At 67.9% G+C, this 55,227-nt stretch carries 57 protein-coding genes, 1 tRNA gene and 1 pseudogene (2 of these 59 only partly in view); 18 read left to right on the top strand and 41 right to left on the bottom strand.

Annotated features, from left to right (window positions below; all coding sequences use genetic code 11):
* A protein-coding gene (locus ACT9TC_RS15245; RefSeq protein WP_458041294.1) for a trypsin-like peptidase domain-containing protein crosses the window boundary here: on the bottom strand, positions 1-768 show its start. It extends 891 nt beyond the left edge of the window; 768 of the gene's 1,659 nt are visible here — the first part of the coding sequence; the start codon lies at positions 766-768; its stop codon lies beyond the left edge, outside the window.
* A gap of 143 nt (positions 769-911) precedes the next feature.
* Between ACT9TC_RS15245 and ACT9TC_RS15240 the strand changes: the two genes are divergently transcribed.
* Positions 912-2,114 carry an aminotransferase class I/II-fold pyridoxal phosphate-dependent enzyme gene (locus tag ACT9TC_RS15240; RefSeq protein ID WP_458041293.1) on the top strand — a complete coding sequence of 401 codons (1,203 nt, stop codon included), beginning with the start codon at positions 912-914 and terminating at the stop codon, positions 2,112-2,114.
* Between the two features lie 9 nt (positions 2,115-2,123).
* On the opposite strand, the gene ACT9TC_RS15235 is transcribed toward ACT9TC_RS15240, so the two are convergent.
* The 13 genes from ACT9TC_RS15235 to thyX all read right to left on the bottom strand — a co-directional run bounded on the left by ACT9TC_RS15235 (position 2,124) and on the right by thyX (position 13,424).
* Entirely contained in the window at positions 2,124-2,954 is an 831-nt protein-coding gene (locus ACT9TC_RS15235) for a carbon-nitrogen hydrolase family protein (RefSeq protein WP_458041292.1), read from the bottom strand.
* Complete coding sequence (locus ACT9TC_RS15230; protein WP_458041291.1) at positions 2,951-3,496, bottom strand: DUF6328 family protein; 546 nt, start codon at positions 3,494-3,496, stop codon at positions 2,951-2,953. The genes ACT9TC_RS15235 and ACT9TC_RS15230 overlap by 4 nt, the downstream gene beginning before the upstream one ends.
* Positions 3,497-3,590: 94 nt before the next feature.
* Positions 3,591-3,664 (bottom strand) — tRNA-Met (locus tag ACT9TC_RS15225).
* A gap of 65 nt (positions 3,665-3,729) precedes the next feature.
* The gene (locus tag ACT9TC_RS15220; RefSeq protein WP_458041290.1) at positions 3,730-3,954 is read right to left on the bottom strand and encodes a DUF3046 domain-containing protein; all 225 of its coding nucleotides are present in this window, start codon (positions 3,952-3,954) and stop codon (positions 3,730-3,732) included.
* 6 nt (positions 3,955-3,960) lie between these two features.
* The gene (locus ACT9TC_RS15215) at positions 3,961-4,269 is read right to left on the bottom strand and encodes a helix-turn-helix domain-containing protein (protein ID WP_036297033.1); all 309 of its coding nucleotides are present in this window, start codon (positions 4,267-4,269) and stop codon (positions 3,961-3,963) included.
* Between the two features lie 181 nt (positions 4,270-4,450).
* A complete protein-coding gene (locus ACT9TC_RS15210) occupies positions 4,451-4,987 on the bottom strand; it encodes a CinA family protein (protein ID WP_458041289.1) in 537 nt (178 codons plus the stop codon).
* On the bottom strand, positions 4,984-5,577 hold the full coding sequence (gene pgsA / locus ACT9TC_RS15205) for a CDP-diacylglycerol--glycerol-3-phosphate 3-phosphatidyltransferase (RefSeq protein WP_458041288.1): 594 nt from the start codon (positions 5,575-5,577) through the stop codon (positions 4,984-4,986). The genes ACT9TC_RS15210 and pgsA overlap by 4 nt, the downstream gene beginning before the upstream one ends.
* Positions 5,577-8,363: a DNA translocase FtsK gene (locus ACT9TC_RS15200; RefSeq protein WP_458041287.1), complete on the bottom strand. Its 2,787-nt coding sequence runs from the start codon at positions 8,361-8,363 to the stop codon at positions 5,577-5,579. The genes pgsA and ACT9TC_RS15200 overlap by 1 nt, the downstream gene beginning before the upstream one ends.
* Before the next feature lie 76 nt (positions 8,364-8,439).
* On the bottom strand, positions 8,440-8,934 hold the full coding sequence (locus ACT9TC_RS15195) for an N-acetyltransferase family protein (RefSeq protein WP_458041286.1): 495 nt from the start codon (positions 8,932-8,934) through the stop codon (positions 8,440-8,442).
* Between the two features lie 129 nt (positions 8,935-9,063).
* The gene (locus tag ACT9TC_RS15190) at positions 9,064-10,740 is read right to left on the bottom strand and encodes a ribonuclease J (RefSeq protein ID WP_458041285.1); all 1,677 of its coding nucleotides are present in this window, start codon (positions 10,738-10,740) and stop codon (positions 9,064-9,066) included.
* A 142-nt stretch (positions 10,741-10,882) separates the two neighbouring features.
* Complete coding sequence (gene dapA / locus ACT9TC_RS15185; protein ID WP_458041284.1) at positions 10,883-11,860, bottom strand: 4-hydroxy-tetrahydrodipicolinate synthase; 978 nt, start codon at positions 11,858-11,860, stop codon at positions 10,883-10,885.
* 81 nt (positions 11,861-11,941) lie between these two features.
* Positions 11,942-12,706 (bottom strand): SDR family NAD(P)-dependent oxidoreductase, encoded by a 765-nt coding sequence (locus ACT9TC_RS15180; RefSeq protein ID WP_458041283.1) that lies wholly within the window; start codon positions 12,704-12,706, stop codon positions 11,942-11,944.
* Between the two features lie 19 nt (positions 12,707-12,725).
* Positions 12,726-13,424 (bottom strand): FAD-dependent thymidylate synthase, encoded by a 699-nt coding sequence (gene thyX, locus ACT9TC_RS15175; RefSeq protein ID WP_458042953.1) that lies wholly within the window; start codon positions 13,422-13,424, stop codon positions 12,726-12,728.
* Between the two features lie 163 nt (positions 13,425-13,587).
* Here thyX and ACT9TC_RS15170 point away from each other — a divergent pair, with 163 nt between their 5' ends.
* From ACT9TC_RS15170 to ACT9TC_RS15155, 4 genes are all read left to right on the top strand, one after another.
* Complete coding sequence (locus tag ACT9TC_RS15170) at positions 13,588-14,046, top strand: TlpA family protein disulfide reductase (protein WP_458041282.1); 459 nt, start codon at positions 13,588-13,590, stop codon at positions 14,044-14,046.
* Positions 14,039-14,608, top strand: a complete 570-nt coding sequence (locus tag ACT9TC_RS15165; protein WP_458041281.1) for a DUF4395 domain-containing protein — start codon at positions 14,039-14,041, stop codon at positions 14,606-14,608. The genes ACT9TC_RS15170 and ACT9TC_RS15165 overlap by 8 nt, the downstream gene beginning before the upstream one ends.
* Positions 14,609-14,725: 117 nt before the next feature.
* Complete coding sequence (locus tag ACT9TC_RS15160) at positions 14,726-15,151, top strand: OsmC family peroxiredoxin (RefSeq protein ID WP_458041280.1); 426 nt, start codon at positions 14,726-14,728, stop codon at positions 15,149-15,151.
* Positions 15,152-15,165: 14 nt separating this feature from the next.
* Positions 15,166-16,062 (top strand): TIGR01777 family oxidoreductase, encoded by an 897-nt coding sequence (locus tag ACT9TC_RS15155; protein WP_458041279.1) that lies wholly within the window; start codon positions 15,166-15,168, stop codon positions 16,060-16,062.
* A gap of 15 nt (positions 16,063-16,077) precedes the next feature.
* On the opposite strand, the gene ACT9TC_RS15150 is transcribed toward ACT9TC_RS15155, so the two are convergent.
* Together ACT9TC_RS15150 and dapB are read right to left on the bottom strand one after the other, a co-directional pair.
* Positions 16,078-16,551, bottom strand: a complete 474-nt coding sequence (locus ACT9TC_RS15150; protein ID WP_458041278.1) for a hypothetical protein — start codon at positions 16,549-16,551, stop codon at positions 16,078-16,080.
* Positions 16,548-17,360, bottom strand: coding sequence for a 4-hydroxy-tetrahydrodipicolinate reductase (gene dapB / locus ACT9TC_RS15145; protein ID WP_458041277.1), 813 nt, complete (start codon positions 17,358-17,360; stop codon positions 16,548-16,550). The genes ACT9TC_RS15150 and dapB overlap by 4 nt, the downstream gene beginning before the upstream one ends.
* 68 nt (positions 17,361-17,428) lie before the next feature.
* Here dapB and ACT9TC_RS15140 point away from each other — a divergent pair, with 68 nt between their 5' ends.
* Complete coding sequence (locus ACT9TC_RS15140) at positions 17,429-17,917, top strand: GNAT family N-acetyltransferase (protein WP_458041276.1); 489 nt, start codon at positions 17,429-17,431, stop codon at positions 17,915-17,917.
* Between the two features lie 49 nt (positions 17,918-17,966).
* Here the strand turns inward: ACT9TC_RS15140 and ACT9TC_RS15135 are convergent, their stop codons facing one another.
* The 4 genes from ACT9TC_RS15135 to ACT9TC_RS15120 all read right to left on the bottom strand — a co-directional run bounded on the left by ACT9TC_RS15135 (position 17,967) and on the right by ACT9TC_RS15120 (position 22,743).
* Positions 17,967-18,281 (bottom strand): hypothetical protein, encoded by a 315-nt coding sequence (locus tag ACT9TC_RS15135; protein WP_458041275.1) that lies wholly within the window; start codon positions 18,279-18,281, stop codon positions 17,967-17,969.
* 235 nt (positions 18,282-18,516) lie between these two features.
* Entirely contained in the window at positions 18,517-19,119 is a 603-nt protein-coding gene (locus ACT9TC_RS15130; protein WP_458041274.1) for a histidine phosphatase family protein, read from the bottom strand.
* Between the two features lie 116 nt (positions 19,120-19,235).
* Positions 19,236-20,255 carry an aldo/keto reductase gene (locus ACT9TC_RS15125; RefSeq protein WP_458041273.1) on the bottom strand — a complete coding sequence of 340 codons (1,020 nt, stop codon included), beginning with the start codon at positions 20,253-20,255 and terminating at the stop codon, positions 19,236-19,238.
* 223 nt (positions 20,256-20,478) lie between these two features.
* Entirely contained in the window at positions 20,479-22,743 is a 2,265-nt protein-coding gene (locus ACT9TC_RS15120; protein WP_458041272.1) for a polyribonucleotide nucleotidyltransferase, read from the bottom strand.
* 365 nt (positions 22,744-23,108) lie between these two features.
* On the opposite strand from ACT9TC_RS15120, the gene ACT9TC_RS15115 reads away from it, so the two are divergent.
* From ACT9TC_RS15115 to ACT9TC_RS15105, 3 genes are read left to right on the top strand one after another with little or no spacing between them, the layout of a single operon-like run.
* Complete coding sequence (locus ACT9TC_RS15115; protein WP_396642084.1) at positions 23,109-23,294, top strand: DUF5302 domain-containing protein; 186 nt, start codon at positions 23,109-23,111, stop codon at positions 23,292-23,294.
* A 13-nt stretch (positions 23,295-23,307) separates the two neighbouring features.
* Positions 23,308-23,565 carry a hypothetical protein gene (locus tag ACT9TC_RS15110; protein ID WP_458041271.1) on the top strand — a complete coding sequence of 86 codons (258 nt, stop codon included), beginning with the start codon at positions 23,308-23,310 and terminating at the stop codon, positions 23,563-23,565.
* Between the two features lie 2 nt (positions 23,566-23,567).
* Entirely contained in the window at positions 23,568-23,732 is a 165-nt protein-coding gene (locus ACT9TC_RS15105) for a hypothetical protein (protein ID WP_458041270.1), read from the top strand.
* Between the two features lie 47 nt (positions 23,733-23,779).
* Here ACT9TC_RS15105 and ACT9TC_RS15100 read toward each other — a convergent pair whose 3' ends face one another.
* The gene (locus ACT9TC_RS15100; protein ID WP_458041269.1) at positions 23,780-24,475 is read right to left on the bottom strand and encodes an alpha/beta hydrolase; all 696 of its coding nucleotides are present in this window, start codon (positions 24,473-24,475) and stop codon (positions 23,780-23,782) included.
* A gap of 188 nt (positions 24,476-24,663) precedes the next feature.
* On the opposite strand from ACT9TC_RS15100, the gene ACT9TC_RS15095 reads away from it, so the two are divergent.
* Positions 24,664-25,170, top strand: a complete 507-nt coding sequence (locus tag ACT9TC_RS15095; protein WP_458041268.1) for a helix-turn-helix domain-containing protein — start codon at positions 24,664-24,666, stop codon at positions 25,168-25,170.
* 60 nt (positions 25,171-25,230) lie between these two features.
* Here the strand turns inward: ACT9TC_RS15095 and ACT9TC_RS15090 are convergent, their stop codons facing one another.
* On the bottom strand, positions 25,231-26,664 hold the full coding sequence (locus ACT9TC_RS15090; RefSeq protein WP_458042952.1) for a cation:dicarboxylate symporter family transporter: 1,434 nt from the start codon (positions 26,662-26,664) through the stop codon (positions 25,231-25,233).
* 234 nt (positions 26,665-26,898) lie between these two features.
* Here ACT9TC_RS15090 and ACT9TC_RS15085 point away from each other — a divergent pair, with 234 nt between their 5' ends.
* Positions 26,899-28,179, top strand: a complete 1,281-nt coding sequence (locus ACT9TC_RS15085) for an ATP-binding protein (protein WP_458041267.1) — start codon at positions 26,899-26,901, stop codon at positions 28,177-28,179.
* Positions 28,176-28,895, top strand: coding sequence for a response regulator (locus ACT9TC_RS15080; RefSeq protein WP_458041266.1), 720 nt, complete (start codon positions 28,176-28,178; stop codon positions 28,893-28,895). Before ACT9TC_RS15085 ends, ACT9TC_RS15080 begins: the two co-directional genes overlap by 4 nt.
* Before the next feature lie 7 nt (positions 28,896-28,902).
* Here ACT9TC_RS15080 and ACT9TC_RS15075 read toward each other — a convergent pair whose 3' ends face one another.
* Positions 28,903-30,930, bottom strand: a complete 2,028-nt coding sequence (locus ACT9TC_RS15075; protein ID WP_458041265.1) for a GDSL-type esterase/lipase family protein — start codon at positions 30,928-30,930, stop codon at positions 28,903-28,905.
* A gap of 180 nt (positions 30,931-31,110) precedes the next feature.
* On the opposite strand from ACT9TC_RS15075, the gene ACT9TC_RS15070 reads away from it, so the two are divergent.
* Positions 31,111-31,707, top strand: a complete 597-nt coding sequence (locus tag ACT9TC_RS15070) for a DedA family protein (protein WP_458041264.1) — start codon at positions 31,111-31,113, stop codon at positions 31,705-31,707.
* A 262-nt stretch (positions 31,708-31,969) separates the two neighbouring features.
* On the opposite strand, the gene ACT9TC_RS15065 is transcribed toward ACT9TC_RS15070, so the two are convergent.
* The 3 genes from ACT9TC_RS15065 to ACT9TC_RS15055 all read right to left on the bottom strand — a co-directional run bounded on the left by ACT9TC_RS15065 (position 31,970) and on the right by ACT9TC_RS15055 (position 34,863).
* A complete protein-coding gene (locus ACT9TC_RS15065) occupies positions 31,970-32,614 on the bottom strand; it encodes an FMN reductase (protein ID WP_458041263.1) in 645 nt (214 codons plus the stop codon).
* Position 32,615: 1 nt separating this feature from the next.
* A complete protein-coding gene (locus tag ACT9TC_RS15060; protein WP_458042951.1) occupies positions 32,616-33,791 on the bottom strand; it encodes an LLM class flavin-dependent oxidoreductase in 1,176 nt (391 codons plus the stop codon).
* A 184-nt stretch (positions 33,792-33,975) separates the two neighbouring features.
* The gene (locus ACT9TC_RS15055) at positions 33,976-34,863 is read right to left on the bottom strand and encodes an alpha/beta fold hydrolase (RefSeq protein ID WP_458041262.1); all 888 of its coding nucleotides are present in this window, start codon (positions 34,861-34,863) and stop codon (positions 33,976-33,978) included.
* Between the two features lie 82 nt (positions 34,864-34,945).
* On the opposite strand from ACT9TC_RS15055, the gene ACT9TC_RS15050 reads away from it, so the two are divergent.
* Positions 34,946-36,124: an acyltransferase family protein gene (locus ACT9TC_RS15050; RefSeq protein ID WP_458041261.1), complete on the top strand. Its 1,179-nt coding sequence runs from the start codon at positions 34,946-34,948 to the stop codon at positions 36,122-36,124.
* 7 nt (positions 36,125-36,131) lie between these two features.
* Here ACT9TC_RS15050 and efeB read toward each other — a convergent pair whose 3' ends face one another.
* From efeB to rpsO, 5 genes are all read right to left on the bottom strand, one after another.
* Entirely contained in the window at positions 36,132-37,430 is a 1,299-nt protein-coding gene (efeB, locus tag ACT9TC_RS15045; protein WP_458042950.1) for an iron uptake transporter deferrochelatase/peroxidase subunit, read from the bottom strand.
* Between the two features lie 52 nt (positions 37,431-37,482).
* Positions 37,483-38,724, bottom strand: coding sequence for an iron uptake system protein EfeO (gene efeO / locus ACT9TC_RS15040; protein ID WP_458041260.1), 1,242 nt, complete (start codon positions 38,722-38,724; stop codon positions 37,483-37,485).
* Positions 38,721-39,707, bottom strand: a complete 987-nt coding sequence (gene efeU, locus ACT9TC_RS15035; protein WP_458041259.1) for an iron uptake transporter permease EfeU — start codon at positions 39,705-39,707, stop codon at positions 38,721-38,723. Before efeU ends, efeO begins: the two co-directional genes overlap by 4 nt.
* 175 nt (positions 39,708-39,882) lie before the next feature.
* Positions 39,883-41,826 carry a hypothetical protein gene (locus tag ACT9TC_RS15030; RefSeq protein WP_458041258.1) on the bottom strand — a complete coding sequence of 648 codons (1,944 nt, stop codon included), beginning with the start codon at positions 41,824-41,826 and terminating at the stop codon, positions 39,883-39,885.
* A 102-nt stretch (positions 41,827-41,928) separates the two neighbouring features.
* Entirely contained in the window at positions 41,929-42,198 is a 270-nt protein-coding gene (rpsO, locus tag ACT9TC_RS15025; RefSeq protein ID WP_458041257.1) for a 30S ribosomal protein S15, read from the bottom strand.
* Positions 42,199-42,422: 224 nt separating this feature from the next.
* Between rpsO and ACT9TC_RS15020 the strand changes: the two genes are divergently transcribed.
* Positions 42,423-43,730, top strand: coding sequence for an MFS transporter (locus ACT9TC_RS15020; protein WP_458041256.1), 1,308 nt, complete (start codon positions 42,423-42,425; stop codon positions 43,728-43,730).
* A 199-nt stretch (positions 43,731-43,929) separates the two neighbouring features.
* Positions 43,930-44,832 (top strand): DMT family transporter, encoded by a 903-nt coding sequence (locus ACT9TC_RS15015; protein WP_458042949.1) that lies wholly within the window; start codon positions 43,930-43,932, stop codon positions 44,830-44,832.
* Between the two features lie 83 nt (positions 44,833-44,915).
* On the opposite strand, the gene ACT9TC_RS15010 is transcribed toward ACT9TC_RS15015, so the two are convergent.
* The 3 genes from ACT9TC_RS15010 to ACT9TC_RS15000 all read right to left on the bottom strand — a co-directional run bounded on the left by ACT9TC_RS15010 (position 44,916) and on the right by ACT9TC_RS15000 (position 47,457).
* The gene (locus tag ACT9TC_RS15010; protein ID WP_458041255.1) at positions 44,916-45,482 is read right to left on the bottom strand and encodes a YceI family protein; all 567 of its coding nucleotides are present in this window, start codon (positions 45,480-45,482) and stop codon (positions 44,916-44,918) included.
* A 182-nt stretch (positions 45,483-45,664) separates the two neighbouring features.
* Positions 45,665-46,033, bottom strand: coding sequence for an FKBP-type peptidyl-prolyl cis-trans isomerase (locus tag ACT9TC_RS15005; RefSeq protein ID WP_458041254.1), 369 nt, complete (start codon positions 46,031-46,033; stop codon positions 45,665-45,667).
* 170 nt (positions 46,034-46,203) lie between these two features.
* Entirely contained in the window at positions 46,204-47,457 is a 1,254-nt protein-coding gene (locus tag ACT9TC_RS15000; protein ID WP_458041253.1) for a PrsW family glutamic-type intramembrane protease, read from the bottom strand.
* 79 nt (positions 47,458-47,536) lie between these two features.
* On the opposite strand from ACT9TC_RS15000, the gene ACT9TC_RS14995 reads away from it, so the two are divergent.
* Positions 47,537-48,412 carry a fumarylacetoacetate hydrolase family protein gene (locus ACT9TC_RS14995; RefSeq protein WP_458041252.1) on the top strand — a complete coding sequence of 292 codons (876 nt, stop codon included), beginning with the start codon at positions 47,537-47,539 and terminating at the stop codon, positions 48,410-48,412.
* Positions 48,413-48,495: 83 nt separating this feature from the next.
* Here the strand turns inward: ACT9TC_RS14995 and ACT9TC_RS14990 are convergent, their stop codons facing one another.
* The 7 genes and pseudogenes from ACT9TC_RS14990 to ACT9TC_RS14960 form a co-directional block, all read right to left on the bottom strand.
* Positions 48,496-48,885 carry a DUF4190 domain-containing protein gene (locus tag ACT9TC_RS14990; protein ID WP_458041251.1) on the bottom strand — a complete coding sequence of 130 codons (390 nt, stop codon included), beginning with the start codon at positions 48,883-48,885 and terminating at the stop codon, positions 48,496-48,498.
* 88 nt (positions 48,886-48,973) lie between these two features.
* Positions 48,974-50,440, bottom strand: a complete 1,467-nt coding sequence (locus ACT9TC_RS14985; RefSeq protein WP_458041250.1) for an aspartate ammonia-lyase — start codon at positions 50,438-50,440, stop codon at positions 48,974-48,976.
* A 169-nt stretch (positions 50,441-50,609) separates the two neighbouring features.
* Complete coding sequence (locus ACT9TC_RS14980) at positions 50,610-51,587, bottom strand: aldo/keto reductase (protein ID WP_458041249.1); 978 nt, start codon at positions 51,585-51,587, stop codon at positions 50,610-50,612.
* Positions 51,584-51,988: a MerR family transcriptional regulator gene (locus ACT9TC_RS14975; protein ID WP_458041248.1), complete on the bottom strand. Its 405-nt coding sequence runs from the start codon at positions 51,986-51,988 to the stop codon at positions 51,584-51,586. The genes ACT9TC_RS14980 and ACT9TC_RS14975 overlap by 4 nt, the downstream gene beginning before the upstream one ends.
* Positions 51,989-52,021: 33 nt before the next feature.
* Entirely contained in the window at positions 52,022-52,951 is a 930-nt protein-coding gene (locus ACT9TC_RS14970; RefSeq protein ID WP_458041247.1) for a phosphodiesterase, read from the bottom strand.
* A 20-nt stretch (positions 52,952-52,971) separates the two neighbouring features.
* Positions 52,972-53,307 (bottom strand): peptidase, encoded by a 336-nt coding sequence (locus ACT9TC_RS14965; RefSeq protein ID WP_458041246.1) that lies wholly within the window; start codon positions 53,305-53,307, stop codon positions 52,972-52,974.
* Positions 53,304-54,338, bottom strand: a pseudogene (locus ACT9TC_RS14960) (inorganic phosphate transporter); the annotation flags it as partial. The gene ACT9TC_RS14965 and the pseudogene ACT9TC_RS14960, both read right to left, overlap by 4 nt.
* Positions 54,339-54,715: 377 nt before the next feature.
* Between ACT9TC_RS14960 and ACT9TC_RS14955 the strand changes: the two are divergent.
* On the top strand, positions 54,716-55,227 hold the 5' portion of the coding sequence (locus ACT9TC_RS14955) for a molybdopterin-dependent oxidoreductase (protein ID WP_458041245.1). Its footprint extends 1,084 nt past the window's final position; only the first 512 of its 1,596 coding nucleotides appear in the window; its start codon is at positions 54,716-54,718; the stop codon falls past the right edge of the window.

The raw sequence follows: 55,227 nt of genomic DNA, 5'->3' as shown, positions 1-55,227 counted from the left end.
GTCGAGCGTCACGACGTGGGTGTTCGTTGCGACGTATCCGTCCTCGCTCAAGACGACACCGGAACCGCTGCCACCCGACCCACCTCCCGAGACCTCGATCGTGACGACGCTCGGAGTCACCTTCGCGGCGATCGCCGTCGTGGCGTTGACCTTGTCCGGGTTGTTGACCGTGACGGTCGACCCGCTCTGCACGACCGTGGTCGAGGGGGCAGCCCAGAGCTGCGTACCCACGTACGCGCCTCCGAGGCCGGCGGCACCGCCGACCAACGCCGCGGCGACGATCAGTCCCGCAACACGGCCCGCAGCGGACTTCTTCTGCGGGGGGCGCGGCGCGGCACCCACAGGGCCCGGATCGAATGGCAGCGTCGGCTGGGTGCCCGTCGCGTGTGCACCGTAGGCAGCGGTGGCCGCGGGACCGAAGGCCTGTCCACCCGAGGGGGCGCCAGCGTAGGCCGGAGCCGCGGGCGCAACCGAGCTGTAGGGCTGTTGTGCCCCGGGCAGCGGCGGGGCGGGCGGGTAACCGTTGTGCGCCGAAGCCGCGGGCGGAGTGTGCGGGGGCACCGCGCCCTGTGCGGGTGCCGCGCTGTTCGCAGCCGGGGTATCGTACGTCGGCGCTGAGCTCGGCGCGGGCGCCGCGCTGTCCGTCAGCGCTGCGGCGGGCACGGTCGGCGCATCGGGCACGGTTGCTGCGTGCTCGCTGGCCGGCGTTGCGTCGCCGTTCAGCCGGGCCTCGTCATCGGTGGGGCTGGTGCCCTGAGTGTCGGTCATCGGGTGCTCCTTCGTTCACATCTCCTTCACTGTGCTCTCGGATCCTGTGCGTTGCATATGACGCCACCGCATGTCGACTATGCGTACGGGCTGCCTTAGCCTGGAGCGCGGCGACCGCCTAGGCGCCGCATCAGGAGGCGTGGATGTCTGAGCCCACGGGCGCATGGAAGCGCACCGCCGCGGGGGCCGGTTTGCTCGGTCCGGACGGGTCGGTCTCGCCGACGATCTTCGCCGAGATGACCGCGCTTGCGATGAGTACCGGCGCGATCAATCTCGGCCAGGGTTTTCCGGACGAGGACGGACCCCTGGAGGTGCTGGACGCCGCCCGCGAGGCCATCGCGCAGGGGGCCAACCAGTACGCGCCCGGTCGAGGCATCCCCGATCTGCGTCTGGCGATCAGTGAACACCAGCAGCGCTTCTACGGACTCCGGTTGGACCCCGACGCGCACGTTCTCGTCACAGCCGGGGCGACCGAGGCAATCGCGGCCACGCTTCTCGCCGTCGTGGACTCCCCCGACGACGAGATCGTGGTGTTCGAGCCGTACTACGACTCCTACGCCGCCTGCGTCGCCCTCGCGGGCGCCCGGCTCGTGACGGTTCCTCTCCGCTGGCCCGACTTTCAACCCGACCTCGATGCGCTCGAGCGCGCGGTCACCGATCGCACCCGGGTCATCCTGGCGAACAACCCCCACAATCCGACCGGCGCTGTCTTCGAGACACCGGTGCTTCAGCGCATCATCGAGCTCGCAGAGCGGCACGACGCCATCATCGTCGCCGACGAGGTCTACGAGCACCTGACGTTCGGTGTGGCGCACGTGCCGTTGGCGACGTTGCCCGGCGGCTGGGACCGAACCCTCACGATCTCGTCGGCCGGCAAGACCTTCTCCACGACGGGGTGGAAGATCGGCTGGGCCACCGGCCCCGCGACGCTCATCACGGCCGTCAACACGGTCAAGCAGTACCTGACGTATTCGAACGGGACGCCGTTCCAACCGGCCATCGCGACCGGTTTGCGCCTGCACGACTCCTTCTTCGAGGGCATCGCCTCGGCACTGGCGCGCAAGCGGGACATCCTGGGCGCGGGTCTGCGCGCGGCGGATTTTGTCGTATCCGAACCGCGCGGCTCGTACTTCACAGTGGCGGATGCCGCACCGCTGGGAATCACGGATGCCACGGAGTTCTGCCGTCAGCTGCCCCAGCTGGCCGGGGTCGTCGGCGTTCCCGTCTCGGCCTTCGTCACCACGGAGCACCGTGCGGAGTACGCGACGCTCGTCCGCTTCGCGGCGTGCAAGCGTGTCGAGGTGCTCGAGGAGGCCGCCGGGCGTCTCGCCGCACTCGCCCGCTGAGAGGGGCGATTACCGCGGCTCGACGCGGAAACGACGGAGCGCCAGCGCCGGGTTCGTTCGTCGCACGCGCTCGACGGCTGCGCGCTCCACGAAACCCACCACGACGTCCGTCCCCGTTCCCAGGGCCGCGATCTCGACACCCTGCGGATCGATGACGGCGCTGTGTCCGACTCCGAGGGGCGGCGGATGATCCGCCGCCGCCACGTAGAGCGTGTTCTCGATGGCTCGGGCCCGGAGCAACGTCTGCCAGTGATACTCCTTGAGCGGACCGCGGACCCACTCGGCCGGCACGAGCACCACATCGGCTGCGGCGTCCGCCAGCAGCCGTGTCACCTCGGGGAACCGCAGGTCATAACAGGTCTGCAGGGCGAACCGCATCCCGGCACACTCGAACGTCTGGGGTTCGGTGATCTCGCCCGCCTCGACCCAGTCGGACTCGCGCTGGCCGAACGCGTCATACAGGTGGAGCTTGCGGTAGGTAGCAAGCACTCCCCCGCCATCGACGGCAACAACCGTGTTGCGCACGCGTTTGTTGTCCTCGGCCCGCTCGACCATGCCCGCGACGATGCAGATATCGTGCAGGTCGGCAAGCGCCACGAGCCCGGCCACAAAGGTCCCGTCGAGCGTTTCGGCGTTGGCAGCGAGCGACTCGTCAAAAGGGTCGACGAAATAGCTCGAATACTCGGGAAACAGCACGAGCCGCGCACCGCGGGCCACAGCCCGCTCGACGAGTTCCGCGATGGATTCGAGGTTCACGGCGCGAGAGGCTGTCGGTGCGAACTGCGCCACAGCGACTCCCACGGCCGCCCCCGGGCTCGCGCCTCGGTCCCGTGCAGTCATGACCGCTCCTCCCCGCGGGTGCGCCAGACAAGTGGCACCACGACCCACAACACCACGATCAGCGCCGCGAGCGACACTCCCGCGATCAGCGCCGCGTCACGAGCCAGCACGACATCAAAAACAAAGGCGACCACTCCGACCAGCAGGATCGACACCGTTGCGAGCGCGGTGATGAGCGCCGCGTGGCCGTAGGTGACGATGAGCTCCTTTTCGCGTCGGCGGAAGAGAAACCGGTGCAGCGCGACGGGCGCGAGCGCGATGATGGCGCTCAACGCAGACGCAACGACCAGAAACAGGTAGAACGCGCGTTGGCCCTCGTCGAGGTCGGCGAACGCCGGCTGGAACGCCAGGGCGAGCAGAAAGCCGGTGAGGATCTGGGTGCCGGTCTGCAGAACCCGAAGTTCCTGCAGCACCTCGATCCAGTTGCGGTCGTAGCGCTCCGACGGAGTCTCGTGTCGCCCGTCTTGGGCGCTCTCTGCCGGATCAGGATCGTCGGATGCGTTGTGTCGCGCGCCATGCGCAATCCCTTCGGCATCGACCATTTTCCCATCCTGACGTGCGACTCGGTATGCGGCAACCCGGTGGGGAAAGCAGAAGGTCCCGGATGCCTGAACGGTTTCCGGGACCTTCTTTTTGTTGCGGGGGCAGGATTTGAACCTACGACCTCTGGGTTATGAGCCCAGCGAGCTACCGAGCTGCTCCACCCCGCGGCACAAGAAACAAGCCTAGCACGACCTCAAGGGGCGGTCGAATCGAGACGAGTGTGGCCGCGATATCAGGACCGGGGCTCGAGCCGCCCGACTCCGTAGCGGCGTTCGGGTGGGACATCCGTCGCCGCACACAGAGCGACCCACACCTCGCGGGGGTCAACACCGGCGGCAATCGCAACAGCAGCCGTGCGACCACCGAGTGCGTCCAGGCTGAGATCGGCCGTGACGACGGCACCGTAGGCGGCGCCGAACTCATCCTCGACGGCGCGTTCGAATTCGCTTCGACGCATCCGGGGTCAGCGCAGCGACAGCTCGGCGTCGACCGACGCGACGAGGTCGTCGGGAACAACATCCGGGAAGGTCTGGAGGCCTTCCATCACCGAGATGCGATCGCCGACCTCGCGCATGATGGTCGAAATGGGCACATCGAGCGCCTCAGCCACAGAAGCGAGGATCTCGCTCGAAGCTTCCTTCTGACCACGCTCGACCTCGCTGAGGTAGCCGAGCGCAACGCTTGCCTTGCCGGCGACCTGACGGAGGGTCTGACCCTTCTGCAGACGGAAGTCCCGAAGGACGTCCCCGATCTCTTGACGAACCAGGATCATGATGCCCCCTCCTCACTGTCCTCGCTGTGCCCCACCGGGTGGGCCACTTTACAACACCGAATGGTGCCAATCTAATGCCCTGCGCTATGCAGAGGCTGGGAATCACCGAATGTAACGGAGACGAAACACGAGGTATTCCCGGGTCGCGTCCCTCATACGGCATCTCCTCATAGGGCAGCCCTCATACGGAAGTGAGGAGCGCGCGCAACGCGTAGCGGACCGTCTCCGCACGAATCGCACCCCGGTCACCCTCGAGTCGCAGCGAAAGGACCCGCGACTCTGTCGGGGTGCTCACGCCGATGTGCACCGTACCGACCGGCTGCCCGTCGGGCGAGTCGGGACCCGCGATGCCTGTCGTCGAGATCCCGACGTCCGCGCCACGCCCCTCGACCGCCACGGCACGACGGACGCCCTCTGCCATCTGCCGGGCCACCTCGGGGTGCACGGCCCCGTGCTCGGCCAGCAGCGCCCCGTCCACTCCCAAGAGCGAGTGCTTGAGCGGGGTGGCGTACGCGACGATGCCGCCGACGACCGTGGCGGACGCTCCGGGCACCGCGATGAGCGCCGCCGCGAGCATCCCGCCCGTGAGCGACTCCGCGATGCCGAGAGTCCAGCCGCGGTGGCGCAAGCTCTCGAGCGCACCCACCGCATCCACGGCGGCATCACCCGCTTCTGCATACGCGCGCCACTCCCCCGGGGGCAGCGCCTCGTCGGTCATGACGGGTCTGTGTGCGGGCGGCGAGCGGTCCGCGAACGACGGGAGCCGCGGATCTCGGTCACGACGTAGTCGATCCCGCTCGCGATGGTGAGGATGACGGCGACCCACATCGTCACGATGTTCACCCAGACGATCCAGTCCCCCACGACCGTCGCCAGCGGCAGCAGGGCGAGCGACAGGGCGACGGCCTGCGCGACGGTCTTGAGCTTGCCCATCCACGCAGCCGCGACGACATGGTCACTCGCGACGACCAGCCGATGGACGGTGATCCCGACCTCGCGGATCAGCACGACGACCGTGATCCACCACGGGAGTTCGGCCAGGATCGACAGCCCGATGAAGGCGAATCCCGTAAGCACCTTGTCGGCGATCGGGTCGAGCAGCTTGCCCAGGTCGGTGACGATCTTGTAGCGCCGCGCGATGTACCCGTCGATCCCGTCCGTCGCGATCGCGACAATGAACAGCACCGCGGCCCACCAGCGCAGCGGGCCATCCGCGCCACCATCGGCAAGGAGCATCCACAGAAAAACGGGAGCACAGAGGATCCGCGCGATCGTGATCGCGTTCGGAAGCTGCCGGGGAACGGCCATCAGTCGCGCCCCGTCAGGCCCCAGGCGTCCTCGTCGTTGTCCTCAGCGTCAACGACCGGCAGGCCGTCGTACTGGGCAGCGAGAGAGTCGGCGACCGCGTCGGTACCGTAGCGCGTGTCCGCCACGTACCCCGCCGCCGGAGCCGGAGCCGCGGCGGGGGCAGCGGGCGCCGCCGGTGCCGCGGGTGCAGCCGGGGCCACGTCGCCGCGCAGCATGCCCAGCACCTCGGGCAACTGTTCGGCGGTCACGAGAACGTCACGAGCCTTCGAGCCCTCCGAGGGACCGACGATCTCGCGCGCCTCGAGCAGGTCCATCAGGCGCCCGGCCTTGGCGAACCCGACACGGAGCTTGCGCTGGAGCATCGAGGTCGACCCGAACTGGGTCGAGACGATCAGTTCCGCGGCCGCAAGCAGCAGCTCGAGATCGTCGCCGATGTCGGCATCGATCTCTTTCTTCTCGGCCACGGCCGCGACATCCGATCGGTATTCCGGTCGCGCCTGTCCGGTCACGTACGCCACGACCGTCTCGATCTCGCGCTCGCTGACCCACGCGCCTTGCACACGGATCGCCTTCGAAGCGCCCATCGGCAGGAACAGTCCGTCGCCCTGACCGATGAGGCGGTCGGCGCCGGGCTGGTCGAGAATGACTCGGGAGTCGGTGACGCTCGTCACGGCGAACGCCAGACGCGAGGGCACGTTGGCCTTGATCAGACCGGTGACGACGTCGACGCTCGGGCGCTGGGTGGCCAGGACGAGGTGGATGCCCGAGGCACGGGCGAGCTGCGTGATACGGACGATCGAATCCTCGACGTCGCGCGGAGCGACCATCATCAGGTCGGCGAGCTCATCGACGACGACCAGCAGGTACGGATACGGCTTGAGCACGCGCTCGCTGCCCGCGGGGAGCTGGATCTCGTTGGCGACGACGGCCTTGTTGAAGTCGTCGATGTGACGGAAGCCGAACGACGCGAGGTCGTCGTACCGCATGTCCATCTCTTTCACGACCCATTGCAGCGCCTCGGCGGCCTTCTTCGGGTTTGTGATGATGGGCGTGATCAGGTGCGGCACGCCGGCGTACGACGTCAGCTCGACGCGCTTCGGGTCGATCAGCACCATGCGCACCTCGGACGGCTTCGCGCGCATCAGCAGGCTCGTGATCATCGAGTTCACGAAGCTCGACTTACCCGAACCCGTCGACCCCGCCACCAAGAGGTGGGGCATCTTGGCGAGGTTGGCGACGACGAATCCGCCACCGACATCCTTACCCACACCGATCGTCATGGGATGCGTCGACTGCTGCGCGTTGCCCGAGCGCAGCACGTCGCCGAGGGTCACGATCTCGCGGTCGGCGTTCGGAATCTCGACGCCGATCGCGCTCTTGCCGGGAATCGGGGCGAGGATGCGGACCTCGTTGGATGCCACGGCGTACGCGATGTTGTTGGTCAGCGCCGTGATGCGCTCGACCTTGACGCCCGGGCCGAGCTCGATCTCGTACTGCGTGACTGTCGGACCGCGCGAGAAGCCCGTGACCCGCGCATCCACGCCGAACTGACGCAGCACCTCGGTGAGCGAACGCACGACCTCGTCGTTCGCGGCCGAGCGCGCCTTGGCGGGGGTTCCTGCGGCGAGAGCGCTGACGGACGGCAGGCGATAGGGGTTCGCCGGGCGGTTTCCCGCGAGCGCGCCGTCTGTTCCGAGGCCGGACAGTCCGGGCAGCACGCCGTCATCGACCGCTTCGGTGGCGTCGTCGTGAATGGATGTGCCATGGATCGACGTCCCGTGCTGCCGCGCGGCCGCGGCCGCGCGTTCGGCATCGGCGAGCAGGTTCGGGTCGATGACCTCGGTCAGCGCGTCGGGCGAGAATACCGGGGCGGGCGGAACCGGCGGCACCGTGGCGATGGCCTGTTCGAAACCGCCGTGGCTCGAACCGGGCGTGAGCAACTCCGTGAGGTCCTGCGAACTCAGCCCACCCTCGGGGTCCTCCTCGCGGCCGGTCTTGTTGCGTCGCCACCACGGGGTCGCCGGATCTTCGGGCTCCGCCTGATCCTGGGCCTGGCCCTGATCCTTGGCGGCACCCTCGGGCCGCGCGTGCTCACCGAACATCCACGCGTAGAGATCGCCCAGCCGCGAACCGATGCGGTTCGGCGGGGTCTTGGTGATGATCAGGACACTCAGGATCGCGACGAGGACCAGCACGATCCAGGCGCCGATGGGCGTCAGGAGCGCCAACGGTTCGGCGACCATCCAGCCGAACAGACCGCCGGATGCACTCAGCACGGGCAGCCCCGAGCTCGGCACCGGCCTGTCGCCGGCCAGGTGGCAAAAGCCCGCGCCCGTCAGGATGAGCATGCCGAAGCCGATACCGATCCGACCGTTGTCGTGCACGCTCGAGGGGTGGCGGAAGAGCCATCCGGCCAGCAAGAGAATCATCACCGGGAGGACGAAACTCAGTCGACCGAGCATGCCTCCGACGGTGTAGTCCGAGATCGTCCCCGCGACGTCGTTGCCGATGAAGAACCATTCGATGACACCGCCGGCGATCGCCAACAGCACGAGCAAGAACGGGAAGCCGTCGCGCCGCTGATCCTTCTCGAGAGTCTCTGGGCCGAAAGCGCGGAACACCCCACCCACCCCGTGGGCGAGGCCCATCCAGGCACGAGCGATCACGGGTGGACGTTCGGGCTCGTCGTCGTACCGCTTGGGTGCGGGCGCGGGCTTCCGCGCGCGCGTCGTGGTGCCCTTGGCGGGCGCGCGGCCGCTCTTGGTCGGGCTGGTGCTCCTGGCCATTCCCCCACGGTACGACTGACGTGCGACGTTCGGGCGCAGCGACGCGGCTCCGCTTCAGCCCGGTCTCAGCCCGAACTCACCGCAGGCGCTTGACCATGGTGTCTCGGCCGACCCCGGGTTGCGTCACGGCGAAGCCCTCTGAGCGATAGAACACGGCGGCGAAGTTGCCGCGCTCGACGTTCAGGCTGAGGCGAGCGAACCCGGCCTGCGCCGCATGGGTCGTGAGCTGCTTGAGCAGCGCCCGCCCCACGCCGTGCGCCCGCCAGATCGGCCGGACCCCGATGATCATCTCGGGAACTCCCGTGCCGACATGGGCGAACGCGGGGTCGGTACGGGGAAGCATCCGGTACCAGGCGGCACCGATGGGTGATCCCTGCGGGTCGAGCGCGACGAACCCGGCGTCGCTCGGACGCATCCATCCCGCGACGAACCGGCCGTGCTCGGGCGTGGACAGAATCTGGTGCCGCGGCCGCGCGCCCCCCGCGCGCCAATTGACCGCTTCGACAACCATGTCCGCCAAGAACCCGCCATCCGCCTGGGCGGCGGGTCGTGTGGTGAACGAGGCGGGCATGCGGCGAGTGTAGCGGCGCACGAGAACAGGCGAATACACGAAGACAGGCAGATCTGCGTGGGATCTGCCTGTCTCCGGGTGATTGCCTGCCTGGGTGCGGTTGCCTGTCTCCGTGCGATCGCGCGCGGGCTACGCCTCGATGACGAGCGGCACGATCATCGGCCGGCGACGCAGCGACTGGCTCACCCAGCGACCGATCGTGCGGCGGACGATCTGCGCGAGCGCATGCGTGTCGCGTACACCCGACTGCGCGGCCTCCTCGAGCGCCGCGGCGATCTTCGGCTTGACGCTGTCGAACACCTTGTCGTCTTCGGCGAAGCCACGCGCATGGATCTCGGGGCCGGTGATGATCTTGCCGGTGGCGGCATCGACGACGACGATCACCGAGATGAACCCCTCTTCGCCGAGGATGCGCCGATCCTTGAGGTCCGCATCCGTGATCTCGCCCACGGTCGAACCGTCGACGTAGACGAAGCCGATGTCGAGCTGACCGACGACGGATGCGACGCCGTCACGCAGATCGATGACCGTGCCGTTCTCGGCCAGGAACGTGCGCTCAACGGGAACGCCGCTCGAGTGGGCGATACGCGCATTGGCGGTCAGGTGACGGTACTCGCCGTGGATCGGCAGGACGTTCTTGGGCTGGAGGATGTTGTAGCAGTAGAGCAACTCCCCCGCCGCCGCGTGGCCCGAGACGTGCACCTTGGCATTGCCCTTGTGGACGACGTTGGCGCCGAGCTTGGTGAGCCCATCGATCACACGGTAGACCGCGTTCTCGTTGCCCGGAATCAGGCTCGAGGCGAGGATGACGGTGTCACCCGGGCCGGGCTCGATGTCGTGGTCGAGGTTCGCCATGCGGCTGAGCACGGCCATCGGCTCGCCCTGCGAACCGGTCGACATGTAGACGATCTTGTCGTCGGGCAGGTCGCGGGCCTTCTTGTAGTCGATGAGCACGCCCGGCGGTACGCGCAGGTACCCGAGGTCCGCCGCGATTGTCATGTTTCGCACCATGCTGCGCCCGAGGAATGCCACTCGGCGGCCATTGGCGGCCGCCGCATCCAGCACCTGCTGCACGCGGTGCACGTGACTCGAGAAGCTGGCCACGACCACGCGGCGCGGAGCCTTGGCGATCACCTGATCGAGCACCGGACCGATCGAGCTTTCGAGCGGGGTGAAACCCGGGACATCCGCGTTGGTCGAATCCACCAAGAACAGGTCGACGCCCTCTTCGCCCAGGCGCGAGAACGCACGGAGGTCGGTCAGGCGCCCATCGAGCGGCAGCTGGTCCATCTTGAAGTCGCCGGTCGCGAGCACGAGGCCCGCGGGGGTACGGATCGCCACGGCGAGGGCATCCGGAATCGAGTGGTTCACGGCGATGAACTCGAGGTCGAACGGGCCGACCTTCTCGCGGTCGCCCTCGCGCACCGTGAGGCTGTACGGCCGGATGCGGTGCTCTTTGAGCTTCGCCTCGATGAGCGCGAGCGTCAGCCCCGAACCGATGATGGGGATGTCGCTCTTGAGCTTCAGCAGGTACGGCACCGCGCCGATGTGGTCTTCGTGACCGTGCGTCAGGACGAGGCCGACGATGTCGTCGAGGCGGGACTTGATCGGCTCGAAGTCAGGCAAGATCAGGTCGACGCCTGGCTGGTGCTCTTCGGGGAAGAGCACGCCGCAGTCGACGATGAGCAGCTTGCCCTCGTACTCGAAGACGGTCATGTTGCGACCGATCTCGCCGAGACCGCCCAGGGGGAAGACGCGGAGGGTGCCGGCGGCGAGCGCGGGCGGATCGTAAACGTTGGTGGGCATGCTGCCTCCATGGATGCAGCGAGGCATCCGGTCGTGTGTTGTTGTGGTGTGCGCGGCCCGATAGAGGGTCCGCGGCTTTGGCTATCTGGCGCCCGTTCGGGCTTTGGTGTGAGAGTTCGCCTGGGTGAGAGACGAGCGAGCTTTATCGAGTGGTGCCGTGGATCTTGGGAAGCGCGCCGCCCGCGGCCGCGTTTCGGTCGGGGCGGAAGTTCGAGAAGTCAGCGCCGGCGACGTCGCGGACGAGAGCCAGCTCGTCCTCGATCGTTGCGGCTTCCCACTCTTCGGGCCCGACGAGCGGCAGGCGCACGCGCGGGCTGCCGATGCGGCCGAGGCCGTGCAGGATGTACTTCGCCGCGACCGTACCCGGTACGTGCGTCATGACGGCACGGACAAGGGGCTCGAGCTGCTTGTGCGCCGCCGTAGCGGCGGCGAGGTCGCCACGGTTCACGGCATCCACGATCGTCCGGTACGGGGTCGCAGTGATGTTCGCCGTCACGCCGATCATGCCGGCGGCACCGATCGCCAGGTGCGGCAGCACGTTGGCGTCGTCGCCCGAGAAGTACATCAGATCGGTCTGGTTGAGCACCCGGCTGACCTCACTGAAGTCGCCCTTGGCATCCTTCACGGCCAGGATGTTCGGGTGCTTCGCGAGCCGAAGGATCGTCTCGTACTTGATCTCGACGCCCGTGCGGCCCGGGATGTCGTACAGGATGACGGGCAGGTCCGTGGCGTCGGCAACGAGGCGGAAGTGCGTCAGGATGCCGGCCTGCGTGGGCTTGTTGTAGTACGGCGTGACGATCATGATGCCGTCGGCGCCGGCCTTCTCGCTCGCCTTATAGAGCCCGATCGCGTGGGCCGTCTCGTTCGAGCCGCCACCCGTGATGATCTTGGCTCGACCGGCCGAGACGTCCTTGCCGACCTCGACGAGACGGAGCTTCTCGGCATCCGTCAGCGTGCTCGTCTCACCCGTCGTGCCCGTGACGACGATGCCGTCCGCACCCGCCGTGATGACGTCGTCGATGTGCTTTTCGACAGCGGGCCAATCGACCTCGCCGTCGGCCGTCATCGGAGTGACGAGCGCGACCAGCACCTGACCGAACGGATTGGCGGTGTGCGTCATGGTTCCTAGGCTATCGGGCCGCGGTGCGGTGGACCCTCACCCGTGCCGACCGCGGAGACGTCGGGGGCAACGAACGCATGATCAGCGGCCGCTCTCCCCCACCCGCGCGGCGACGTTTGGCGGCACCAAACGGGTCAGAGCCACGAGTGCCTTGTACCGCAGCGACGGCACCGAGACAGCCTTGCCGCGGGCGATATCGCGGAGGGATTCCGCGACGACGTCGGATGCGTCGAGCCAGAGCGCGGCGGGCACACCTTCGTTACCGGGTGCGAGACCCATCCGCTCGTGGAAGCCCGTGTGCGTGAACCCCGGGCAGACAGCCGTGACGGTCACCCCGCGCGGTGCGTACCGGCCGTTCGCCCATCGACTGAAACTGATCAGCCAGCCTTTGCAGGCGCCATAGGTCGAAAGCGGAATGAACCCGGCCACCGAAGCGATGTTGACGATCCGCCCGCTGCCCCGCTCGAGCATGCCGGGCAGCACCGCCCGCATCAGTCGCATCGGCACCTCGACGTGCAGCGCCAGGTGCCGCGCCTCATCTTCGATGTCGTTGCTCTCGAAAGCCAGATCCAACCCGAACCCGGCGTTGTTGACGAGCATCTCGATCGGGCGCGCCACGTCGGCGAGGCGATCGGTCACCTTCTGGAGCTGGCGAGGCTTGGTGAGGTCGACGGCGAGCACCTCGTACGAGATGCCGTGGTCGCGGACGAGCTCGGCACCGAGGCGCTCGAGCTCCGCACGATCGCGGGCGACGAGCACGAGGTCCGCGCCGCGCGCCGCCAGTTGGCGGGCGTATTCGGTGCCGAGTCCCGAGCTGGCACCCGTGATGAGCGCGGTCTTGGCCATGGGGCGCGTTCCCGACGCCTTAGGGCGCGACTCGTCCGTTGCCGTTGAACGACGCGTGCGTGAACGGCATGAGTTCGGTCCAGATGTGCTCCATCTTTTCCGCCACCATCTCGATCTCACGCTGTGGGAAAGAGGGGAAGTGCGTGCCCTCACGCTTGGTGCGCAGCGACAGGAAGTTCATCAGGGCGCGGGCGTTCATCGTGACGTACATCGAAGAATAGATGTTCAGCGGAAGCACGATTCGGGCGACCTCGCGGGCAACGCCGGCGTCGAGCATCCGCTGGTACGCCTCGAACGCGTGGACGGATGCTTCGCGCGTAACGGCGTCCGTCAGCTCGGTCTGTTCGGGGGTCCCCTCGAGGAACTCGTATGCACCCGGCTTGCCGACCTGGATCAGCCGGCGGTCTGCAGCGGGGACGTAGAAGACGGGACGGAGCTCGCGGTAGCGGCCCGATTCTTCGTTGTACGAGGCGATGCGGTGCCGCATGAACTCGCGGAACACGAAGATCGGCGCCTGCACGTAGAACGTCATCGAGTTGTGTTCGAACGGCGAACCGTGGCGGTCGCGCATCAGGTAGTTGATCAGGCCGCGATCACGAGCGGATGCGTCCGCCCCCGAAGCGGCCTCTTCGAGCGTCTGCTCGCCCATCGTCGAGACACGGGCGGCGAACAACACGTCACTGTCGGAGGCGCTCGAGCGCACGAGCTCGACGGTCATGTCGGAGCGAAACTCGACGGGGGGAACGGTCGACTCGGCGGAGGTAGCGGCATCGGTCACGCGCCCAGACTACCCGCGAGCGTGCGACCGATTGTTACGGCGTCGCCGTCAAAATCGGTCGGGAAGCGACCGACCATAGCTGGCGCGCCTATCCTGGGTTGCTGTGACTCTCGTTGAAGCCCTGATCGGACTGGCCGTCTTGCTGACGGTCACCGTTGTCGCGGGCATTGTGGTGCGCTGGAACCAGGGTCGCGCCCACCATCACGTCGCGCACGAGGTGGTTGAGCCCGCCCGAATCGGCGCCGACGGACTCGGCGACGTCGCCACGCTTCTGCAGTTCAGCACCGATATGTGCTCACGCTGCCCGGGCGTTCACCGCACTCTCTCGGCCGTCGCGGACGCGCGCCCCGGGGTCCGCCACCTGGACGTCGACCTGACCAATCGTCCCGATATCGCCAAGCACTTCCACGTTCTGCAGACCCCGACCACACTCATCCTGGATCGCGCCGGCGTCGTGCAGACGCGCTTCGGCGGTGTACCGCGCCGCGACGTCATCGAGATGGAGCTCGCGCGGCTGACCGGGGTCGAGCCGCAATCGAAGCCCGAGGCCGAACGTGTCTGACCGTGCCGTGCCAGCCGGCATCGACCCGCGCGGCCCGCGGTTCGCGGCGTCGATCACCACTGTTCTGCTCGCCGTCGCGGTGCTGCTCGGATTGACCGGGCTGTCGACCACACGGAGCACCGATTTCGGGTTCGTCGCAGGTGAGAATTCGCTCGCCGGCAGCGGATGGGATGTAGCTCGCGCATCCCTCGCCCAGCGCGTACTCGATCCGGCCTTCCTGCTGATTCTCGTGATTGCGCTGCTGTTCGTGTGGGGCGTCGCCTCTCCGCGCACGGCGCCCTGGGGCGTGCTGTTCCGTCGAGTCATCCGTCCGCGCCTGAAGCCGCCCACCGAACTCGAGGATCCTCGCCCGCCCCGCTTTGCGCAGGGCGTCGGACTGTTCGTCGTGACGATTGGTCTCATTCTGCACCTCACCGGCGTGCCGTGGGCGCTGCCGATCTCCGCCGCCGCGGCGTTCGTCGCGGCATTCCTGAATGCCGTCTTCGGACTGTGCCTCGGCTGCCAGCTGTATCTCGTCCTCCAGCGTGCGGGCCTCGTCGGACGCGCGCGTCCCGCCGTCTGAGATGGAATCAGCGGCGTTACGTCGCGCACGTCCGCGGCCCGGATTAGGCTGACCGAAGACAGGTCGTCGGCGATCCGTGCCGACGATGCAGCGGCACAACCAACCCGGAGGACTCTCATGAGCGTGACGAGCGAAGCCAGCACAGCCTGGAAGGGCAGCCTGATGGGCGGCTCGGGCACGGTCGCCCTCGACACCTCCCACGCCGGCACGTTCGATGTCAACTGGAAGGCTCGTTCCGAGGGATCCGGTTCCGTCACGACGCCCGAAGAACTCATCGCCGCTGCCCACTCGTCCTGCTTCAGCATGGCGCTCTCGCACGCACTGAGCGAGAACGGCACCCCGCCCGAGAGCGTAGACACCACGGCATCCGTCACCTTCGTGCCGGGCACCGGAATCACGGGCAGTCACCTGAACGTCAACGCGGTCGTACCTGGCCTCAGCGCTGAAGACTTCGCCAAGATCGCACAGGACGCGAAGACGGACTGCCCCGTCTCGCAGGCTCTTGCGGGCATCGAGATCACGCTCGAGGCGACGCTCGCCTGAGGCGGGCGGATCGGATGTCTCAACGCGTCGTCATCGCGGGCGCCTCGGGCCTCATCGGCCGGACGCTCACCGACAGTCTTCTCGCCGACGGTGTCGAGGTGACGACTCTCGTTCGACGTGAGCCTCAGGGCCCTTCGGAGGTTCGCTGGTTGGACGGGTCGCCGCTCGATCCGAGCGTGCTCGCGGGCGCCACGGCCGTCGTCAACCTGAACGGTGCGAGCATCGGGCACATCCCCTGGACGCCGTCGTACAAGCGCACCCTCGTCTCGTCACGGCTCGAGGCCACGGGAGTCCTCGCGGAAGCTTTGCGGGCACTCGGCGACGACGCTCCGGCATTCGTGTCCGCCAGCGCGATCGGCTACTACGGGTCCGTGCCCGGCCGCGAGTTTCGCGAGGATGCGGGCCCCGGTGGCGGATTCCTCAGCGACCTGTGCGTCGAATGGGAGGCCACCGCGCGCACAGCCGGGACCGCGCGCGTCGCGCTTCTCCGGACGGCACCCGTCGTGCACCCCGAGAGCGTCTTGAAGCCGCTCATTCTGCTGACGAAGTTCGGGCTGAGTGGACCGATGGGCCGCGGCACACAGGTGTGGCCTTGGATCTCGCTCGTCGACGAAGTGCGCGCCATCCGGCACATCATCGACGCCGAGCTCGAAGGTCCCGTCAACCTGTCGGGCCCGACGCGGGCGACCGCGAATGACCTCGGCTTCGCGCTGGCGAGGCGCATGAACCGCCCTTACGTCCTGCGCGCACCCGCATGGGCTCTCCGGCTGGGACTCGGACGCGACATGGCCGACGCGGTGCTTCTCGTCGATGCGCATGTCATTCCGGCCGCGCTCAAGGCATCCGGCTTCACGTTCACGCACGCGACCGTCGACGAGGCGGTCGCGGCGATCATTCCTGTCGGGCGCTGAGCATGCCGCGCGAGGTCAACGCTCACCGTGGCTCGTGCTGTCGCCGCGCCGTTCGGCGGACTCGAACCTGATCGCCTGCCGTATGGCCGATCGAGCTCGCCGCCGGTCCCCCGCACCGTCGTACGCGAGACCGAGCCGGTACCACGCACGCCAGTCCTCGGGGGCGGATTCGACCTCGTCGCGGTACTTCGGGAAGAGCGCCTCGGCCTCGTCGCGATCGACCCGCCCGCTCGGGCGCACGGACAGCTGCTCGTCGGGGAGAGCGCCCTCGCGCTCGAGCCGTCGACCGAGGCTTTCCGCGCGCATCCCGAACCAGAGTTCGCGCCCGATGGCCCACGCGGCGATCGCCGGCAGAACGAACAGCGCGACTCCCATCGCAATGCCCACCGGATCGCCTGACGTCAGCAGGAGGTACGCCCGCTGAGAAACCAGCACCAGGTAGAGTGCCAGCACCACGGCAATGATGGCCGCCCCGATGCGTGCCTTCACAGGCCGGTAACCCGCGCCACCTGTCCGGGCACGCCGCCGTCGTCGACCGGCGATTGGGGCTCGTCTCCCGGCAGGCGGATACCGACGTCGATGAATCGGTCGAGGCCCACGACGACGCCGCGTACGGTACGCGCCGCGTCCAGAGCGATCCGGATGCCCGGGGCGTAGGCCAACGCCGGATCGACCGTGTCGTGGACGATCTGCAGCGACTCCCCCGGGCCCGACAGCAGCACCTCTTGGCGTGCGATCACGCCGGGCCGGCGAAGCGAATGGACGGGGATGCTCGCGACGCGCTGCCCGCGGGCGCGCTGGTCGGTGTGCGGCGCCTCGACCGGCCCGACGCTCTCTCGGGCGGCAGCCATCAGCTCGGCCGTGCGCACCGCGGTGCCGCTCGGCGAGTCGACCTTACGTTCGTGGTGCGCCTCGACGATCTCGATCGAGGGAAAGAAGGGCGCCGCGGCAGCTGCGAGGGCCGTGCCGATAACCGACCCGAGCGAGAAATTGGGGATGAAGACGACGCCGGTGCCCGCCGCCTCGACGAGCGGCCGGACGAGCGCGATGCGCTCCTGCGACCACCCCGAGGTGCCGACCAGAACGTTGATGCCCCGCTCGATGGCCGCACGGACGACGTCGATCGAGACCGCCGGGCTCGAGACATCCACCACCAAATCCGACCCGTCGATCTCGGTGATATCGCTGCGCGAGGACAGCACGGCAATGACCTCGTAGCCCTCGGTCGTCTCGATTACGTCGCGAACCACACCGCCGAGGCGCCCGGTTCCGCCCACGATGGCTACGCGTGTCGTCATGTGCCCATCCTAGGTTCGCCTTGTGACGCCCGGCGGGACGCCGGGCCGCGGCGGCATAGGCTCGATCCGTGGTGCGATTCATCGAGATGGCGGCGGATGCCCCGGCCGCCCATGACCTGCTGACCGAGTACTTCGCGGCCCGCGCCGAAGTGTTCCCGGGCGGTGCGTATCGACCGACGTATCCGGATGCTTCGGCGTTCGTCGCGCCGGATGGAGTGTTCCTCGTGGTCCAGAACGGGGACGCCGAGGCGGGCGCACGCACGGAGGTGGGGTGCGGAGGAATCCGGCGCATCCCCGATGGTCCGGCCGGGGTGCGATACGAAGTGAAGCACCTCTACCTCGACCCGTCTACGCGCGGCCGAGGGTGGGGACGCCTGCTCCTCGACGAGCTCGAGCGTCGGGCACAGGCCTGGGGCGCGGCCGAGCTCGTGCTCGACACTCACCACACCCTCGAAGCTGCCGGCGGCCTCTACGCGTCGGCGGGCTTCACTCCGATCGAGCCCTACAACGACAACCCGAACGCGACTGTGTGGTTAGGCAAGGTCCTCAACGCCTGACGCCCGCGCAGTGACGGCTCCCACAGGAATGTCCGTCGGTGTCTGGGACTCAGGCATCGGGATCGTAGGCATCGGGATCGTAGGCATCAAAATCCCCGACGACCCGGAACGCGGGTCCGACCTCGTCTTGTAAAGCGATCACGAGAGACTTCCCCTCAGCGATCCCTCTACGCCCGACCTCAGGATTCGCCCAGCTGATCTCGAGCACCGGGTCCAAGACGTGCTGCCAGGTTTTCTTCCACTCTCGGAACCGACGCCGAAGCTTCGATGAGATCTGGGCACCAGGGCCGATCACCTCGCGGCGACCCCACCCCGGGCGCACGAGGATGGTCTCCATTCCATCGCGGTTTTCCAGCGGCACCACGGAGCGAACCTATACGACGGCGTAGCCACACGATTGAGGCACGCTGCGGTCGAGTCGGGCGGCCGGAAGCAACGACGCCCGAACGCGTCACGCGAGCCCGCTGTTCACAATTCAGTCTCTGCAAGTTCTAGCGCCGCGCGAATCCGCGGCGACCCGCCCTTGCAGCACATGCGGGGACTGAATTGTGAACGCGTGCGCCAGGGATACACCCCAGCCGCGGCTGGTCCCGCCGAGCTCAGACCGGGTGGGTCTCGGGCAAGCCCGTGCGGAGTTCGAACGGCAGGTGCGCGAGGTCGTTGTGTGTTAGGAGCGTCCACGGGCGCCCCTGCTTCTGCGCAATCACCGTCAGACCGCAGTGGGCCTGATTGAGCGTCATCCAGCGCCACTCGGGCGCACCGAGAACCTCGCGCACGAACCAGCTGATCACGAAGTTGTGCGTGATGACGAGCTCGTGAACCTCGCCCGTGCGACGCACGAGAAACTCGCTCACGGCGTCCGCCATCTGCGCGTGACCGGCCTCGATCTCGGCGTCGGTGACCGATCCGAAAAACGGCTCGTAGACCGCGGGAGTCTCGGGCGTCATACCCGTCGGAACGCAGTCGAAAAGCAGCGACGAGGCCTGCGGGGTGACGGCGGGCATCCGCTCGGCGACCATGCGGGCCGTCTCCGTCGCCCGCAACAGGGGCGAGTGCCAGACGGCGCTGAGCGGAATCCCCGACAGACGATCGGCGATCAGGGAGGCCTGGCGCTGACCCCGCGGAGAGAGCGGACCGTCGACGAGCCCGTGCTCGGCATCCTGGTGCTCGCCGTGGCGAACGAGGTAGATGAAGTGCGTCATCCTCGCTCACTTTCGTCTCGACGTGCCCCGATGCCACGCCGTTTCCAGCCTAGGTCACGAATGCGCCGTGTCACGAAACGATCTCGGCGTGGTCCGACCGCGACTCCGAGCGAGCGTCACTGGGCGGCGCGGGAGAGCTCGCCCAGGTGCGCACGGCTCAGCTGCACGCCCACGCCCTGCGTCAGTTCTTCGACGTGCTCGGGCGCGTAGGCGTTGACGATCGGTGCCACCACGTTGCGCTGCGCGAGGAGCCAGGCGACGGCGACCGCGGCGTCCGGCACCGAGAGTTCGAGGGCGATCGCGTCCAGCGCCTTGAGTACCTTCTGGCCGCGCCGATTGAGATATGCCGCAACCTGCATACCCCGCGCCGACAGGCCGACGCGGTCCCGGCTGCGGTGCCGCCCCGACAAGAACCCGTGAGCGAGAGGATGCGAGGGTGTGACCGCGATTCCCTGCGCCCCGGCGACGAGGCGCAGATCGCCTTCGAACGCGGCACGGTGCACGACGTTGTAGTGCGCGTCGAGCACCGTGAAGCGCGGGTAGCCGGCTGAGGCGAGTATCCGTGCCTCGACGAGGCGCTCGGGCGTGAAGGCTGCGGCGCCGAGGTGGCGCACCTTGCCCGAACCGATCAGCCACTCGGCCGTGGCCAGGGTCTCTTCCAGGGGAACCGATGTATCGGCACCGTCGAGATAGAGAACATCGATGTGGTCGGTGCCCAGTCGTACGAGGGATGCCTCGACGGCACGCACGAGGTTCACCGGGCCAAGACCCGGGTTGTCGGGGTGCGCCCCGACTCGTACGGCGACGGTCATGTCGTCGCGGGTCTGACGGGAGGCCAACCATTGACCGATGATGTGCTCGCTGCGGCCCGCGGAGAACGCGTCCGCCGTGTGCAGGGCGTTGCCGCCGAGCTCGACATAGCGGTCGATGATGCGGTGGCTAGTCGACAGATCGATGTTCCAGCCGAACTCCGCACCACCCAGCATGAGCGGGAAGATCTCGAGGCCGGTCTCGCCGAGAGCGACGCGCATGCCGTGTCCGATGCTCGGACCGAGGATGGGGATGGGCGACGAGGGGTGTGGCGGCGGCGATGCTTGCCCGGCCGACAGGTCGGTGCCCGTGCCGAAGGAACTCATGCTCCCACCCCCTCGCGCGCTAGATGCCACGAGTCGCGACTTTTTTCTTGCCTTCTGTCGCGCCCCCCGACGCTTTCTTCGAGAGTAAAGCAGCCCACCGACCGTCGTGCGCGTTCCGATGACGAACCAATGAACTAGCCATAACGCTTTGGTCACGACGAACAGCGAAGCCCCCGAACCCGCCGAGGGCGCAGGGGCTTCGTCTATCCGAAGAGGATCAGGCTCAGACAGCAACCTCGGGCGCGCCTTCGGCGGCACCCTGGTCGGCGGACTCTTCCACGACCGGCTCGAGCGACAGCTTGCCGCGGTCATCGATCTTCGTGATCTTCACGAGGATCTTCTGACCGACACTCAGCACGTCTTCGACGTTCTCGACACGCTTGCCACCGGCGAGCTTGCGGACCTCGCTGACGTGGAGAAGACCGTCCTTGCCGGGCAGGAGCGAGATGAACGCACCGAACGTCGCGAGCTTGACGACGGTTCCGAGGAACTGCTCGCCGACCTCGGGGTTGGTAGGGTTGGCGATCGCGTTGACCTGCGCGCGAGCGGCCTCGGCCGAGGGACCGTCGACGGCACCGATGTACACGGTGCCGTCTTCCTCGATCGAGATCTGAGCGCCGGTGGTGTCCTGGATCGAGTTGATCGTCTTGCCCTTGGGCCCGATGAGCTCGCCGATCTTGTCGACCGGAATCTGCACGCTGATGACACGAGGCGCGGTGGCCGCCATCTCATCAGGTGCGTCGATCGTGGCGTTGATCAGGTCGAGGATGGCGAGACGCGCATCCTTCGCTTGCTGCAGCGCCGCGGTCAGAACCGAGGTCGGGATGCCGTCGAGCTTGGTGTCGAGCTGGATCGCCGTGACGAATTCGCTCGTACCGGCGACCTTGAAGTCCATGTCACCGAGGGCGTCTTCGGCGCCGAGGATGTCGGTCAGGGCGGCGTAGCGCGTCTGTCCGTCGACCTCGTCCGAGACCAGACCCATGGCGATACCGGCGACGGGTGCGCGCAGCGGCACACCGGCGTTCAGCAGGGCCAGGGTCGAGGCGCAGACCGAGCCCATCGACGTCGAGCCGTTGGACGACAGCGCCTCAGAGACCTGACGGATGGCGTACGGGAACTCTTCACGCGAGGGCAGCACGGGCACGAGGGCGCGCTCGGCCAGGAAGCCGTGCCCGATCTCGCGACGCTTCGGGCTTCCCACACGGCCGGTCTCACCGGTCGAGTACGGCGGGAAGTTGTAGTGGTGCATGTAGCGCTTGTGCGTGATCGGCGACAGCGAGTCGATCTGCTGCTCCATCTTGAGCATGTTCAGCGTGGTGACACCCAGGATCTGGGTCTCGCCGCGCTGGAAGATCGCCGAGCCGTGCACGCGGGGAATCACGTCGACCTGTGCGTCGAGCGCACGGATATCGGCAAGTCCACGTCCATCGATGCGCACGCCGTCGGCGAGGATGCGTCCACGGACGATCTTCTTCGTGACGGACTTGTACGCGGCCGAGAACTCGAGAGTCGCGACGGCCTGCAGCTCGCCGGACTCGACGGCCGCGAGCAGTTCGCCCTTGACCCGGTCCTTGAGCTCGTCGTCGGCGGCCTGACGCTCGACCTTGTCGGCGATCTGGTAGATGCCGACAAGCGGGTCGTATGCGCGGTGCGCGACGAAATCGTAGGTCTCGCGGCTGTACGGCAGGAAGACCGGGTAGTTCGCGATTTCTTTCGCCGCTGTGTTGGCCAGCGTCTGCTGGGCAGCGACGAGCTCGCGCAGGAACGGCTTGGCGGCCTCGAGGCCCTCGGCAACGACGGCCTCGTTCGGCTTGACGGCGCCGCTCTTGATGAGGTTCCAGCTGCCTTCCGTGGCTTCGGCCTCGACCATCATGATCGCGACGTCGCCATCGGCGAGGACGCGTCCGGCGACGATGAGGTCGAAGACGGCCTCTTCGAGCTGGGTGACGGTCGGGAACGCGACCCACTGGTCGGCGTGCTCGCCGTGGCCCGGGATGAGCGCGAGGCGAACGCCGGCGATCGGTCCGGAGAAGGGCAGGCCCGAGATCTGGGTCGACGCCGAGGCGGCGTTGATCGCGAGGGCGTCGTAGAACTCACCCGGAGCAATGGAGAGGACCGTGATGACGATCTGGACCTCGTTGCGCAGACCCTCAACGAATGAGGGGCGCAGCGGCCGGTCGATCAGACGGCAGACGAGGATGGCCTCGGTCGAGGGGCGACCCTCGCGGCGGAAGAACGAGCCGGGGATCTTTCCGGCGGCGTACGAGCGCTCTTCGACATCCACCGTCAGCGGGAAGAAGTCGAAGCCCTCGCGGGGGTGCTTTCCGGCGCTGGTGGCCGAGAGAAGCATGGTCTCGTTGTCGAGGTAAGCGGCAACGGCGCCCTGAGCCTGCTGCGCGAGGCGGCCGGTCTCGAAGCGAATGGTGCGGGTGCCGAAGCGGCCGTTATCGAGAACGGCCTCGGCGGATGTGATTTCAGGACCTTCCAAGAGGTCTCTCCTTCTTTGTTTCGACTCGCACGCCCGTATGGCGCACGAGTGTGTGCGAAGAAGCAGGAACAGGCAGATATGGGCGCGCGGCGCGCAATACGCGATCTAGCCTGCGCTGGCCACCAGTAGAAATCCACCCGGCGCATTCGCGACGAGGAGACCACCACAGGGGACCAGCTTTCTGCCGGCCTGCTCCAGGTGCACCGCGGTTCGCGATGCGTATGAAATTGTTTGATGACACGACGAATGCCACACCATCGTCACCCACCCTATCAGCGGGGCCTTCGGAATCGCCCGTGCGGCGCGGACCCAACCGGACGCGAGGGCACTCCCCCGCCGCCGCAGGCCCGCGTAGGCTGGCGAACATGAGTACCGACGACAAGGCGCCCACCGCGGCAGCCGACGATGTCAAGCGCAAATTCAAAGAGGCGCTCGAAAAGAAGAACGCCAAGCATCGCGAGGGCGAGGCTCACCTGAACGGTGATTCCGCCGTTCACGCGACGCAGGGCCCCGCCTCGGTCAAGCGCGAGTTCCGACGCAAGAGCGGCTGAGAAGGAGCATCCGATGGTCTTCGAGCCCACTTTCGAGGAGATTGACGAGGACGCGGCTGCCCGCGACGCGGCGCTCTCGAATTCCGTAGACCCCGAAACGGTGATTCACGCGACGCACGCGATCGACCCGGAGGCGCCCGCCGATACCGAGACTGTCACGGACGACGAGAACCTCGATGATGACCTGGACGCCGGCCTCGAGGGCGAGGCGGACGCCGCGCTCTCGACCGAGGTCGGCGCCGATAACCTGCCCCCGTACGGCGAGGAGTGACGATGTCCGATCGACGAGAACCCAACACCGGCGAAGAGCGCGACGCGGTCACCATGGGCGATGCCCCGGGCGATGCGGGCGACGAGCTCACGGCCCTGCAGACCGCCGAGCTGCGCCGCCAGCTCGAGCTGGAACTCGAGCAGTACGAGCAGGGCATCGAGGGCTGAGGCTCCCGTTCGGGTGAGCCCGGCCACGACGCCTCGACCGCGTCGACTCAGCTGAGCGCGTTGTCGATGACGTCGGCCAGTTCGGCAGGCTTCGACAGGAACGGCGAGTGGCTGGTGTCCATCCGCACCGCGGTCGACCCCGAACGAGCGGCAAGGGCCTCTTGCGCGGGTAGCGGGAAGATCACGTCCTGCTCCGTAATGACGTAGGTCGTGGGCTTTTCACGCCAGGCGACCGTGGTGACTTCGTCGCTGAACGCGGCGCTGCTCTGCGCCTTCAACCGACCCACGGCTTCGGCAGCGGTGTCCTCGTCGACATCGCCGAAGAACAGACCGGCCGCGGGCTCAGCCACGGTGCCCGCGGTCGCCAGCGGACTCTCGACGACCCACCACGAGGGTGCGACTCCGCCGACGGAACCGAGCAGCGACTCACCCTCGTCGAGCACGAATGCGGCAACGTAGACGATGTGGACGACGGAATCGGATGTCGCACCCTGCGTCGTCGGCACGCCACCGTACGAGTGGGCAACGACCGCTACAGGACCACCGATCTCGTCGATCGCGGCCGCGATCGCATCCGCATCATCCGTCATGTTGAGACCGCGGGGGTCGTCGGCGTGCACCGTCGGCAAATCGAGGGCGCGGACATCCCACCCCCGTGACGCAAGCTCGGTCTGAAGGGGCTCCCAGGCCCCTGCGCCGTGCCAGGCGCCGTGGACGAGCAGAAGTGTGGGTCGATCGGTCATCGTGGCGCTCCGTCATCTTCGTCGGGATCGCGCATTCGGGATCGTGCAGTCGGGATCGCGCAGTCGGGATCGCGCGGTTCTCAGGCGGGCACTGTTCGGGCAGCGCCCGCTTGAGCCTCACACGTACACGGATGAAGATAGGTTCATGCGGCCACGCCCGCACTGGCACGGAACGAAAGTCGATGGCGATGAGCGCAATGTCTGTGCAGGACGATCCCGTACCTGTCCTCGCCGCGACGACGAGGGATCAGCGCGAGTCCGATCGGTTCGAGAGCTTCCGCGAAGCGCTCTGCGATGTGTACCTCGGCATCCGACCTGAGCGTCCGTCTTCCGGCACGTTCGACGCCGATGTGCTCGCCTACGACTGGGAAGGGACGATTCTGTCGCGCATGCGCGCCCCGGGCCACGAGGCGCGGCGCGATGCGGCCTCACTCGCCCGGGTGCCCGACGATGCGCTGTTCGTCAACGTGTCGGTCAGGACGATCCAGAACGATTTCCGGGCCTCGGGGGAGACCTTCCGCGACTGGTTGCTCGGGGCGCGGCTCGATGCCGCGCGCGAGCGGCTGCGCTCCCCCGCCTGGCACGGGCTATCGATCGAAGCCATCGCTGCGGCATCCGGTTTTCGCGACACGGCGCACTTCCATCACGCTTTCCGCGACCGGTTCGACGCGACGCCCGGGTCGCTCCGACCCTGACCGATGGCACGCAGAGACCCCCCGACCTACCCGGTCGAGGGGCCTCTCGCCACTATTCGCTCAGCGAGCAGCGCGTTCGCGGCGGGTTTCGATGCGCTCATCTTCAGCGACGGCGGCCGCTTCGAGCCCCTCGATGCCCACGGCATCCGAGGCATTCGACATGCCGTCGTGGTCGGTTCCCGTCAGGGTACTCTCGTCGAACGGAAGATCACCGGCGAGAACGCGCCGCGCTCGTGCCGCGTCGAACTCCTTGACCCACGTTCCGATCAGCACGGTAGCCACGGCGTTGCCCGTGAAGTTCGTGACGGCGCGGCCCTCGGACATGAACCGGTCGATGCCGACGATCACACCGACACCGTCGACCAGGTCGGGACGGTAGGCCTGCAGCCCACCCGCGAGGGTTGCCAACCCGGCACCCGTAACGCCCGCGGCGCCCTTCGAGGCGATGACCATGAACAACAGCAGCCCGATCTGTTCGGGAATCGACATCGGCATTCCCATCCCGGCGGCGATGAAGAGCGACGCCATCGTGAGGTAGATGGCCGTGCCGTCGAGGTTGAAGGAGTACCCCGTCGGCACCGTGATGCCCACGACGGGCTTCGAGACGCCCAGGTGTTCCATCTTCGCGATCAGGCGCGGGAGTGCGGACTCGGACGACGACGTGCCGACGATCAGCAGGTACTCGCGGGCGAGGTACTTCATCAGGCTGAACAGGTTGACCCGCGCCACAACATAGAGCAGCGTGCCGAGGATCCCGATGACGAAGATGGCGCACGTGATGTAGAACGCGATCATCAGCACGCCGAGACTCAGGATGGCTGCGAACCCGGTCTTGCCGACGACGGCCGCGATCGCACCGAATGCGCCGAGCGGTGCGAGCCACAGGATCATGCCGAGGATGCGGAAGACGAGCGCCTGCAGGTTCTTGACCGCGAACATGATGGGCTCGCCCTTCTTGCCCATCTTCTGCAGCGCGAAGCCGACCAGTAGGGCGATGAACAGTACCTGAAGCACGCTCTCACCCGTGAAAGCCGAGAAGAACGTGGTGGGAATGATGCCGAGGATGAACTCCTCGGTCGTCTTCGCCTCGCTCGTGTCGGCGTCGTACGTGGAGTTCGTCATGTTCAGGCCCTCACCCGGGTGGATGATGTTGCCGACAACGAGGCCGATCGCCAGAGCGAAGGTCGTCATGATCATGAAATACAGAAGCGCCATCCCGCCGATCTTGCCGACGGTCGCTGCTTTGGCAATCGACCCGACGCCCACGACGATCGTGCAGAAGATGATTGGCGCGATCATCATCTTGATGAGCGACACGAACCCCTTGCCGATCGGCTCGAGCGCAATGCCGACCTCGGGCCAGATCAGTCCGATGCTCGCCCCCAGCACGACGGCGATGATGACCGAGACGTAGAGCCACGTGTGCTTGTCCCACGACCTCTTGCCCCTGCGCCAGTTGAAATTGGGGAGAGTGAATGATCCCGTCTTGGGGATGCCCTGAGCCATCTTTGCCTCCTGGTGAACCGTCGTTGGTTGCGATCGCCTATTGGGTATTGCTCGGCGATCTCCTGCGAGTACTGTGCGCGCGCCACGGCCGACAAACGGGTTGCGGTCGTATTGGTCTCGCGCAGGATGCACCACGATTCGCGGACGGCGCGGCAGGATGGGACTGCATATGCCAGAGATGTGACGGAGATGTCACGTCGACGTCGATGAGGAGGTGACGTGGTGGCCCGCACGCCCCGAAGCGAGCGCCGCACGCCGAGCGCCGCATCCCGCGTCTTCTTCGTCTTTCTCGGTGCCGTGGTCGCGGTCGCGGCGGTAATCGGTATCGCCCTCGTGGTCGTCGCGCTCGCGGACGAGCGGCGCGAGGCCGAGACGCTCACCCTTGCCGTGGCACGTTCGCTCGCGAGCGATCCAGCTGTTGCGCAGGCGGTCGCGGCGGGCGGGACGGATGCGACGGATGCGCTGCAACCCCTCGCCGTCGAGGTCACGGCCGAAACCCCCATCGACTTCGTCACGATCATGACGCCGGAGGGCATCCGGCTGACGCACCCGGATCCTGCGCAGATCGGCCTGCCCTACATCGGTACGATCGCGGACGCCGCCGCGGGCGAGGTCGTGCTCGAGGAGTTCACCGGCACTCTCGGACCGTCGGTGCGTGCCGTCGTGCCCGTGATGGTGGACGGGCGGGTCGTCGGGCTCGTCGCGGCCGGCGTGACCGTGCAGAGCGTTGCGGGCGAGCTGTGGGGACGCATCCCGGCGATTCTGGGGCTCACCGCCACGCTCGTCGTGATCGGCGCCGTCGCCGCGTGGCTCGCGCGTCGGCTGACCCGGCGCGTGGCGGGCGACCTGCCGGCGAGCGCTGTGCGGGACGCCGTGTCGTCCTACGAATCAGTGAGGACCCTCGGCGAGGCGCTGCGCGCACAGGCGCACGAGCACGGCAATCGAATGCATACGGCGGTCGCGCTCATCGAACTCGGCCGGGGCGCCGAGGCTATCGAGCTGCTGACGGAGCGCACGCGCGAGAGTCAGGAACTCGTTGACCGGATGTCGCCTCTCCGAGAAGGAGAGCCGGCGGTCGAGGCACTGCTGCTCGGCAAGGCTTCGCAGGCGTCCGAACTCGGTGTCGGCTGGAGCGTCGACATCGAGCCCGATGCACCGCGATCAGAGCTGGGTGCGGTGGACGCCGTCTCAGTGGTGGGCAACCTGATCGACAACGCGATCGACGCGGCTGCGGCCGGAGGCGAGCCGCGGTGGGTTCGCGTGCGGATCGATCGGTCCGGCACGGCGGTCGCGGTGAGCGTGAGCGATAGCGGGTCCCCGATTCCTGCCGAGGTGCGTGCTCGCATGTTTGAGCGCGGGTTCAGCACGAAGCGCGCGGGACCGTCGGGCCGCGGCGTGGGCCTCGCGCTCGTTCGCGACATCGTGGCAGCCAACGGGGGCGAGATCACCGTGAGTGACTCCCCCACCACCTTTCGGGTCGTCCTGCCGGGAAGGCTGTCATGACCGGCGACGCGAGGGCGACGGCGGATGATGAGGCGGTCGGCGTGCTGATCGTCGACGACGAACGACTGACCCGCGAACTGCACCGCGCGTACATCGACAAGCTCGACGGGTTCGCGGTAGTCGCCGAGTGCGCGGGCGCCCGCGCCGCCGTTGCCGCAGTGTTCGAGGCATCCGTCGGCGCACGTATCGACCTGGTGCTGCTCGACATGACCATGCCGGACGGTCACGGTCTTGATCTCGCGCGCCTCATCCGCGCCCGGGGTGCGCCTATCGACATCATCGCGATCACCGGAGTCCGCGACGCCGAGGTCGTTCGCACGGCCCTGGCGCTCGGTGTCGCCCAGTACCTGATCAAACCCTTCACGTTCGGGATGTTCCGCGAACGCCTGGAGCAGTACGCCGCGTTTAGGCGGCGGTCGCGCGAGGCATCCGGCCAGGCGACCCAGGCCGAGGTGGACGCGCTGCTCGGGGCACTCCACCCGACCGCGGCCGCGACGCCACCGAAGGGGCTTTCAGCCGACACGCTCGATCGCGTAACCGCGGCCCTCCGCGGGAGCGGCCCCCTGTCTGCTGCCGAAGCCGGCGCGGCACTGGGTCTCTCGCGGGTTGCCGCGCGGCGGTACCTCGAGCACCTCGCCGACGTGGGGCGTGCCGATCGCAGTTCGCGCTGGGGCACTCCGGGACGCCCCGAGACCGAGTACGCCTGGCGCGGGTGAGGATGTCTCAGCTCGTGCGCGTCCTGCGGCGAGCGCGACCTGGCAGCACGACGTAGTCGGAATGCTTGGCCGAGAGACCGTCGCCGGCGGTCTTGCCGCGCAGCTCCCGCCACACCCACGGGAGGGCGTGCGCGGTCAGCCATAGTCGCTTCGGGCCCGAGGCATCCTCGTCTTCCGCCGCTTGGTCAGCGTGCAGCGCGGCCTCGAGGAGACCAAGCTGTTGAGCGTCGGGAACGCCGAGGACATCGGCCGCGCGGTAGGCGAGCAAACGGTGGCCCGCCGATCGCAGGTGCACGCCGTCTTCGGCCCAGAGATCGAGCTGGGACACGCTCGGCAGCGCTTCGACATCGAGCAGCAGCGCCCCGGTGTCGCGGGCGATGCGGCGCAGCTCCGAGTTGTATCGCGCGAACCGGCGGGCGAAGATGTGGGCCGCGCGACGGTGCGGCAGGAACGGCGTCGCGAGCAGCACATCCGCACCCGTCGCGCGCAGCGTCCGCACGATCTGTTCGACCTCGGCGGCGAGGCGCACGGGGTTCGCACCCTGCTTGACCAGGTCGTTCGCGCCGATCAGCACCGAGACGAGGTCGGGCCGCAGATCGAGCGCGGCCGGAAGCTGGCGGCCCACCACATCCCGCATGGGGCTGCTGCGGATCGCGAGGTTGGCGTAGCGGACGGATCCGCCTCGGGCACCCCCGGAGGCCGACACGGACGCGAGCATCAGCGCCAGGCGATCCGCCCACCCGCGGTACTGCCCGGATGGGGCGCGCGAGGCGTCGCAGAGCCCCTCGGTGATCGAGTCACCGAGGGCGACGTACCGCCGCCATCCGGGCGCCGCCGCCGTGGGGGCGGTCGGTGTCGGCGGGAGTTCGGGCCGCGTGATGCCCCGGGCGAGCAGGGCATCGTCGATCGGGCGCAGGATGCGGGCCTCGTCGTATCGGTCGACGAGCTCTCGGCAGAGTGCTTCCCACGTTCGGTGCCGAACCCCCTCGCGTGCGGCGATGCCGAACGAGCGGCGCTTGGCCTCGTCGCCCGTGAGGTCGGCGACCCGCGCCCGCAGGTCGCGCAGATCGCCCGGCTGGTACAGCCACCCGTCGATGCTGCTGCGGACGAGATCGACCGGGCCGCCGCGTCCGGTTGCGACGACCGGGATGCCGCTCGCGTGCGCCTCTTGAACGGTCTGGCAGAAGGTCTCACTCTCGCCCGGGTGGACGAAGATATCGAGGCTCGCGAGAGCCTCGGCGAGATCCAGGCCGTCGAGGAATCCCGTGAAGACGGCGGTCGGGAGCGCTGCCCGCAGGCGCGCGCGATCGGGTCCGTCGCCGATGATCACGAGCCGCACACCCGGCAGGTCGGTCAGGGTGCGCAGGTCTTCGACCTGCTTCTCGGCTGCCAACCGGCCCGCATAACCGACGAGGATCTCGCCCGGCGCGATCCGCTGCCGCCAGGCCTCACTGCGGCGCTCGGGGGCGAATCGTTCGGCGTCGACACCACGACCCCACGGCCGCAGACGGTCGATGCCGAGGGCCTCGAGCTGTGCGATCGCCGCCGACGAGGGAGCGAGCGTCAGGGTCGCACGGCGGTGCAGACGGGCAACGTGCCGCGCGACGAGCGGTGCGGCGCCGACGACACCGTATTTCTCGGCGTAGGCGATGACATCCGTCTGGTAGATCGCGACGGACGGCACCCGCAGCACATCCGCGGCAGCGACCCCTTGCGAGCCGAGCACGAACGGGGACGCCAGGTGGACGACATCCGGGGCGAAATCCCGCAGCAGCCTCGTGAGGTACGCCGTCCGCGCGAACACAACGCGCACGTCGGGGTACGACGGCAACGGCACCGAGCGGAGCAACTCCGTCCGTGCGTCCGTGAAGTCCGGCAGCATCTTTCGCGCGCCCGGTGCCGCTCCACCCGGGTGCGGGGCGATCACGAGAGTCTCGTGACCTTCGCGGCGGAGGTGACGCAGAACCTGCGCGACCGAACCGGTCACGCCGTTCATGTGGGGCAGGGCGGATTCCGCCAGCAGGGCGACTCTCACCTGTCCAGGGTGACGCGGGTGTGGGCGCCGGATGTGCCGAAACGGGGCTGAGCACCGAGAGTTCACCGACCGCACGCATCCGCGTCACCGGACGGATGCCGCAGGGTCGCGCACCGCAGCGGGGCCGGTCTTTGCCGTGTTCGCTCGCCGTTCATACGGCCTTGCTATCCACAGGGGGTGATGGACGATGTGCTCGCAGCGATCGCCGCGAGCCCCTGGGCGCTTCTGGCGATGTTCGCCCTGGTGGTCGGTGACGCATTCCTCGTCGTGATCCCCGGCGAGACTGCGGTGACGGCGCTCGCCGCGCTGAGTGTGGTCACCGGGGACCCGCCCCTCGTCACGATCATCGGCGTCGCCGCGGCGGGCGCGTTCCTCGGCGACACCATCTGCTTCGTGGTCGGGCGGCGCGTCGGTCTCGAACGGTGGGGATGGATGCGTCGGCCACGCATCGCCGCCGCGTTCACGTGGGCGCGGGCGCGTCTGGCGCGCAGCACGGCCGTGATCGTCTTCACGGCGCGATTCATCCCCTTCGCCCGCCTGGCCGTCAACCTGACTGCGGGGGCGAGTGGGGTGAGCGCCTCGCGGTACTTGCCGCTCGCGGCGCTCGCCGCGCTGGGATGGGCGGCCTACCAGGCGCTCGTCGGCACGGTCGTCGCCACGCTTCTGCCGAATGCGCCGGTGCTGGCGATCCTGGCCTCGATCGCGGTCGCGCTGCTGCTCGGCGTGGCTCTCGACGCCGTACTCGCCGCGCGCTGGCGGCGCGCACCTCGGGCCTGACGGGCGCGGCGAAGCATCCGAACCTCGGTCTTTGAGTGAGCGGCTTCCGCGAGTGCACGACGTCCGCACGAGTGCACGGGTTGTGCGCGGTATGTAAGCCGTGCACTCGCACACGAGCCGTGCACTCGGTGCCAAACGTCACCCACCGAGCGCGCCGGGTAGACGCGAGTGCGCCCCCTGTACACGGGGTACAGAGGGCGCACTCGACAACAAGCGGCGCACTCGCCGCGAGGCCGCCGTGATGAGCAGCGCATGCGCGGGGCTACTCCCCCGCGAGGCCTCCCAGCAGGTGGCCGAACGAGCGGCCCTCGCCGAGGTAGTTCGCGGGGTCGAACGGGTCGGCCGACTCCGCGGTGTCGCGGCGGGCGATGGTGTATGCCAGCTCGCGGGCCGCCTTGTCGATGCGGTCACCGAGTGAGGCGACGCCGTCGCCCTGCGCTCCCCAGTCGCTCGACGCGGCGAACACGCCTGTCGAGATGGCGTCCGCGTGCAGGTACGCGAACAGAGGACGGATGGCGTAGTCGATCGCGAGCGAGTGCCGCGGGGTGCCCGCATTCGCCCCGATCAGCACAGGCTTTCCGGTCAGCGCGTCCGGGTCGAGCACGTCGATGAACGACTTGAACAGGCCCGAGTAGCTGGTCGAGAAGATCGGTGTCACCGCGATCAGCGCGTCCGAAGAGACCACGGTGTTGATGGCCGCCTCGAGCGCGGGCGGGGCGAACCCCGTCAGCAGATTGTTGGTGATGTCGTGTGCATAATCGCGCAGCTCGATTGCGTCGACCGTGGCCTCGATTCCCCGCGCCGCGAGCTCGCGAACGGTCGCCGAAGCGAGGCGGTCACCGAGCAGGCGGGTCGTGGAGGGGTTCGAGAGCCCCGCCGTCACGACCGCGATCCGACGGGCGGTCATGTCAGGCTCCCCGGCGCGTCGCGGCGGTACCGAAAGAGGATCCGGCAACGACCGGCTCGGACTTCTGCGCGGCGAGCTTCCCACCCGCCACCGGCAGGCCACCCGCTGCGGCGAGCGCGACGCGAGCGGCATGGGTCGGCGCATCCGGGACCTCGGCGGGACGGTTCTTCGCGAGCTCCTTCCGCAGCACGGGCACGACCTCGCCGCCCAGGATGTCGAGCTGCTCGAGCACGGTCTTCACGGGCAGTCCCGCGTGATCGATGAGGAACAGCTGGCGCTGATAGTCGCCGAACAGATCGCGCATCCCCGCGTAACGGTCGATGACCTGCTGAGGCGAGCCGACCGTCAGCGGGGTCATCTCCGAGAAGTCCTCGAGGCTCGGGCCGTGGCCGTACACCGGCGCGTTGTCGAAGTACGGACGGAACTCCCGCACCGCGTCCTGCGAGTTCGCGCGCATGAACACCTGACCGCCGAGGCCGACGATCGCCTGCGCCGCGGTGCCGTGACCGTAGTGCTCGAAGCGCTGGCGGTAGAGGCCGATCAGGCGCTGGTAGTGCTCCGCCGGCCAGAAGATGTTGTTGGCGAAGAATCCGTCGCCGTAGTAGGCCGCCTGCTCGGCGATCTCGGGCGTGCGGATCGATCCGTGCCAGACGAACGGGGGCACGTCATCGAGCGGGCGCGGCGTCGAGGTGAAGCCCTGCAAGGGCGTGCGGAAGCGTCCCTCCCAGTCGACGACGTCCTCGCGCCACAGCTGGTGCAGCAGGGCGTAGTTCTCGATCGCGAGGGGAACGCCCTGACGGATGTCCTGACCGAACCAGGGATAGACGGGCCCGGTGTTGCCGCGCCCGAGGGTCAGGTCAACACGACCGCCCGCGAGGTGCTGGAGCATCGCGTAGTCTTCCGCGATCTTCACCGGGTCGTTCGTCGTGATGAGCGTCGTCGCAGTCGAGAGCAGCAGGCGCTCGGTCTGCGCGGCGATATAGCCGAGGGTCGTCGTGGGCGACGACGACCAGAACGGCGGGTTGTGGTGCTCGCCGAGGGCGAAGACGTCGAGTCCTACCTCTTCGGCGTGCTTGGCGATCGCAATCGTGTTGCGGATCTTCTCCGCCTCGCTCGGCGTCTTACCGGTGGTCGGGTCTTCGGTGATGTCGCTCACCGTGAAGATGCCGAACTGCACGGCCTGTCCGGCGGCGGGTGCTGTGGTGATGTCGTCCACGATCTTTCTCCCTCTGCGTTCGGGATCTCGGTCTGGGATCTCGCTCACGCATTTATTCAAGTGAATGTATCTCGTGTAACGCGCGTACGCCCAGGTTATTCCCGCGGTGTCGCGAGCGCGGCGGCACGGATGTCCGGGGCCCGCGTCAGCGCGCGGAGTCGAAAATCGCGAGCATGTCGCGGGTGAGCTGGTGCGGCGTCGTCTCGCAAGGGCTGTGGCCGGTCGGATAGAGGCGCAACTCCGCCCCGATCGCGCGCGCATAGTCGGCGTACTCGACGCTCGGCCAGAGGTCGTGATCCCCCACTGCCACCAGCTTCGGGATGGGCTGCGCAGCGACATCCGCCGAGACATCCGGCGTCGTCATCATGAGTCCGACGATGTCGTTCACGCTGTCGCGCCGCGTCAGGGCGAACCGCTCGCGCACGAAAGCGATACGTCGCGGCGGCACACGGTTGAGGTTGTTCCGAATTCCCCACATCAGCAGTGCCGCGCCCGTCCGCGGGGACGCCCCGGCGCTCCAGCGACCGATGCGCTTGACGCCGCGGAACACCTGTCCCGAACCGGGCGGGGTCGACAACAGCGTCAGGCTCGCAAACAGGTCGGGACGCTCGACGAGCACCTGCTGGGCAACGAGACCCGCGAAACTGTACCCCAGGACGTTCACGGGACCCGCGCCATCCTCGAGCGCAGCGATCATGTCGTCTGCGAAGAGTCGATAGTCGTACCGGCTGCGGGGTGGGTGCAGATTCGCCGGACCCGCCTGCCACGACTCGTATTGGCCAGCGAGGTCGAGCGACTCGACCCGGTAGCCCGCGGCCGCGAACAGAGGGAACATCAGAACGAAGTCCTCTTTCGACCCCGTCACACCCGGGAGCAGAAGCACCCGGGTGCCATCGTCGGGCCCGAGCCGCACCCGGGCGAGCGAACCGCTCGGTGCCTCTAGAACGTCGCGAACCGTACCGTCCGGGAAGACACGCCAATCGAGGTCGGGGATCGCGCGGTCCCGGCCGGGTGCGTCGTCGATCACGGTCATAAACACCTCACTTCGACGCGAAGAATACCGGGATGCAACCCCCTCCGTGTGTGCGCCCCGCCAGGGTAGTGTGGGCTCGCCCATGAGCGACGCGAGCGAACGCCCCTCCGGCGCCGACGGTGGCGCCAGCACCGGCGCGACCGCCAGGCCCCGCACATCGGGCGCGTCGAAACGCGTCCCCTTCTGGGACAACGCGCGTTTCGCCTGCATCGTGCTCGTCGTCCTCGGCCACTCCGTGCAGCGACTCACCTACGATTCCGATATCGCGCTCGCACTGTACCTCGTCGTCTACGCGTTCCACATGCCGGCGTTCGCGATCATCTCGGGATATTTCTCGAAGGCCGGCACCCCGTCTCATCGGCAGATGGCTCGCGTCATCACCGACATCCTGCTCCCCTACGTGATCTTCGAGGGGCTTTGGACGCTGACGAAGTGGATCGTGGAGGGCGACGGCTCGCCCGACCTCAGTCAGCCCTCGTGGACACTCTGGTTCTTGCTCGCGCTCGGCATCTTCCGTCTCGTACTGCCGTATCTGGCCCTGCTGCGCTGGCCGCTGCTGTGGACCGTGCTCATCTCGATCGGCGCCGGGTACCTGCCGAACATCGACTCGACCTTCTCGCTGTCCCGCACGCTCGGCCTGCTGCCGTTCTTCACCCTCGGCTGGTGGCTGCGCGAGCACGACATCGTCGACCGGCTGCGACTGTTGCGTTCGCGATCGCCGCTCGTCGTGGTCGCGGCGGTCGGGGCCCTGGCCGTGGCCGCCTTCGTGGCGTGGTTCTTCGTCGATGCCTGGGAGCAGATGAACCTGCGGACCTGGCTGTTCTATGACGACGCGTACGCCGATCTCGGCGGAACCCAGTGGTGGGCCGGCGGCGTACGGCTGGCGCTCATGATCGTGGCGCTCATCTTGAGCATGGCGTTCCTCGTGCTGGTACCGCGCCGGAACACCTGGTGGACACACTTCGGCCAATACACGATGTACGTCTACCTGCTGCACTCGTTCGTGCTCTACCCCTTCCGCGAGTCAGGGGTTTTGCGCAACCTCGAACCGACGTGGCTGTGGCTGCCCATCGTCATCGTCGCCTCGGTGGTGATCGCCCTCGGTCTCGCGACCAAGCCGGTGCGGTGTATCTTCCGCCCCCTTGTCGAGCCGCGGGCCGGGTGGTTGTTCGCGGATCCCCGACTCGCGGGACGCGAGGGACGGCGGTCCGACCCCACCGGCTCCCGACGGCCCCCGACAGACTCGAAACCACCGCGCTAGCGAGAACTCAAGCGAACAGGCCAGCACCGACGAAGGATGCCTGGTCCGCTCCGGGCGGGATGGCCCAGATACCCGACCGAACGTGGCGGACGTACTCGTTCATCGCGTCGGTCGACAGTGCCCGCTGGATCGTGACGTACTGCTCGGGCGAGCGCTGGTACGACAGAAAGAACAGGCCGGCGTCAAGACGCCCGAGATCGTTGTTGCCGTCGACGAAGTTGTATCCGCGACGCAGGATCCGGACGCCGTCGTTGAGCTGCGGATGCGCCAGCCGCACGTGGCTCGCGACGTCGATAGCGGCCCGGCCCGAAGCATCCTTCGCCCCGAAGTCGGGTTCGGTGAACTCGCCGCCGCCCGAGAGCGGCGCCCCTTCGCCCTTGGAACGCCCGATGATGCGCTGCTGCTCCGAGAGGCGCACGCGGTCCCACGACTCGATGATCATCGCGATCTTCCGTGCCACCAAGTAGGAGCCACCCGTCATCCAGACCGGTTCGTCCGATGCCGAGACCCAGACGTGCTCGTCCAGTCCGGTCGTGTCGTCGGCGAGGATGTTGGCCGTGCCGTCCTTGAAGCCGAAGAGGTTCCGTGGCGTCGCCTGCGAAGTCGTGGTCATCGAGGTGCGGCCGAAACCGAGCTGTGACCAGCGGATACGGGCACGCCCGAAGGCGATGCGGCTGAGGTTGCGGATCGCGTGGACGGCCACCTGCGGGTCGTCTGCGCACGCTTGAATGCAGAGGTCCCCGTCGCTGAGCGCCGGGTCGAGGTCGTCGCCGAGGAATGCCGGCAGCCGTTCGAGTCCCGCCGGCCGCCGCGAGGCGATGCCGTAGCGGTCGCCGGCGGCGTTCTGGAACAGACTCGGACCCACCCCGATGGTGATGGTGAGCGAGCTCGCGGGGAGCCCCAGCGCCTCGCCCGTGTCATCCGGCGGCGCCTCGAGCGAACCGCCGACCGAACCCGACGCACTGACATCGAGACCCTGCGTCATCCGCGCGGCCGCGTACGACCAGTCCTGCAGGAGACTCATCAGGTCGTCGCGGTTGGTGCGCGCCATCATGTCGAAGGCGGCGAAGTGCAGGTGGTCTTGAACGGGCGTGACGATTCCGGCCTGATGCGGGCCGAAGAAGGCGTGCACACCGTCCGAGCTGCCCCCGGTCGCGGCCGAGCTCGAGATCGCCATGCCCCCAGCGACACCGCCCGCGCCGCCGACCGCGAGGCCCGCCGCGCCGGCGCCGAGCAGACCGAGCAGGCCGCGCCGCGACAGGCCGGGAGGGGGCTCTTCAGCGGAAGGCGATGCCGGGGTACCCACCGTGGGTGCCCCGGCATCCGTCCCGCCCGTGGGCGGAATTGTTTGGCTCACATCACTCCAGAACCGTCACGGTGAGCTGCGACAGCGGCTCGGCGAGGGCGTTGATCAGGTCAGTGAACTCACGCTTGTCGTCGTCGGTCAGCTCACGGTAGTTGACGAATCCGTCGGCGAGCGATCCGTGCTTCGCGAGGGATGCCTCGAGGTCGGCGTAGCCCTCATCGATCTGGTCGACGAGCGCGGCGCCGTCGTCGCCCTTCGACTCCGCGAAGTCGCGTGCGAGCGAGAACGCCATCTTGGAGCCCTCGACGTTGGCGGCGAAGTCCCAGAGGTCCGTTCCCGACCACCAGTCTTCCTCGCCCGAGATCTTGCCGGTAGCAACCTCGTCGAGCAGGGCGATCGCGCCGTTTGAAAGACCCGCCACGCCCTGGGCATCGAGCGCCGCTTGGAAGTCGTCCGAGTGCACGTACGTGTCGAGTTCTTGGATGTCGGCGACCAGTTCGTCACCGAAAGCGGCGCGCTCCTCGGTGGTCGACGGGTTCCAGTCCTGCCAGGCCGAGGTCTCGCCATCCGCGTTCAGCGCGTCGAGCGCGGGAACCCAGAGGTCTTTCTCGATGCGGTGGAAGCCTGTCCAGTCGAGCCCCTCGGCAACGGCGTCGACCTCGCGATAGTCGATGCGCGGGTCGAGATCGCCAAGCGCCTCGGCGACGGGTTCGATGCGCTCGTAATAGGCACGCACCTGCGGGAACAGGGCGCGGGCGGTGTCGTCATCTCCGGTCGCGTAGGCCGTCGCGAATTCTTCGACGGCGGGCACGAGCTGCTCGACCTGGTCCTTCACGAACGCGGCGTACAGGTCGACGGCCTGCTGCTTCTGCTCGGCGTCAGGGCCATCGATCGCGACACTCTCACCCGAAACCGAGAATCCGGTTCGGCCGACACCCTCACCGATCATGCCCGGCTTGCAGAGCGTGAAGTACTCGCCCGGCTGCGCAACGACGGTGAGCGTGCGGGATGCTCCGGGCGCGATGTTCTCGACCTCGCCGACAATGCGGAGTCCGTCGTCGGCCAGCAGGTAGAACTCGGTGATCTGGTCGCCGGCATTCGTCACGTCGAACGCGAGCGTGCCGCTCGACGCGGTGGCTGCCGAGACATCACATCCGGCGTCGGTCGACGACACCGTGATGGCGTCGGCGGCGGCGACATCGGCCTTGGCGACGCATCCGGCGAGCGCGAGGGCGCCGATCGCCGCAATCGCCGTTGTGGTGAGGGTTCTCGCGATGATGCGGGAGGCGGTCATGGGGCTCCTTGGTTTACGGGGACGGATGACGGAGAAGAAGATGGAGCGGATGCCTCGGCCGATGCATCCGAAGTGGGTGCCACGGTTTCGTGGGGTCCGGGCGCCGCGGGCCGATGAGCGCGCAGGTTTCGGACGAAGACGAACGTGACGACCCCGACGTAGGCGACCCACGCGAAAATCTGCAGCCACGACATCTGCGGGGTGAAGCCGACGGTGGCCTGCAGGATCGCGGCGAGGGGTCCCCCCGGAGCGATGTCGCCACTTACGTCGAACGCCCAGCCGAAGGGGATGCCCGCCCACCCGGTCGCGACGGCGGCCGTGGCGGGGTCGAGAGGTGCGAGCGCCGTGAAGGGGCCGGGCAGGACGCCCGCCTCTTGCAGGTCTTGGATGCCGTAGGCGAGCACGCCCGCGGCGACGATGATCAAGAACGCGCCCGTCCAGGTGAAGAATCGGCGCAGGTCGAGCCGCAGCATCCCGCGGGCGAGCAGCCAGCCGAGCACAACGGCTGCCAGCAGGCCCAGGAGGGCACCGAGGAGCGCCTCGGGCGCATTGCCGAAGGACTGCACCATCGACCACAGCAGCAGCGTCGTCTCGACACCCTCGCGCGCGACCGAGACGAAGCCGATGACGACGAGGCCCCACAGCGAGGCCGACGCGAGCGCGCGGTCGACTCCGGCGTGCAGAGTGTTCTTGAGCGTTCGACCGGCCCGTTGCATCCAGAAGATCATCCAGGTGACCATGGCTACGGCCGTCAGTGAGAGCAGTCCGCCGATCAGTTCCTGGGCTGCGGTCGTGAGCGCGTAGGCGCCGAAGGTGAAGATCGCACCGAGCGAGAGTGACAGCGCGACGGCCAGACCGACGCCGATCCACAACCGGGGCAGCACAGCGCGACGCCCGAGGCGAGAGAGGTAGGCCACGAGAATGCCGACCACAAGGGCGGCTTCCAGACCTTCACGCAGGCCGATCAGAAATGTTGCGAACACGGTGCTATCGCGCGGCTTTCGGGATATTCGAGGGGATCCAGGGTGCTTTCGGGGCATCCGGTTGTGAGGTTAGGCAACCCTCACTCAGGGGACATTACTCCCGCGGGACGTGCAGCTCAAATCCGGTCACGGGCGTCCGCTCGCGCGACCCCAAGGCGGGCACTGGCGCGCGGCGTCAGGGGCGCGCGCCGACGGACGGCGAATCGAATTCGGGTGGTCTGGATGCTTCGGGCCGGGTCCGAGCCGCGATCCAGCCCGCGGGGGTGTAAGTCAGTACCGCCCACAGCGCGACCGCCAGGACGGCGTAGATCGCGAACATCGCTACCCACAGAGCGAACGGGGCACCGACGGTCGTCCAGCTCGCCGGGAGCGGGAGGACGATGAAGAGGAAGACGCCGATCGCGACCGCTTCGGCGATCGCCCACCGAATTCGACTGTGCGCCCAGAGCGTCGCGCCGATCAGTCCCGGCAGAGGCAACAAGACCACGAACAGGGCGGCGAGGCATCCAACCGCGAGTCCCGCGAAGAGTTCGACGATCAGCAGGCCGGCCATTCCACCCGTTGCGCCGAGCGAGAGCCCGACCGCGACGCTGTAGACGAGCCACGAAGCAACGCCGGCGATGAAGAGCCAGGTCGCCTCGCCGAGTGCCTGATCGACGTCACGTCTGCTCGGCCGGTCGCCGGCTTCCTCGCGTCGTGCCGACATCTCGCCGACGAACGCAAGACCGAGGACCAACCCGAACACGAAGCCGGGATCGAAGCCCGCAACGCGGCTCGCCACTGCGGTGATCAGCACGACGAGCAGCGACCCGAGCCGAAGACGGAGACGTGCCGGGGCACCCCTGCGCCCGAGCCACCACGCCAGTAAAGCCAGGCCCGCCACGTTCTCGATCAGAAACGCCCCGACAAGCGACAGCAACAGCCGCACGGACCCGACGTTCAGACCGAAGTCCGGCTCGACGAGCGCCGCGAAGAGCGCGGCGAGCACGACTCCCCCACCGACCACCACGACCGTGGGCAGGTTCTCCACGGCACGAGCCACGGCGCGCACCCGGACTCGTAGTGGCCGCAACACGGGCCGGAGCAACCCTCCCCACTCGTCGTATCGCGACGACAGAGCCGAATCGACCAGTCGACCCGGCAGCCCGATCAACGCCACGAGCACGAGCGCGGCCGCGAGGCATCCGCCGACCGCGGCGGGGCCGAAGTCCACCTCCGCGGCCGTGCGCAGGCCACTGAGCGTCGATGGGGTCGTGGCGCTGAAGCCGCCGGGGGTGGGTGCCGGAATGGGCGGGAACTCGGCCTCTTCCTCCACGACGGCGGGCTCCGGCACGAACGCCGACAAAACGTTCGACTGAAGGTCCGCCGCGAGGACATCACCCCAGTTGTAGATGGCCCGCAGTTGCTCGACGCCCTCCTCGAGCTCCGCGGTCGGGTCGTAGACGAAGAACCAGTAGCCCTCGGCGTAGTGGAACCGGAAGCTGGGATCGACGTACTCGGCCATGTTCGTGAAATCGGCCGGGATCGCGCGGTAGATGACGTCGTCTTCGGCGGCGCGCGCGAAACGCCCGGTCGCGAGCAGGCGCTCGCCCTCGGCGGCGGCTTGTTCGGCGGTAAGGGGCACGAATCCGACAGCGAAGATTTGGGTTCGGAATCCACCCGGGTCACCCCACCAGCATTGCCGACCGTCGGCCGGAAAGAGCGGCGTCGCATTCTCGATGGGCACGAACCGGCGGGCGAGGACGGCGTCGAGGATGCCGGGGCTCAGCAGGTCGTCGCACGCAAGAGATTCCTCGACCGCAACCGTGGCCGGTTCGCTCGCGGACGCTGCGCTCGCGTTGCCGACGCCGACGCCGACGCCGACGATACCCGCGGCCAGTAGCGTCATGACCGCGCCCGCGACGAGTCGTCGCCACGGCATCCGTGTTCGTCGTCCGCTCCCCAGCGAGATCCCCATACCGGGGACCTTATACCGGAGGCCCTGAGCTGCCCACCCCTCGGGCTCATCCGGCCGCCCGTCCGCGGCCCGCAGCCCGCGCATCCGTCCGCCCGTCCGTCCGGACGTCGAAACACCCGATATGCGCCGAAACATCCGTCGACACAGGATGTTTCGGCTCACGATGGGTGTTTCGGCGCCGAGGATGGCGCGTCCGGACAAAACGAAGGCCCGCCCCACGCCGTGGGACGGGCCTTCGAGAAAGCGACTGAACGCTGGTGCGACTTAGCGGCGGAGTCCGAGACGCTCGATCAACGCGCGGTAGCGGTTGATGTCGATGTCCTGGAGGTAGCCGAGCAGACGACGGCGCTGACCGACCATCAGGAACAGACCACGACGCGAGTGGTGGTCGTGCTTGTGCTCCTTCAAGTGCTCTGTGAGGTCTTTGATGCGCTGCGACAACATCGCAATCTGCACCTCGGGGGATCCGGTGTCACCGGGGTGCGTCGCGTACTCTTCGATGATCGCCTTCTTGGCTTCGAATTCAAGCGGCATAGAGGGGATCCCCTTTCTCTTCATTGCGCGGCGCCCATCGCCTGATGCGTGAGCTCTCTTTATCCGCGGCCGATCGAACGGCAACCTCCAGAGTCTACCAGTCCCCGTCGGCAGCGCGAGACTTCACCTATGTCCTCGCAACGCGGCCGAAAGAGCACACTGGTGACGTCTCGCGCCCCGGGGCTCGACTAACCTCGTGGGGTGCAACACGGGGCGGACCGGTGATGGCGCGTCTGCGCCGCGAACACTTCATCGATCTGCGCCCCCTCACCCAGAGCCCGGCCTTCGCCCGGTTGTGGATCGGATCGACCCTCGCGGGCCTCGGCGGACAGCTGACGATCGTCGCGGTCATGCTGCACGTCTTCGAGTTGACGGGCTCGACGCTGGCGGTCGCGATGATCGCGGTCGCCGGACTCGTACCGATGATTCTCGCGGGACTGTATGGCGGCATGCTCGCCGACTACTTCGACCGTCGCGCGGTCGCCTTGATCGCGGCATCCGTCACCTGGGTCTCGACGCTTCTTCTCGCGGTTCTGGCGTGGACGGGGAACGAGACAGTGGCGTGGCTGTTCCTGCTGTCGATCGTCAACTCGTCGGCGAACTCGATCGTCTCGGCCACGAAGTCCGCCATCACCCCGCGTCTCGTGCCGCGCGAACTGCTGCCCGCGGCCGCGGCGCTCAGCGGCATCACGGTCGGCATCATGGTCATGGCGGGGCCGGCGCTCGCGGGCATCCTGGTCGCTTTCGTGGGGTACCCGTGGACCTACACGGTCGACGTCGTGCTGATGCTGGCCCTGTTCCTCGGTCTCTGGACCCTCCCGCGCATCCGCCCCGAAGGCGTCACTGTGCGCCCGGGTTTGCGCTCCCTCGCCGACGGCTGGGCCTTCCTCAGGCAGGCCCCGAACATCCGGTTGCAGTACATCCTCGACATCGTCGCGATGTCCTTCGGGCATCCGCTCGCCCTCTTCCCCGCGATCGGCGCGGTGCTGCTCGGCGGCGGGGCGATCACGACGGGTGTCCTGACCGCCGCGATCGCAGCCGGAGCATTCTTCTCCAGCCTGTTCTCGGGTCCTATCGGGCGCGTCCGGCGGCAAGGCCTCGGCATCGAACGCTCGATCCTGGTGTTCGGCGCGGCCACGGCGGGCTTCGGCGGCGTGCTCCTCATTGCCGCGTTCGGCGTGTTTGCTCCCGCGGGTCTGGGTGAGGATGTTGCCAACATTCCCCTCATCGTCCTCTCGATGGTCCTGCTGGCGGTGACGGGCGCGGCCGACAACGTCAGCGCGATCTACCGGCAGACGATGATGCAGTCGGCGGTGCCCGACGCGATCCGCGGACGTCTGCAGGGTATCTTCATGGTTGTCGTCGCGGGCGGCCCGCGCCTCGGCGCGCTCTACGCCGGCACGCTGGCGACCGTGACGGCGCTGTGGTTCCCCCCGCTCATCGGCGGCTTCATCATCGTCATCCTCGTTGCGCTGCTCGTTCGGCGGAGCCCCCGGTTCCGCGCGTACGACGCGCTCGACCCGCAGCCCTGACTCGGCGCAGGGGCCCACGCGGGACTCGTGCATCAGCGTGAGACGGCCGATCGTCGGCGGATTCCGGACGCGGCATCCGCCGACGCCTCGGAACGTCGGATGCCGGGGCTAGAGTCAGCCGGTGAGCACCACCCCACCCCCGCTCGAGCACCCGGCCAAACCCTCGTCCAGCACCTCCGCGACCGTCCCGGCACGATCCATCGCCGGACCGCCCAACGCCTGGATCGCCCTGCAGTTCGCCCTGACCGGAATCGTCTGGGGGTCGAGCTTCCTCTTCATGAAGGTGGCTCTCGAGGGAATGTCGCCCGGCCAGGTCGCGTGGTCGCGCCTCGTCCTCGGGGCGATCACGCTCGGCATCTTCGTTTCACTCCGCCGCGAGCGCCTGCCGCGGGTTCCGCGCGTGTGGATGCACATGACCGTGCTGGCGATCACCTTCTGCGTCATCCCGTTCCTGCTGTTCTCGTGGGCACAGCAGCACGTCACGTCGGGCCTCGCGAGCATCTACAACGCGACGACCCCCATCATGACGGCGGTCATGGCGGGCCTGCTGTTCCGCGTCGAACGTCTCAAGGGCATGCAGATCGCGGGGATCGTGGTCGGGATCCTCGGTGTGATGGTGCTCATCGCTCCGTGGGAGGGTCTCGATCTCGACCAGAGCATGATCGCCCAGCTCGCGATCCTCGGCGCCACCGCCTGCTACGGATTCAGCCTCGCGTACATGCGCAAGTTCGTCTCCAACTCGGGCATGAGCGCGTTGATGTTCTCGTTCCTCAACATCGGCATCGCCGCGCTGATCATGCTCGTCCTCACCCCCGTCGTCGCGATCGGCGAGGTCGTGCTCAATCCCTGGATCGTCGGCAGCGTCCTGCTGCTCGGATGCCTCGGCACGGGTGTCGCGTACATCTGGAACCAGAACGCCCTCCGCGCCTGGGGCCCGACGCGTGCGTCGACGGTCACCTACCTGACCCCCGTGGTCGGCGTCGCGCTGGGCCTGATCGTGCTCGGCGAGCCACTCACGTGGAATGAGCCCGCCGGCGCGATCGTCGTGTTCTTGGGGATCCTGCTGGCGCAGGACCGTTTGCGGCTGTGCCGCCGCTCCTGACCCCCGCCGCGACTCGGGGCAACGAAAAGGGACGGATGCCGGAGCATCCGTCCCTTTTTCGCGCAGGTGAAGCTGCGACGAGATCAGGCCGCGAGCGCGCCCTGCAGGTCGAGCTCGATGGTGACGTCCTTGCCGACGAGCACCCCGCCGGTCTCGAGAGCGGCGTTCCACGTCAGACCGAAGTCCTCGCGGTTGATGACGGCCTTGGCGGTCGCGCCGGCCTTGTAGTTGCCCCACGGGTCCGTGCCGAAGCCGCCGAAGTCGAAGTCGAACGTGACGGGCTTGGTGATGCCCTTGATCGTCAGGTCACCGTCGACGAGGAAGTCGCCGTTCTCGATCCGGACACCGGTCGAGCGGAACTCCATGGTCGGGTAGGTCTCGGTGTCGAAGAAGTCGGCAGAGCGCAGGTGGTTGTCGCGCCCCTCGTCCTTCGTGTCGACGGACGCGACATCGACCGTGGCCTCGACCGTGGCCTCGAGCGGGTTCTCGGGGGCCGTCAGGGTGGCGGACTTCACGCCGAACGTGCCGCGCACCTTCGAGATCATCATGTGGCGGACGCTGAACTGAACCTCGCTGTGCGAGGGGTCGAGCGTCCAGGTGCCGGCCTTGTAGCCGGGGAACTCGGTGAGGGCTGCGGTGCTGTCGGTCATGTCTGTCCTTCGGTTCAAAGAGGGCCGGAATCCCGGCGGTACGGGGGGTCTAACGAGCTCGCGCCCTTATCTATTCCCGTGAATGCAGAAAGTTCACGGATCGGTTGCGCCAGGTTCACACCAGGCACGACAGAGGCTCGGCACGCGAGTGACACGCCGAGCCTCTGACCTCGTGAAAGGGGTCAGCCGACCTTGATCAGGTCGATGATGAAGATGAGGGTCTTGCCGCCGAGGAAGTGCCCACCCGCCGGGCCGTAAGCCAGGTGCGGCGGGATGACGAGCTCGCGACGGCCGCCCTCTTTCATGCCGGGGATGCCGTCCTGCCAGCCCTGGATCAGGCCACGGAGCGGGAACTGGATGCTTTCGCCCCGGCCCCACGACGAGTCGAACTCTTCGCCCGAGTCGTACTCGACCCCCGCGTAGTGCACGGTCACGGTATCGCCGGGCTTCGCCTCGGCACCCTCTCCGACGATGATGTCGCGGACGACCAGGGTCTCGGGCGCGGGGCGCTCGGGGGCGTCGAACGTGGGCTTTGTGCGGTCTGCAGTCATGACTCCATCCAACCGGACCGCCGATGTCGGGTCAAAGCCGCCCCGAGCACTCTTGACACCTTCACAGGCCGGGGGCAGACTCAATGCAGGCCAACTCAGCGCCCGGTAGACACGCAGGCATCGCCGCGGCACCGGGCGCTGAGTCATTTCCCGGACGACCGGAGGCAGCCTCAGATCGATAGAAGCGAGGCCCGCGCCGCGGCCGTGCGAGCGAGCAGCACGCGTTCGTCTTCGGCGGCCGAGGCATCCCGTCCCGAGATCGCGCGCTGGCGCGCCGCGGCCAGCGCGGTGGCGTCGGCGATGAAGGCGCGCATGATCGGCGAGCGATCGGTGCGGAGCGTCTTCGCCCACCGGAGCGCCTCGCGGCGGCCCGCGGGAGTGGCGAGCATGTCGACCTCTTGCGCGGTGAACCATCCCGCCGAGGCGTATTCGCCGAGGCGTGCGTGGGTGAGGCGTGCTTCTTCGCGGCGGAGTGCCAGGATTCCGAGCATGAATCCGATGAAGAGCGGAACCTGGAGCGTCAGGTAGAGGCCGAAGAAGTCGCCGAGCATCGCCGACCCGTTCCAGAACGCGTGGAGTGCGATCGCCCCGATCAGCCCCAGGCCGAGTGCCCCCAGGGCTCGACCGCCCGTCGCGCCGCGTCTGGCTGCAAGCCCCAGCGCGAAGCCGGCCACGGCGGTGAACATGGCGTGAGCGAAGGGCGAGAGGATGCCGCGAACGAAGAACGTCGCCGTGAGGTCCCCCGCTCCCCCGTCGAGATAGCTGATCGCGAAGTACTGGATGTTCTCGGTGAAGGCGAAGCCCGCACCCACCAGAGCGCCGTACACGATGCCGTCCACGGGGCCATCTATCGCGCGACGGGCGGTCACGAAGATCAGCAACAGTCCGAGCGCTTTCGCCACTTCTTCGACGACCGGAGCCTGCACGACCGTCGAGAACAGCTCGCGCGCGGACGAGTCGCTGTTCCCGAGCAGGAGGATGAGGCCCAGATCGACGAGCAGCGCGATACCGACGGAGGCGATAGCGCCCCAGGCAACCGCGAACACCACAAGACCGCGGGGTTCGGGCTCCCAGCGGTCGATCACCCTCACGGCGAAGAGAACGACGGCGAACGGCACGAGCGCCACGATCATCCCGATGATGGAGGCGCTCGCACCGAGGAAGGTGAGGAAATAGCCGACGAGTCCGATGAGCAGCACGGCCAGGAGCGCGAACAGCCAGATCGAGACGCGACGACCCTTCCGAAGCACGGCGGGAACCGACTCGACAGACGCCGAGACCGGCATGGGCGAGGGCGGGATGTATGCCCCGGGGGCGTGCTGCGGTTGCGCCAAGGGCGACGCGAACGACGCGGCGGAGGGCACCGAGCCCGCGGGGTCGGGCGAACCGGGGCGGTCGGGCCAGGGCGGGGGCGCATACGTCACCCGGCCAGCATATGGCGGGCATGCTCACTCAGAGGGCGGCGAAAACTACCCCTCGACCCACGCGCGGTAGCGTTGGGGTGTGCGTTTTGCCCACATCGTGCCCTCCGGGGCGAGTTCTCCCGTCCTTGCCGTTGTCGAAGGCGATGAGTCCATCGCCATCCCCGATCTCGTGCAGGACGGTCCCGCCGACCTCCAGTCGTTGATCGAGTCGGGCGAAGAGGGCCTGACCCGTGTGCGCCGGGCGTTGACACAGCCGCCGGCCGGAGTGCCACGGCATCCGCTCGCCGACGTCACCTTCGCCTCGGTCTCGAACCGTCCTCCGCTGATCCTCGCGATCGGGCTGAACTATTCGGCCCATTCGAGCGAGCTGGGATTGAAGACGGATGCCGCGCCGACGGTCTTCAGCCTCTGGCCGAACTCCCTGACGGGGCATGAGCAGACCACCTCCTGGCCACGTTCCCTCAGCGAATCCGTCGACTACGAGGCCGAGCTCGGCGTCATCATCGGCGCCCCCGCTCGCGACGTCTCGCCCGAGGACGCCCTCGATCACGTGTGGGGCTACACGGTCGTCAACGACATCACCGCGCGAGACATCCAGTTCTCGGAGGCACAGTGGTCGCGCTGCAAGTCCTTCGACGGCTTCACTCCGACGGGCCCGTTCGTGGTGACGGCGGACGAGATCCCCGATCCGCAGGACCTGCACATCTGGGCCGTCGTCGATGGACACACGGTGCAGGATGCATCGACCAACCAGATGGTGCGCTCCGTCGCGACGCTCATCTCGCACCTCTCGGGTACGACGACGTTGCTGCCGGGCACCCTCATCTCGACCGGGAGCCCGGGCGGCGCGGGTTATTCGCGCGATCCGCAGATCTTTCTCCGCGACCGCTCGACCGTGACGGTCGGCGTGGACGGTATCGGCGAGTTGACGACGCACTGCCGCATCCTCGACTGACGCCCCCGGTCGTTGAGCGAGGCGCGGAGCGCCGAGACGAAACGAGCTACCGTTTCGACAGGCTCAACGACCGGAGAATAGTCCTAGCCGCAGGTGACGGTGGCGCCGTTATCGAGCGTCCAGGTGCCCGGGCCGAGTTCGGCACACTGCTGCAGCAGCTCGCCCGCGCCCGCAGCGAACACGCTGATCAGCACGACCAACAGGATGACGCCCACAACGGCGAGCACGGACCCGACGATGATCGCCCAGACTGCCGGCGTGTTCTTGTATCCGGCCTTGCGACTCTGCACGAGCGCTACGATGCCGAGGATCAGGCCGATGACGTTCGCGAAGAACGCGACGATCAGCGCGACGATACCGAGGGTCTTCCCCGGGACCGGAGCTCCCGGAGCTGCGCTGGCCGGCGCGGACGGTGCGGTCGGGTGGGCGGGCGGGGGCGGGGTGTGGTCTGCGGGTCCGTTGGCGTCGCTCATGAGGAGTCCTCTCGTGGGTACGCGCTCGAACCTATCGGCTCACGGTGAGCGGCGGCAACGACGATGCTCAGCGGTCGGTCATACGACGTCAGAGATCCTCGGCCGCGACGATGACCGGGATCGCCGCGGTGACCGCCTCGAGGCCCGACAGGCGCGCGGGCGAGAGCTGCTTGGCAACCTCTTCGGCGGACATCAGTCCCGCCTCGACGACGAGGTCACCGACGTTCCGACCCGTAAGCAGCGCCGTCTTGGCTAGCGCCGCGGATGCCGCGTACCCGATAAAGGGCGTGAGCGCCGTGACGACGCCGACCGACGATCCGACCATCGCGCCGAGCCGGTCACGGTTCGCGGTGATCCCGTCGACGCAGTTGACGCGCAGGGTCCACATGGCCTGACGCATCCACGTGATCGACTGGAAGATCGAGTGCGCGATAACGGGCTCGAACGCGTTGAGCTGCAGCTGCCCGCCCTCGACGGCCATGGTGACCGTGACATCCGCTCCGGCGACGGCGAACGCGACCTGATTGACCACCTCGGGGATCACCGGATTGACCTTGCCCGGCATGATGCTCGAACCGGCCTGACGCGCGGGCAGGTTGATCTCGCCCAGCCCCGCCTGCGGGCCGGAGGACAGCAGGCGCAGGTCGTTGCAGATCTTCGAGAGCTTGATCGCGTTGCGCTTGAGGGACGACGAGAACGACATGAACGAACCCGTGTCGCTCGTCGACTCGACCAGGTCGGCAGCGGTCTCCAGAGAAAGCCCAGAGATGTGGCTGAGGTGGCGCACGACCGACTGCGCATAGCCGCGGTGGGCTGTGATTCCCGTGCCGATCGCTGTCGCACCCATATTGACCTCGGTCAGCAGGCGGGCGTTCTCGCGCAGGCGGTGATAGTCCTCGCCGAGCGTCGTGGCGAAGCCGTGGAACTCCTGCCCGAGCGTCATCGGCACGGCATCCTGAAGCTGCGTCCGCCCGACCTTCAGCACGTCGTGGAACTCGGCGGCCTTGGCAAGAAATGAGCGGCGCAGCAGATCGAGTTCTTCCAGCAGGCTGACGAGCGACAGGCTCAGCCCCACCTTGATGGCAGTGGGATAGACGTCATTCGTCGACTGGCTGCGGTTCGTGTGATCGATCGGCGACAGGAACGCGTAGTCGCCCTTGGTACGCCCCACCATCTCGAGCGCGACGTTCGTGATGACCTCATTCGCGTTCATGTTGGTCGACGTCCCCGCGCCGCCCTGAATCACGCCCACGACGAACTGATCGTGGAATTCGCCGTCGATCACACGCTGAGCGGCACGATCGATCAGGTCCGACTTCTCGGCGTCGAGCACACCGATATCGCGATTGGCGCGGGCGGATGCTTGCTTCACCATCGCCAGCGCGCGCACGAGCTCGGGGTAGACCGAGATCGGCCGCTTCGCGATCGGGAAATTCTCCAGCGCGCGGGCGGTGTGAATTCCCCAGTAGGCCTCAGCCGGGATCTCGAGGCTGCCGAGCGAGTCGGATTCGGTGCGGGTCGGCTGCGTTGCGTCCACGTCGATGTGGGAGGCCATGTGGTGTCCTTGTGGGTCGATCACGGCGGATAGAGAGATTCCCCGAGCCTACCCGCGACCAACGCCGCGCCCGCCGCGATATACGGTGAGCGCGGCGTCCTGATTGCTCCGATGAACGTCGCCAATTCCGGCGAGCCCAGCACATTCAACCGGTCGGCTGATTCTGGGTTCAGCGATTCACCGGCGTCATGTCGGCGTACCGTTCGCCCACGGGCGAACCCACCTCACCCAGAGCGGCAATCTGCTCCGGCGAGAGCCGCACCGCATCCGCGGCGACGTTTTCCTCCAGCGCCACGATGCGACGCGTGCCCGGAATCGGCGCGATGTCATCTCCCTGCGCCAGCAGCCACGCGAGGGCGACCTGCGCTGGTGTCGCCCCGGCTTCCTGCGCGACGGCTTCGACCTTCTCGACAATCTCGAGATTCGCGTCGAGCGCCCCACCTGCAAAGCGCGGGTTGGAGCGGCGGAAGTCGCTCTCGTCGAGCTGATCGAGGGAGCGGATGGCGCCGGTCAAGAACCCGCGTCCCAGGGGCGAATACGGCACGAACCCGATGCCGAGTTCGCGAACCGTGGGCAGTATCACCGCCTCGGGATCGCGGCTCCAGAGCGAGTATTCGGTCTGGAGCGCCGTCACGGGATGTACCGCGTGCGCCCGCCGGATCGTCGCCGGCGCTGCCTCCGACAGGCCGTAATGCAGGATCTTGCCCTCGGCGATCAGGTCCGCAAGGGCCCCGACCGTCTCTTCGATAGGCGTTGCCGGGTCCATCCGGTGCTGGTAGTAGAGATCGATGTGGTCGGTGCCGAGCCGGCGCAGCGAGCCCTCGACGGAGAGTCGCACATTCTCGGCACTCCCATCCAATCCGCCCTGACCGTCAGAGGAGTGGCGGATCGTGCCGAACTTCGTCGCGATGACCACCTCGTCCCGTCGCCCGACAATGGCCCGGGCGAGCAGTTCCTCGTTCACATAGGGACCGTAGATCTCGGCGGTGTCGAGGAACGTGACGCCCAGCTCGAGGGCGCGGTGGATCGTGCGGATGGCGCCCTCATCGTCGCGCGTGGCCCCGGTGTAGAACGCGCTCATACCCATGAGACCGAGACCGATCCGGCCGATGACGGGGCCGTCGGTGCCTAGCGTGATCTTCTTCATGCGTTCGCTCCCTTTTCTTCGTAGATGGCGATCTTGATGTCGATGGCGGAGAGGCTCGCCGTGATGTCTTCGAGCTGCTCCAGCACGGCGGCGCGGTGTCGGACGAGCAGTTCGCGCCGCGCATCGACCGTTTCGTCACCGCGGCGAACCAACTCGGTGTATTCGCGGATCGTCGCGATGGGCATGCCCGTCGACCGCAAGCGGGTGAGGAACTGCACCCACGCGATGTCGGCGTCACCGTAGCGACGGTGGGTCGACGATGCGCGCTCGACGGGATCGAGCATCAGCCCGGCTCGCTCGTAGTAGCGCAGGGTGTGTGTCGAGAGGCCTGTCGCGACCGCCGCGTCGGAGATCGCGACACCGATTTCCGGCGTCGGCGAATCGTCGTGGGTGAGGGTCATGGCCCCACGCTAGAACTTCGAGCGCACTCGAAGTCAAGCGTTCGCGGACCCGCTTCTGTCGGGTTTACGCGAGAATGCCTCGAGTCGCTCCTCGGGGGTGAGGCGAGACATCCGCTCGTACCATTCCGGAGCGAAGTAGTCACCGTCAGCCGCACCCGAAACCGGTACGACGGAGTGGGTGACGGTGTCGTCGTAGACGTGCACCAGGTGGAACGACTGCCCGGCGTCCATGCCATTGACCGACAGCGCGGGACGCGCGATGTCCATCGTGTAACACGTGGCCGCCGCAACGCTCACGGGGACACCGGCAAAGGTTCCGCTCGTCGAGTAATGCAAGTGACCAGCGAGGATCGCGCGCACGTCGCTGCCCGCGATGACCTCGGCGAGGCGCTCCTGCCGCTGCAGCTCGAGGATGCCGAAGAGCGGTACGTGGCTCGGCAACGGAGGATGGTGGAGCGCCAGGATCGTGCCGAGCGGCGCCGGCTCGGCGAGGCGGGCACGCAACCATTGGAGCTGCGCGTCGTCCAGATCGCCGTGATGCCACCCGGGCACGCTCGAGTCGAGCGCGAGCAGACGCAGTCCCCCGAGGTCCCACTCGCCGAGCACCGGCTCCTCCGTCGGCTCGAGACCGAGCAAGCTCTCGCGGAGGGCCGGACGCTCGTCGTGGTTTCCCGCGACCCAGACCACGGGGCATCCCCATTCAGCGGCGGCGGGCTCCACGATGGCGCGCAGCCGCTCGTACGCGTCCGGTTCGCCGAGGTCGGTCAGATCGCCGGTGAAGACGAGCGCATCGGGTGCGAGCCGGAGTTCGCCGACCCTTTCCATCGTCCGGCGCAGGCTCGTCTCGGTGTCGTAACGGCCGCCGAGCGCAACGTTGTCGGCCAGCAGGTGTGTGTCGCTCACGTGGACGATCGTGCGCTGGGCGGAAGGATGCTGCCCGAAGGCGACCGTTGTCTCACTCACCCGCCCAGCCTATGTCGAGGTCAGTGCCCGACGATGATGAGCACGAGGCCGGCCAAGACAGCCGCTGCGGCGAGGCCGAAACATCCGTATGCCGCCCACAACGCGACCCGGCGCTGGCCGTCCGTCAACGGGCTCTTCTTCGCGGCCTTCGCCGCAGCCTTCTCGGCCCGGCGCGCCTCCTGGGCCGTGATCACGGCGATGGCGTCGGTGAAGTCGGCCGGCGCGACCACCGGCGCACGCCCGGAACGCACGAGCATCCGAAGGCCGAGCGCGTAGAAGCCCACGACGAGGACGGCGCCGGTGAGCGCAGCGAAGAACACCTGTACGAAGGCGAACCAATTGATCGTCACGTTCACTGCCCCTTGTCTGCGCGCCGGTCGGCTGCAGCATTTCGGATGCGCGCCTCTTCCCGGGCAAGCGCCCGCTGCCGACGGGTCGGGGGCGGGTTCCGCTTGACATTGACGGCCTTCCCCGAATCGGCGACCTCGCTCATCGCGTTCGAGGCATTGACCGAGTTGCGACGCGACCGCAGGAACAGCGCGAGAACGATCAGGACCGCCAACAACGCGTCGATCATGACGCCCCATGTGCCGAGCCACACGACCACCAGGGCAGCCGCCGCGCCCACACCGCCGGCAGCCGGAAACGTCAGCAACCATCCGATCGCAATCCGTCCGACCGTGCGCCAGCGAACGATCGAGCCGCGGCGTCCGAGTCCCGAACCGATCACCGAGCCGGACGCGACCTGGGTCGTCGAGAGGGCGAAACCCAGAGCGCTCGAGGCGAGAATCGTCGACGCGGTGGATGCCTCGGCCGCGAAGCCCTGCGCCGGCTTGATATCCGTGAGCCCCTTACCGAGGGTGCGGATGATCCGCCATCCGCCCATGTAGGTGCCGAGCGCGATGGTCACGGCACACGCCACGATGACCCACGGCTGCGGGTCGGGTGACGACTGCCACCCCACTGTGATGAGGGCGAGGGTGATGACGCCCATCGTCTTCTGAGCATCGTTCGTCCCGTGCGCCAAGGCGACGAGGCTCGAGGTGAAGATCTGGCCCCATCGGAACCCGTCGCGACCGTCGGGCTTTCCGTCGTAGCGGCGGGTCATCGAGTACGCGAGCTTGGTCGCGGCGAAGGCGATGATGCCGGCCGTCAGCGGGGCGATCACGGCGGGCAGGATGACCTTCGACAGCACCACCCCGAAATCGATCGCCATGACCCCCACACCGACGAGGGTCGTGCCGATCAACCCGCCGAACAGGGCGTGCAAGGAGCTCGAGGGCAGGCCGAGCAGCCAGGTGATCATGTTCCATGTGGTCGCGCCGATCAATCCCGCGAAGATCAGCGCCGGAAAGACGGCGGCAGAGATCTGATCCTCGCGGATGATGCGGCTTCCACCGTTCGCTTTCCGTCGAGGATCTGTGAGGGAGCGCCGCCGTGGGTGGCATGACGAACGAACAGTTCACCGTGGGTTCAGGTTCCGTTAACCAGCCACGCAGAATCCTGACAGCACGTCCGGGTGCGGTCAACTCGCACCGCATATCGCGCCACAACTCGTACGTTCGATCAACGCCCGGTCGCCGCATCCGTCCGACGCGTCCGTCCACCACAGGATCCCCCGAGCGGTCGCGACTCGCCGCGTGTCCGCGATTCCAGGCGGCCAATCGCGACCGCTCGCAGATCAGCGGATCCGGCAATCCGATACCCCACCCGTGGCGAATACGAGAGTGCGGGCCAGAGTGGTGTCGCGGGGCGGAGACGATCATGGCGAACCCGATCACGGCACAGCGACGCGGAACCAAACGGTTCGTCGTCTGGGCGACCTTCGCGGGGGTCGTGAGCGCGGCGGTGTTCCTCGCCGTCGCCGAGTTGCTCGCCCTCCTGTTCGCGCGCGGCGGGTCACCCCTGCTGGCCGTCGGATCGTTCGTGATCGACATCGTGCCGCAACCCTTCAAAGAGTTCGCGATCGCGACCTTCGGCGAGTACGACAAGATCGCACTGCTCGTCGGCCTCGGCCTCGCCGTGCTCATCGCGTCGGCCATCGCGGGCATTCTCGAGCTCGTGCGACCGCCCCTCGGCGCCGTCGCGCTCGGCGTCGCAGGCATCCTGTCGGTCGCCGCCGTCGTGACTCGCGCGGGTGCAACGGCCGTCTCGTGGATTCCGTCCGTCGCGGGTGCGATCGCGGGAGCCGCGCTCCTGATCGTGCTCGGACGGATGCTTCGCGCCTGGCGCTCGGATGCCACCCGCGCGTCCGGCACAGCATCGGACGCGGCCGA

The sequence above is a fragment of the Microbacterium sp. HM-570 genome, assembly GCF_054165885.1.
This window is presented reverse-complemented; position numbering and strand designations above follow the sequence as displayed.

What these genes read in the sequence shown, in the direction of transcription:
- ACT9TC_RS15240 (WP_458041293.1), top strand. Translation starts at nt 912, where the DNA reads ATGTCTGAGCCCACGGGCGCATGGAAGCGCACCGCCGCGGGGGCCGGT.
- ACT9TC_RS15235 (WP_458041292.1), bottom strand. Translation starts at nt 2,954, where the DNA reads ATGACTGCACGGGACCGAGGCGCGAGCCCGGGGGCGGCCGTGGGAGTC.
- ACT9TC_RS15230 (WP_458041291.1), bottom strand. Translation starts at nt 3,496, where the DNA reads ATGGTCGATGCCGAAGGGATTGCGCATGGCGCGCGACACAACGCATCC.
- ACT9TC_RS15220 (WP_458041290.1), bottom strand. Translation starts at nt 3,954, where the DNA reads ATGCGTCGAAGCGAATTCGAACGCGCCGTCGAGGATGAGTTCGGCGCC.
- ACT9TC_RS15215 (WP_036297033.1), bottom strand. Translation starts at nt 4,269, where the DNA reads ATGATCCTGGTTCGTCAAGAGATCGGGGACGTCCTTCGGGACTTCCGT.
- ACT9TC_RS15210 (WP_458041289.1), bottom strand. Translation starts at nt 4,987, where the DNA reads ATGACCGACGAGGCGCTGCCCCCGGGGGAGTGGCGCGCGTATGCAGAA.
- pgsA (WP_458041288.1), bottom strand. Translation starts at nt 5,577, where the DNA reads ATGGCCGTTCCCCGGCAGCTTCCGAACGCGATCACGATCGCGCGGATC.
- ACT9TC_RS15200 (WP_458041287.1), bottom strand. Translation starts at nt 8,363, where the DNA reads ATGGCCAGGAGCACCAGCCCGACCAAGAGCGGCCGCGCGCCCGCCAAG.
- ACT9TC_RS15195 (WP_458041286.1), bottom strand. Translation starts at nt 8,934, where the DNA reads ATGCCCGCCTCGTTCACCACACGACCCGCCGCCCAGGCGGATGGCGGG.
- ACT9TC_RS15190 (WP_458041285.1), bottom strand. Translation starts at nt 10,740, where the DNA reads ATGCCCACCAACGTTTACGATCCGCCCGCGCTCGCCGCCGGCACCCTC.
- dapA (WP_458041284.1), bottom strand. Translation starts at nt 11,860, where the DNA reads ATGACGCACACCGCCAATCCGTTCGGTCAGGTGCTGGTCGCGCTCGTC.
- ACT9TC_RS15180 (WP_458041283.1), bottom strand. Translation starts at nt 12,706, where the DNA reads ATGGCCAAGACCGCGCTCATCACGGGTGCCAGCTCGGGACTCGGCACC.
- thyX (WP_458042953.1), bottom strand. Translation starts at nt 13,424, where the DNA reads ATGACCGTCGAGCTCGTGCGCTCGAGCGCCTCCGACAGTGACGTGTTG.
- ACT9TC_RS15160 (WP_458041280.1), top strand. Translation starts at nt 14,726, where the DNA reads ATGAGCGTGACGAGCGAAGCCAGCACAGCCTGGAAGGGCAGCCTGATG.
- ACT9TC_RS15155 (WP_458041279.1), top strand. Translation starts at nt 15,166, where the DNA reads ATGTCTCAACGCGTCGTCATCGCGGGCGCCTCGGGCCTCATCGGCCGG.
- dapB (WP_458041277.1), bottom strand. Translation starts at nt 17,360, where the DNA reads ATGACGACACGCGTAGCCATCGTGGGCGGAACCGGGCGCCTCGGCGGT.
- ACT9TC_RS15130 (WP_458041274.1), bottom strand. Translation starts at nt 19,119, where the DNA reads ATGACGCACTTCATCTACCTCGTTCGCCACGGCGAGCACCAGGATGCC.
- ACT9TC_RS15125 (WP_458041273.1), bottom strand. Translation starts at nt 20,255, where the DNA reads ATGAGTTCCTTCGGCACGGGCACCGACCTGTCGGCCGGGCAAGCATCG.
- ACT9TC_RS15115 (WP_396642084.1), top strand. Translation starts at nt 23,109, where the DNA reads ATGAGTACCGACGACAAGGCGCCCACCGCGGCAGCCGACGATGTCAAG.
- ACT9TC_RS15110 (WP_458041271.1), top strand. Translation starts at nt 23,308, where the DNA reads ATGGTCTTCGAGCCCACTTTCGAGGAGATTGACGAGGACGCGGCTGCC.
- ACT9TC_RS15105 (WP_458041270.1), top strand. Translation starts at nt 23,568, where the DNA reads ATGTCCGATCGACGAGAACCCAACACCGGCGAAGAGCGCGACGCGGTC.
- ACT9TC_RS15100 (WP_458041269.1), bottom strand. Translation starts at nt 24,475, where the DNA reads ATGACCGATCGACCCACACTTCTGCTCGTCCACGGCGCCTGGCACGGC.
- ACT9TC_RS15095 (WP_458041268.1), top strand. Translation starts at nt 24,664, where the DNA reads ATGAGCGCAATGTCTGTGCAGGACGATCCCGTACCTGTCCTCGCCGCG.
- ACT9TC_RS15080 (WP_458041266.1), top strand. Translation starts at nt 28,176, where the DNA reads ATGACCGGCGACGCGAGGGCGACGGCGGATGATGAGGCGGTCGGCGTG.
- ACT9TC_RS15070 (WP_458041264.1), top strand. Translation starts at nt 31,111, where the DNA reads ATGGACGATGTGCTCGCAGCGATCGCCGCGAGCCCCTGGGCGCTTCTG.
- ACT9TC_RS15065 (WP_458041263.1), bottom strand. Translation starts at nt 32,614, where the DNA reads ATGACCGCCCGTCGGATCGCGGTCGTGACGGCGGGGCTCTCGAACCCC.
- ACT9TC_RS15055 (WP_458041262.1), bottom strand. Translation starts at nt 34,863, where the DNA reads ATGACCGTGATCGACGACGCACCCGGCCGGGACCGCGCGATCCCCGAC.
- ACT9TC_RS15050 (WP_458041261.1), top strand. Translation starts at nt 34,946, where the DNA reads ATGAGCGACGCGAGCGAACGCCCCTCCGGCGCCGACGGTGGCGCCAGC.
- efeO (WP_458041260.1), bottom strand. Translation starts at nt 38,724, where the DNA reads ATGACCGCCTCCCGCATCATCGCGAGAACCCTCACCACAACGGCGATT.
- rpsO (WP_458041257.1), bottom strand. Translation starts at nt 42,198, where the DNA reads ATGCCGCTTGAATTCGAAGCCAAGAAGGCGATCATCGAAGAGTACGCG.
- ACT9TC_RS15020 (WP_458041256.1), top strand. Translation starts at nt 42,423, where the DNA reads ATGGCGCGTCTGCGCCGCGAACACTTCATCGATCTGCGCCCCCTCACC.
- ACT9TC_RS15010 (WP_458041255.1), bottom strand. Translation starts at nt 45,482, where the DNA reads ATGACCGACAGCACCGCAGCCCTCACCGAGTTCCCCGGCTACAAGGCC.
- ACT9TC_RS15005 (WP_458041254.1), bottom strand. Translation starts at nt 46,033, where the DNA reads ATGACTGCAGACCGCACAAAGCCCACGTTCGACGCCCCCGAGCGCCCC.
- ACT9TC_RS14990 (WP_458041251.1), bottom strand. Translation starts at nt 48,885, where the DNA reads ATGAGCGACGCCAACGGACCCGCAGACCACACCCCGCCCCCGCCCGCC.
- ACT9TC_RS14985 (WP_458041250.1), bottom strand. Translation starts at nt 50,440, where the DNA reads ATGGCCTCCCACATCGACGTGGACGCAACGCAGCCGACCCGCACCGAA.
- ACT9TC_RS14980 (WP_458041249.1), bottom strand. Translation starts at nt 51,587, where the DNA reads ATGAAGAAGATCACGCTAGGCACCGACGGCCCCGTCATCGGCCGGATC.
- ACT9TC_RS14975 (WP_458041248.1), bottom strand. Translation starts at nt 51,988, where the DNA reads ATGACCCTCACCCACGACGATTCGCCGACGCCGGAAATCGGTGTCGCG.